At 36.1% G+C, this 57,671-nt stretch carries 50 protein-coding genes and 3 tRNA genes (2 of these 53 cut by a window edge); 14 read left to right on the forward strand and 39 right to left on the reverse strand.

What is annotated here, in order from left to right; all coding sequences use genetic code 11:
• Positions 1-266, reverse strand: the 5' end (the start) of a protein-coding gene (gene typA, locus ICG50_RS09310) for a translational GTPase TypA (protein ID WP_187660643.1). 1,531 nt of this gene lie to the left of the window's left edge; the window shows 266 of its 1,797 coding nt (coding positions 1-266); its start codon is at positions 264-266; its stop codon lies off the left edge, out of view.
• Positions 267-428: 162 nt separating this feature from the next.
• Here typA and ICG50_RS09315 point away from each other — a divergent pair, with 162 nt between their 5' ends.
• Both ICG50_RS09315 and ICG50_RS09320 read left to right on the forward strand, forming a co-directional pair.
• Positions 429-2,144, forward strand: coding sequence for a PAS domain-containing sensor histidine kinase (locus ICG50_RS09315; protein ID WP_187660644.1), 1,716 nt, complete (start codon positions 429-431; stop codon positions 2,142-2,144).
• Between the two features lie 9 nt (positions 2,145-2,153).
• Positions 2,154-2,564: a response regulator gene (locus ICG50_RS09320; protein WP_187660645.1), complete on the forward strand. Its 411-nt coding sequence runs from the start codon at positions 2,154-2,156 to the stop codon at positions 2,562-2,564.
• A gap of 72 nt (positions 2,565-2,636) precedes the next feature.
• On the opposite strand, the gene rpsT is transcribed toward ICG50_RS09320, so the two are convergent.
• The 4 genes from rpsT to proS all read right to left on the reverse strand — a co-directional run bounded on the left by rpsT (position 2,637) and on the right by proS (position 4,764).
• On the reverse strand, positions 2,637-2,888 hold the full coding sequence (gene rpsT, locus ICG50_RS09325) for a 30S ribosomal protein S20 (protein WP_121313036.1): 252 nt from the start codon (positions 2,886-2,888) through the stop codon (positions 2,637-2,639).
• Positions 2,889-3,041: 153 nt separating this feature from the next.
• A tRNA-Glu gene (locus ICG50_RS09330) sits at positions 3,042-3,113 on the reverse strand.
• Between the two features lie 18 nt (positions 3,114-3,131).
• Positions 3,132-3,203, reverse strand: a tRNA-Glu gene (locus tag ICG50_RS09335).
• Positions 3,204-3,285: 82 nt separating this feature from the next.
• Positions 3,286-4,764: a proline--tRNA ligase gene (proS, locus tag ICG50_RS09340; RefSeq protein ID WP_187660646.1), complete on the reverse strand. Its 1,479-nt coding sequence runs from the start codon at positions 4,762-4,764 to the stop codon at positions 3,286-3,288.
• A 100-nt stretch (positions 4,765-4,864) separates the two neighbouring features.
• Here proS and ICG50_RS13170 point away from each other — a divergent pair, with 100 nt between their 5' ends.
• The 3 genes from ICG50_RS13170 to rimO all read left to right on the forward strand — a co-directional run bounded on the left by ICG50_RS13170 (position 4,865) and on the right by rimO (position 8,819).
• The gene (locus ICG50_RS13170; RefSeq protein WP_187660647.1) at positions 4,865-5,806 is read left to right on the forward strand and encodes a hypothetical protein; all 942 of its coding nucleotides are present in this window, start codon (positions 4,865-4,867) and stop codon (positions 5,804-5,806) included.
• 75 nt (positions 5,807-5,881) lie between these two features.
• The gene (locus ICG50_RS09350; RefSeq protein ID WP_187660648.1) at positions 5,882-7,393 is read left to right on the forward strand and encodes an OmpP1/FadL family transporter; all 1,512 of its coding nucleotides are present in this window, start codon (positions 5,882-5,884) and stop codon (positions 7,391-7,393) included.
• Positions 7,394-7,517: 124 nt separating this feature from the next.
• Positions 7,518-8,819 (forward strand): 30S ribosomal protein S12 methylthiotransferase RimO, encoded by a 1,302-nt coding sequence (gene rimO, locus ICG50_RS09355; RefSeq protein ID WP_187660649.1) that lies wholly within the window; start codon positions 7,518-7,520, stop codon positions 8,817-8,819.
• Here the strand turns inward: rimO and ICG50_RS09360 are convergent.
• From ICG50_RS09360 to idi, 16 genes are all read right to left on the reverse strand, one after another.
• Complete coding sequence (locus tag ICG50_RS09360; RefSeq protein WP_187660650.1) at positions 8,816-9,670, reverse strand: TorF family putative porin; 855 nt, start codon at positions 9,668-9,670, stop codon at positions 8,816-8,818. The two genes, rimO and ICG50_RS09360, sit on opposite strands and share 4 nt — an antisense overlap.
• Positions 9,670-11,766: an ATP-binding protein gene (locus tag ICG50_RS09365; RefSeq protein ID WP_187660651.1), complete on the reverse strand. Its 2,097-nt coding sequence runs from the start codon at positions 11,764-11,766 to the stop codon at positions 9,670-9,672. The genes ICG50_RS09360 and ICG50_RS09365 overlap by 1 nt, the downstream gene beginning before the upstream one ends.
• Before the next feature lie 111 nt (positions 11,767-11,877).
• Positions 11,878-14,055 carry a B12-binding domain-containing radical SAM protein gene (locus ICG50_RS09370; protein ID WP_187660652.1) on the reverse strand — a complete coding sequence of 726 codons (2,178 nt, stop codon included), beginning with the start codon at positions 14,053-14,055 and terminating at the stop codon, positions 11,878-11,880.
• A 29-nt stretch (positions 14,056-14,084) separates the two neighbouring features.
• Positions 14,085-14,798, reverse strand: coding sequence for a DUF4369 domain-containing protein (locus ICG50_RS09375; RefSeq protein ID WP_187660653.1), 714 nt, complete (start codon positions 14,796-14,798; stop codon positions 14,085-14,087).
• A gap of 155 nt (positions 14,799-14,953) precedes the next feature.
• Positions 14,954-16,819, reverse strand: a complete 1,866-nt coding sequence (locus ICG50_RS09380) for a M61 family metallopeptidase (protein ID WP_187660654.1) — start codon at positions 16,817-16,819, stop codon at positions 14,954-14,956.
• A 172-nt stretch (positions 16,820-16,991) separates the two neighbouring features.
• Positions 16,992-17,267, reverse strand: coding sequence for a TIGR03643 family protein (locus ICG50_RS09385; RefSeq protein ID WP_187660655.1), 276 nt, complete (start codon positions 17,265-17,267; stop codon positions 16,992-16,994).
• Between the two features lie 99 nt (positions 17,268-17,366).
• Positions 17,367-18,197 (reverse strand): sterol desaturase family protein, encoded by an 831-nt coding sequence (locus tag ICG50_RS09390; protein ID WP_187660656.1) that lies wholly within the window; start codon positions 18,195-18,197, stop codon positions 17,367-17,369.
• Positions 18,198-18,232: 35 nt separating this feature from the next.
• Entirely contained in the window at positions 18,233-18,835 is a 603-nt protein-coding gene (locus ICG50_RS09395) for an alpha-ketoglutarate-dependent dioxygenase AlkB family protein (RefSeq protein ID WP_187660657.1), read from the reverse strand.
• Positions 18,836-18,909: 74 nt separating this feature from the next.
• Positions 18,910-19,617 carry an aquaporin Z gene (aqpZ, locus tag ICG50_RS09400; RefSeq protein ID WP_187660658.1) on the reverse strand — a complete coding sequence of 236 codons (708 nt, stop codon included), beginning with the start codon at positions 19,615-19,617 and terminating at the stop codon, positions 18,910-18,912.
• Positions 19,618-19,722: 105 nt separating this feature from the next.
• Positions 19,723-20,643, reverse strand: coding sequence for a DMT family transporter (locus ICG50_RS09405; RefSeq protein WP_187660659.1), 921 nt, complete (start codon positions 20,641-20,643; stop codon positions 19,723-19,725).
• A 106-nt stretch (positions 20,644-20,749) separates the two neighbouring features.
• Positions 20,750-20,823: transfer RNA gene (locus ICG50_RS09410), tRNA-Thr, on the reverse strand.
• A gap of 78 nt (positions 20,824-20,901) precedes the next feature.
• On the reverse strand, positions 20,902-21,168 hold the full coding sequence (locus ICG50_RS09415; protein ID WP_187660660.1) for a hypothetical protein: 267 nt from the start codon (positions 21,166-21,168) through the stop codon (positions 20,902-20,904).
• A gap of 56 nt (positions 21,169-21,224) precedes the next feature.
• A complete protein-coding gene (locus tag ICG50_RS09420; RefSeq protein WP_187660661.1) occupies positions 21,225-22,187 on the reverse strand; it encodes a type I phosphomannose isomerase catalytic subunit in 963 nt (320 codons plus the stop codon).
• A 20-nt stretch (positions 22,188-22,207) separates the two neighbouring features.
• On the reverse strand, positions 22,208-22,660 hold the full coding sequence (locus ICG50_RS09425; RefSeq protein WP_187660662.1) for a peroxiredoxin: 453 nt from the start codon (positions 22,658-22,660) through the stop codon (positions 22,208-22,210).
• Positions 22,660-23,070, reverse strand: coding sequence for a 6-pyruvoyl trahydropterin synthase family protein (locus tag ICG50_RS09430; RefSeq protein WP_187660663.1), 411 nt, complete (start codon positions 23,068-23,070; stop codon positions 22,660-22,662). The genes ICG50_RS09425 and ICG50_RS09430 overlap by 1 nt, the downstream gene beginning before the upstream one ends.
• Positions 23,071-23,101: 31 nt before the next feature.
• The gene (gene idi, locus ICG50_RS09435; RefSeq protein WP_187660664.1) at positions 23,102-23,629 is read right to left on the reverse strand and encodes an isopentenyl-diphosphate Delta-isomerase; all 528 of its coding nucleotides are present in this window, start codon (positions 23,627-23,629) and stop codon (positions 23,102-23,104) included.
• Positions 23,630-23,790: 161 nt separating this feature from the next.
• On the opposite strand from idi, the gene ICG50_RS09440 reads away from it, so the two are divergent.
• Positions 23,791-24,888: a bifunctional methionine sulfoxide reductase B/A protein gene (locus ICG50_RS09440; RefSeq protein WP_187660665.1), complete on the forward strand. Its 1,098-nt coding sequence runs from the start codon at positions 23,791-23,793 to the stop codon at positions 24,886-24,888.
• A gap of 29 nt (positions 24,889-24,917) precedes the next feature.
• Here ICG50_RS09440 and ICG50_RS09445 read toward each other — a convergent pair whose 3' ends face one another.
• From ICG50_RS09445 to ICG50_RS09475, 7 genes are all read right to left on the reverse strand, one after another.
• Complete coding sequence (locus ICG50_RS09445; protein ID WP_187660666.1) at positions 24,918-26,498, reverse strand: NADP-dependent glyceraldehyde-3-phosphate dehydrogenase; 1,581 nt, start codon at positions 26,496-26,498, stop codon at positions 24,918-24,920.
• Between the two features lie 94 nt (positions 26,499-26,592).
• Positions 26,593-28,887 carry a TonB-dependent receptor plug domain-containing protein gene (locus tag ICG50_RS09450; protein ID WP_187660667.1) on the reverse strand — a complete coding sequence of 765 codons (2,295 nt, stop codon included), beginning with the start codon at positions 28,885-28,887 and terminating at the stop codon, positions 26,593-26,595.
• A complete protein-coding gene (locus ICG50_RS09455; protein ID WP_187660668.1) occupies positions 28,884-29,786 on the reverse strand; it encodes a FecR family protein in 903 nt (300 codons plus the stop codon). The genes ICG50_RS09450 and ICG50_RS09455 overlap by 4 nt, the downstream gene beginning before the upstream one ends.
• Positions 29,787-29,798: 12 nt before the next feature.
• Positions 29,799-30,323 carry a sigma-70 family RNA polymerase sigma factor gene (locus ICG50_RS09460; RefSeq protein WP_187660669.1) on the reverse strand — a complete coding sequence of 175 codons (525 nt, stop codon included), beginning with the start codon at positions 30,321-30,323 and terminating at the stop codon, positions 29,799-29,801.
• Between the two features lie 81 nt (positions 30,324-30,404).
• On the reverse strand, positions 30,405-31,448 hold the full coding sequence (locus ICG50_RS09465; protein WP_187660670.1) for a hypothetical protein: 1,044 nt from the start codon (positions 31,446-31,448) through the stop codon (positions 30,405-30,407).
• A gap of 81 nt (positions 31,449-31,529) precedes the next feature.
• Positions 31,530-33,092 carry an NAD(P)/FAD-dependent oxidoreductase gene (locus ICG50_RS09470; RefSeq protein ID WP_187660671.1) on the reverse strand — a complete coding sequence of 521 codons (1,563 nt, stop codon included), beginning with the start codon at positions 33,090-33,092 and terminating at the stop codon, positions 31,530-31,532.
• 33 nt (positions 33,093-33,125) lie between these two features.
• Positions 33,126-34,178: a DUF2891 domain-containing protein gene (locus ICG50_RS09475; RefSeq protein ID WP_187660672.1), complete on the reverse strand. Its 1,053-nt coding sequence runs from the start codon at positions 34,176-34,178 to the stop codon at positions 33,126-33,128.
• Between the two features lie 56 nt (positions 34,179-34,234).
• On the opposite strand from ICG50_RS09475, the gene ICG50_RS09480 reads away from it, so the two are divergent.
• Positions 34,235-34,471 (forward strand): hypothetical protein, encoded by a 237-nt coding sequence (locus ICG50_RS09480; RefSeq protein ID WP_187660673.1) that lies wholly within the window; start codon positions 34,235-34,237, stop codon positions 34,469-34,471.
• Positions 34,472-34,648: 177 nt separating this feature from the next.
• A complete protein-coding gene (locus tag ICG50_RS09485; RefSeq protein ID WP_187660674.1) occupies positions 34,649-39,058 on the forward strand; it encodes an Ig-like domain-containing protein in 4,410 nt (1,469 codons plus the stop codon).
• A gap of 95 nt (positions 39,059-39,153) precedes the next feature.
• On the opposite strand, the gene recQ is transcribed toward ICG50_RS09485, so the two are convergent.
• A complete protein-coding gene (recQ, locus tag ICG50_RS09490) occupies positions 39,154-41,349 on the reverse strand; it encodes a DNA helicase RecQ (protein WP_187660675.1) in 2,196 nt (731 codons plus the stop codon).
• Between the two features lie 86 nt (positions 41,350-41,435).
• Here recQ and ICG50_RS09495 point away from each other — a divergent pair, with 86 nt between their 5' ends.
• The 4 genes from ICG50_RS09495 (at position 41,436) to lptB (ending at position 44,401) form a co-directional block, all read left to right on the forward strand.
• Positions 41,436-42,401: a KpsF/GutQ family sugar-phosphate isomerase gene (locus tag ICG50_RS09495; protein ID WP_187660676.1), complete on the forward strand. Its 966-nt coding sequence runs from the start codon at positions 41,436-41,438 to the stop codon at positions 42,399-42,401.
• Positions 42,401-43,216, forward strand: a complete 816-nt coding sequence (gene tatC, locus ICG50_RS09500; RefSeq protein ID WP_187660677.1) for a twin-arginine translocase subunit TatC — start codon at positions 42,401-42,403, stop codon at positions 43,214-43,216. Before ICG50_RS09495 ends, tatC begins: the two co-directional genes overlap by 1 nt.
• Positions 43,209-43,556: a carboxymuconolactone decarboxylase family protein gene (locus tag ICG50_RS09505; RefSeq protein ID WP_187660678.1), complete on the forward strand. Its 348-nt coding sequence runs from the start codon at positions 43,209-43,211 to the stop codon at positions 43,554-43,556. Before tatC ends, ICG50_RS09505 begins: the two co-directional genes overlap by 8 nt.
• Before the next feature lie 104 nt (positions 43,557-43,660).
• Positions 43,661-44,401 carry an LPS export ABC transporter ATP-binding protein gene (gene lptB, locus ICG50_RS09510; protein ID WP_187660679.1) on the forward strand — a complete coding sequence of 247 codons (741 nt, stop codon included), beginning with the start codon at positions 43,661-43,663 and terminating at the stop codon, positions 44,399-44,401.
• A 15-nt stretch (positions 44,402-44,416) separates the two neighbouring features.
• Here the strand turns inward: lptB and ICG50_RS09515 are convergent, their stop codons facing one another.
• Positions 44,417-45,133, reverse strand: coding sequence for a CDP-alcohol phosphatidyltransferase family protein (locus ICG50_RS09515; protein ID WP_187660680.1), 717 nt, complete (start codon positions 45,131-45,133; stop codon positions 44,417-44,419).
• A gap of 110 nt (positions 45,134-45,243) precedes the next feature.
• On the opposite strand from ICG50_RS09515, the gene ICG50_RS09520 reads away from it, so the two are divergent.
• The gene (locus ICG50_RS09520) at positions 45,244-46,311 is read left to right on the forward strand and encodes a putative type IX sorting system protein PorV2 (protein ID WP_465254283.1); all 1,068 of its coding nucleotides are present in this window, start codon (positions 45,244-45,246) and stop codon (positions 46,309-46,311) included.
• 6 nt (positions 46,312-46,317) lie between these two features.
• Entirely contained in the window at positions 46,318-47,436 is a 1,119-nt protein-coding gene (locus ICG50_RS09525; protein ID WP_187660681.1) for a lipoprotein N-acyltransferase Lnb domain-containing protein, read from the forward strand.
• Here ICG50_RS09525 and ICG50_RS09530 read toward each other — a convergent pair.
• The 9 genes in view from ICG50_RS09530 to ICG50_RS09570 are tightly spaced (at most 49 nt apart) and all read right to left on the reverse strand, a layout consistent with a single transcriptional unit that may run on beyond the window.
• Positions 47,416-48,810: an exopolysaccharide biosynthesis polyprenyl glycosylphosphotransferase gene (locus tag ICG50_RS09530; RefSeq protein ID WP_187660682.1), complete on the reverse strand. Its 1,395-nt coding sequence runs from the start codon at positions 48,808-48,810 to the stop codon at positions 47,416-47,418. The two genes, ICG50_RS09525 and ICG50_RS09530, sit on opposite strands and share 21 nt — an antisense overlap.
• A 49-nt stretch (positions 48,811-48,859) precedes the next feature.
• Positions 48,860-49,870: a glycosyltransferase family 4 protein gene (locus ICG50_RS09535; RefSeq protein ID WP_187660683.1), complete on the reverse strand. Its 1,011-nt coding sequence runs from the start codon at positions 49,868-49,870 to the stop codon at positions 48,860-48,862.
• Positions 49,863-51,182, reverse strand: coding sequence for an O-antigen ligase family protein (locus ICG50_RS09540; RefSeq protein ID WP_187660684.1), 1,320 nt, complete (start codon positions 51,180-51,182; stop codon positions 49,863-49,865). Before ICG50_RS09540 ends, ICG50_RS09535 begins: the two co-directional genes overlap by 8 nt.
• Before the next feature lie 4 nt (positions 51,183-51,186).
• The gene (locus ICG50_RS09545; RefSeq protein ID WP_187660685.1) at positions 51,187-52,260 is read right to left on the reverse strand and encodes a glycosyltransferase; all 1,074 of its coding nucleotides are present in this window, start codon (positions 52,258-52,260) and stop codon (positions 51,187-51,189) included.
• Entirely contained in the window at positions 52,257-53,375 is a 1,119-nt protein-coding gene (locus ICG50_RS09550) for a glycosyltransferase family 4 protein (RefSeq protein WP_187660686.1), read from the reverse strand. The genes ICG50_RS09545 and ICG50_RS09550 overlap by 4 nt, the downstream gene beginning before the upstream one ends.
• A gap of 6 nt (positions 53,376-53,381) precedes the next feature.
• Positions 53,382-54,383 (reverse strand): glycosyltransferase family 2 protein, encoded by a 1,002-nt coding sequence (locus ICG50_RS09555; protein ID WP_187660687.1) that lies wholly within the window; start codon positions 54,381-54,383, stop codon positions 53,382-53,384.
• A gap of 1 nt (position 54,384) precedes the next feature.
• On the reverse strand, positions 54,385-55,926 hold the full coding sequence (locus tag ICG50_RS09560; protein ID WP_187660688.1) for a glycosyltransferase family 2 protein: 1,542 nt from the start codon (positions 55,924-55,926) through the stop codon (positions 54,385-54,387).
• A gap of 10 nt (positions 55,927-55,936) precedes the next feature.
• Positions 55,937-56,740: an FkbM family methyltransferase gene (locus ICG50_RS09565; protein WP_246448733.1), complete on the reverse strand. Its 804-nt coding sequence runs from the start codon at positions 56,738-56,740 to the stop codon at positions 55,937-55,939.
• Positions 56,737-57,671, reverse strand: the 3' portion of a protein-coding gene (locus tag ICG50_RS09570) for a glycosyltransferase family 4 protein (RefSeq protein ID WP_187660689.1). It continues 208 nt past the right edge of the window; 935 of the gene's 1,143 nt are visible here — the last part of the coding sequence; its start codon lies off the right edge, out of view; its stop codon occupies positions 56,737-56,739. The genes ICG50_RS09565 and ICG50_RS09570 overlap by 4 nt, the downstream gene beginning before the upstream one ends.

Raw genomic sequence — 57,671 nt, forward strand, 5'->3', positions numbered from 1 at the left:
TTTAATACTCTTTCTACTTCACCACCAAAATCGGCGTGACCCGGAGTATCAATAATGTTGATTTTAGTCCCTTTATAAACAACCGAAACGTTTTTAGAAGTAATGGTAATTCCTCTTTCACGTTCTAGGTCATTGTTGTCAAGAATTAAATCACCGGTATTTTCGTTTTCACGAAATAACTGACAGTGATACATAATTTTGTCAACCAAAGTCGTTTTTCCGTGGTCAACGTGAGCAATAATTGCAATGTTTCTAATAGATTCCATGTGTGCTTTTTTGTGGGTGCAAAGGTACACTTTATTTTTAGATAAAAAACCAATAACAAATTAGTTTACACTTTATTAAAATTGGACAGAAAGTTTAAAAAAAACTTAATAAGTTTTTGGCTAAATTTTAAAACTAATTTGAAAATCTATATATTTGGAGTAATGAAAAATAATTCTAATAAAATAACATTAACGTACGTCCTTATTTTAATGTTTGTGGCTGTACTCGGTCATCAATTTTTTTTAGATTTTAGTAAAACTTCGGACGATTCCTCATTATACTTTTACATTCGAGACTTTATTTTCATTTTGATTTCAGGAATTATTTTAAAAATCATTCTAAACCAAAATGCCCAAAGCAACAAGTCGGTTTTTGAAAAACTACAAATCACTAACAATGAAATCATTGAATCCAATGAACGATATGACATTGTAGCCAAAGCAACTAGTGATACTATTTGGGATTGGAAAATTGAAGACGATAGTTTTATTTGGAACAAAGGAATACAAGGCATTTTTGGATACAAAAAAGAAGAAGTCGGAAAAACATCTAAATGGTGGTTTGAAAGAATTCATCCGGAGGACAGTTTAAAGATGTCGGTAAAACTTTACTCCTTTTTGGAACAAAAAACAGAGAAATGGCAAGACGAATACCGTTTTCAATGTGCAGACGGAAGTTACAAATATGTTTTTGACAGGGGATTTTTAGTTAAAGACAAAGAAGGCAAGCCTATCAGGATGATTGGAGCCATTCAGGATATTACTAAACAGAAAGAAGAAGAGCAACGATTAAGATTACTGGAAACGGTAATTACACAAACCAAAGACGCAGTGATGATTACAGATATTGATACTTCGACTGAAGTAATACCGAATATCATCTTTGTCAACTCTGCTTTTACGGACATGACAGGTTACAAGGCCAATGAAGTGATTGGAAAATCTCCGGTGATGTTCTTTGGGCCAAAATCAGATATTTTAGAATTTGACAAATTAAAAACCGCGATTCAAGACTATAAAGAATGTTTTATAGAAACGATAAGCTACAAAAAAAACGGGGAAGAGTTTTGGATTAACTTTTCTATGATTCCGGTAACCAACAAAGACGGTGAGCATTCTCACTGGATTTCCATTCAAAGAGATGTTACTGAAGAGAAAAATAAAGTAAAAGAAAGAGAGCAATTGATCCGTGAATTGACACAAAACAATAAAGACTTAAAACAATTTTCTTATATTACTTCACACAATTTAAGGGCACCATTATCCAATTTAACCGGTTTGTTAAACTTGGTTGAAGACATTCCGGTTGAAGACCCAGAATTAAAAGAAATCATTGATGGTTTTTCCAAATCAACTCATTTGCTAAATGAAACTATTAATGATTTGGTTAAAGTAGTTATCATTAAAGATAATCCTTCAATCCAAAAAGAAAAAGTCTTGATTAAGGAAATCTTTGAAAACGTATTCAATCAATTAAGTTTTTTAATAGGATTACATAAGCCTATATTAAAGATAGATTTAGAAGAAGTGACTATATTGAATATTAATAAGTCATATTTAGAAAGCATTTTTTTAAATTTACTGACCAATGCTATAAAATACAGAAGCGAAGGCAAACAATTAAGAATAAATATCTCTTCAAAAGTGGTGAATGATGATTTAATCCTAACGTTTAAAGACAATGGAATCGGAATTGATTTGGTGAGAAATAAAGACAAAATTTTTGGTTTGTACCAAAGATTCCACAATCATCCTGACAGCAAAGGATTGGGATTGTATTTAGTAAAATCCCAAGTAGAAGCGATGGGCGGAACCATAACTGTAGCTAGTGCTGTAGGCAAAGGAACTACCTTTACTATAACATTTAAAAATAATTAATCTTTACAAATGCTTAATAAAATACTTTGTGTAGATGACGATGCCATTACTTTAATGCTTTGTAAAAAAGTCATTGAAAGGGTTGCTTTTGCTAATGAAGTACTGACAGCCAAAAACGGCGAAGAAGCCATCAATTATTTTAATGAATTGGCACCAAAATACCAAATTGATCAAAGCTTAAGTTATCCTAAATTAATCTTTTTGGATTTGAACATGCCTATAATGAATGGTTGGGAATTTTTAGACAACTATCTCCAAAACACTTATCAGGACTTATTTACTGAGGCTAAATTTATTGTTCTATCATCTACAATAGATCCACAAGATGTCTTAAAAGCCAAAAGCTATCCTATGGTGATTGATTTTTTATCTAAACCCATAACCAAAGAAATGCTTGAGAATTTAAAATCCGGATTGTAAATTACCTAGTTATATCACATAAAAAAGTCCCGATAAATCGGGACTTTTTTTATAAGCTATTACTAAGTAAAACTATAACTTAGAAACGTGTTTAGTTAATTTAGATTTTAAATTAGCCGCTTTGTTATCATGTATGATATTTTTCTTAGCTAATTTATCAATCATAGAAATAACAGCAGACAATTTAGCAGAAGCATCTGATTTATCTGTTGCCAATCTTAACGCTTTGATAGCGTTACGAGTCGTTTTGTGTTGGTATCTGTTCAACACTCTTTTCTTTTCGTTGCTTCTGATTCTTTTTAAAGCTGACTTGTGATTTGCCATTTTCTTGTAATTTAATTGTAATTAATAATAAAATATTTAGTTAAAAAAGAAAAACCTCCCACAATTAAACATAATCACTTTGGTTTTAACTAATAAAACAAAAATCCGAGACACTGAACTCTTGTTCTATAAAACTAATTTACAACTAATCTGTAGCCCGTAGGGGAATCGAACCCCTCTTACCAGGATGAAAACCTGGCGTCCTAACCGATAGACGAACGGGCCATTAAGCCTAAAATATTGTAGCCCGTAGGGGAATCGAACCCCTCTTACCAGGATGAAAACCTGGCGTCCTAACCGATAGACGAACGGGCCATCTTTGCTTAAAATTGCGGTTGCAAAAATACAATTATTTTTCAATCACACAAGAGCGCAACTATTTTTTTTCTGATTTTTATTAATACGCTTTTGCAAACAGCACTCTACCAGCGGATTTGTTTCCGGAAAAAACACAAATTCCTTCTTCATCTTTTTGATCTAAAGGAATACAACGAATAGTTGCCTTTGTCAAATCCTTTATTTTTTCTTCTGTTTCAGGTGTTCCATCCCAATGGGCTGAGATAAAACCGGCTTTGTTTTCTAAAACATCTTTAAACTCTTCAAAAGAATTCACTTCGGTAACATGGGTGTTTCTGAAATCCAAAGCACGATTAAATAGATCTCTCTGAATTTGTTCTAATAAATCGGAGATATAATTTACAGCGCCGTCTTTGGCAATTACTTCTTTCGTCAAAGTATCACGACGGGCAATTTCAAACGTTCCGTTTTCTAAATCTTTTGGTCCAATAGCAATTCTCACAGGAACACCTTTTAACTCCCATTCGGCAAACTTAAAACCGGGCTTTTGAGTAGTTCTGTTATCAAACTTAACAGAAATACCTAACCTTTTAAATTGAGCTACCAAATCACTAGCTACTATCGAAATGCTATCAAACTCTTCGTCCGTTTTGAAAATCGGCACAATTACTACTTGAGTAGGTGCCAAATTAGGAGGCAAAACCAAACCGTTATCATCAGAATGCGTCATCACTAATGCACCCATTAAACGCGTTGAAACACCCCATGAAGTACCCCAAACGTGCTCTTGCTTCCCTTCTTGGTTAGCAAATTTTACATCAAAAGCTTTGGCAAAATTTTGCCCTAAGAAATGAGATGTTCCTGCTTGCAATGCTTTTCCGTCTTGCATTAAGGCTTCAATACAATACGTTTCTTCTGCCCCGGCAAAGCGTTCCGTTTCGGTTTTTAATCCTTTTATAACAGGAATCGCCATAAAGTTTTCTGCGAAATCGGCATAGACATGCATCATTTTTTCAGATTCTTCAATCGCTTCAGCTTTAGTTGCATGCGCAGTATGTCCTTCCTGCCATAAAAACTCAGCAGTTCTTAGAAATAATCTTGTTCTCATTTCCCAACGAACAACATTGGCCCATTGGTTGATCAACAAGGGTAAATCTCTATAAGATTGTACCCAATTTTTATAGGTGGACCAAATAATAGCTTCACTAGTAGGGCGAACAATAAGCTCTTCTTCCAATTTAGCATTGGGATCAACCATTAATTTCCCCGGTTTATCAGGATCATTTTTTAATCGATAATGGGTAACTATGGCACACTCTTTGGCAAAACCTTCAGCGTTCTTTTCTTCAGCTTCAAACATACTTTTAGGCACAAAAAGAGGAAAATAGGCATTACTATGACCGGTTTCTTTGAACATTCTGTCTAATTCAGCTTGCATTTTTTCCCAAATGGCATAGCCATATGGTTTGATAACCATACAACCTCTAACACCTGAATTCTCGGCTAAATCTGCCTTAACTACCAGTTCGTTGTACCATTTGGAATAATCTTCTTCTCTTTTCGTTAGGTTCTTACTCATATTGAATAATTTGGCATAAAAATTGTTTAACTTTTTTTAACTAAATAGTTCGACAAAACTAACTATTTTTGTATAGTCCAACAATAAAAATGCTATAGATATGAAAACTTATTATTTATTCAGTAGAAGATTGTCCCTATTTTCCCTCTTCGGAATTATGGCAATCACAATTACCTCATGTGGTTCCTATCAAAATAGTTCTTACTACGATTCTGATGGAGTTTATGGAGATTCAGAAAATAAGAGAAAGGAAACAGCATCCAATGACAACTCTCAAAGCAATAAATACCAAGAATATTTCAGCGATCTCAACAAAGAAGCAGAAATATTTACTGATGTAGACAATTACACTTCTGTTAGTAACGATTCTACAGCTACTAAAACCCAAAACTACAATGACAACAACGCCGGTTGGGGCAATAACCCTCAAGCTATAACCGTAAATGTTTATGATAACAATTGGGGTTGGGGTTATTGGAACAATTACTGGTATGGCAATTACTGGGGTTGGAGCAGTTGGGGACCATCATGGGGATGGGGTTGGAACAGTTGGTACGGTCCCGGATGGGGATGGGGTTGGAACAATTGGTATGGACCAGGATGGAATGTTGGCTGGGGCGGTTGGTATAGCCCATGGTACGGCGGTTATTATAATAATTATTACAATGGCGGTAGAAGAGGGTCTTATTTTGGCATAGCCGGAAACAGAGTAAACAATTCTAGATACGGTGTTAGAAATGCATCCAATTATGGTGTAAGAGGAAACAACTCAATCAATACGAGAAATTCGAACTTTAATTCTACTAGAAGTAATTCTAATTTCAATCCTACAAGAAGTAATTCATCCAGTCCAAGAAATAATAACAATGTTTCTCCAAGACCAAACACTAATACTTCTCAACCTAGAGGAAATGTTAGAACAGAATCTACTCCTACCCGTACCTACAGTCCTAGTAGCAACTATGGCGGTGGACGTTCTTCGTCAGGTGGTGGTGGAAGTTTCGGAGGCGGAAGATCTAGCGGCGGAGGCGGAAGAAGATAATCCAATACACTATTTTATACCTATGCTTTGTTAAACTATTGCATAGGTTTTTTTTGAACAAAAATTAAAAATACTATGAAAAAGTACTTACTATTATTATGCATTGGAATGTCATTTTCCAATATTCAAGCCCAAGAAACCACTCCTGATGATGTCATACGCTTAGCCGTAGATAACCTCAACGGAACAGCTAGATTCAGAGGAATGAGTGGTGCATTTGGCGCTGTTGGCGGCGATTTATCAGCCATTAATGTAAATCCGGCAGGATCTATATTTTTCAACAATAACTATGCTACCATTACCGGTGCCATTTATAATGCAAAAAATAAATCTCGTTATTTTGGCACCACTACTAATGATAACGACAGCACTTTAGATATCAATCAAATTGGTGCCATATTCGTATTTAAAAATGGCGCTGAAAATAAAAATGATTGGAGAAAAATTGCCGTAGGTTTAAACTACGAGAACACCAATAACTTTAACAACAGTGTGTTTTCCGCCGGAATTAATCCCTATAATTCAATTGGAAATTATTTTGTAAACATTGCGCAAGGTATCCCAACTTATGTTTTAACCGATTTCAGTTATTATGATTTAAGTTTTAATGAGCAACAAGCTTATTTGGGCTATGACACTTATATTTTTGAGCCAACTAATAACACCCCCAATAACAATTCCTATTATACTAATATTCCAGTAGGCGGAAACTATTACCAAGAGAATCAAGTTTTAACAACAGGTTACAATGGTAAATTGACGGGGAACTTTTCCGCTTCTTACAAAGATATTATCTTTCTGGGAGGAAATTTGAATTTCCACTTTGTGAATATTGAAAAGTTATTTACCGTATATGAAAGTAACGATAATCCACCTTATGATAGCGGTTCCACTATTTCGGAAATCCTTTTTGACAATAGACTTTGGACAACAGGTTCCGGATTTTCATTTAATTTAGGTGCGATTGTAAAACCCATTGAGAGTGTTCGTATTGGATTAGCCTACGAATCCCCAACATGGTTCAGACTAACAGATGAATTACAACAAGGGGTTAGCACAAGAAGTCTTAACAATCAAGACGGAAACGAATTCCCATTTTCATACCAAGACCCAATTACTTATTTGCCTTACACCATTCAAACTCCAGGAAAATGGACAGGAAGTTTGGCTTATATCTTTGGAAAAAGAGGTTTGCTTAGTGTTGATGTGTCCAGCAAAGACTACAGTTCCACAAGAATAAAGCCTAAAAATGACCCAAGTTATATAGGTATTAATAATTTCATGAACAATGCTTTAGATAACGCTATTGAAGTTCGCGTTGGCGGTGAATTCAAAATCAAACAAGTGAGTTTAAGAGCCGGTTATCGTTTTGAGGAAAGTCCGTATAAAGTAGACCAAGTATTTGGTGACTTAACCGGCTATACCGGTGGAATTGGCTATAATTTTGGCGAAAGCCGATTAGATCTGGCTTATTCTTATGATCACAGAAACAGCAATCAAGCTTTTGTTTCTTCGGGTATGACAGATCCGGCGAGAATTAGCAGATACAACAATAATGTAACTATCAGTTATTCTATCAATTTCTAATCCATTACAATACAAGTAACAAACCATCTCTAAACGAGGTGGTTTTTTTATTTACAAAAGGCAAAAAAAAATTAGAAATAAAAACGTAATTTTGCACCCTTTCCCAATAATCGGAAATAAATCTATGAGAACTAAGTCTTTAAAGAAAAACAAAATCAATGTCATTACGCTCGGATGCTCAAAAAACACTTACGACAGTGAGGTTTTAATGGGGCAATTAAAAGCCAGTGGCAAAGATGTGGTGCATGAACAAGAAGGAAATATCGTGGTGATTAACACTTGCGGTTTTATTGATAATGCCAAAGCAGAATCAGTAAATACTATATTGGAATATGCCGATAAAAAAGAAAAAGGTTTGGTCGACAAAGTTTTTGTTACCGGCTGTCTTTCTGAAAGATACCGTCCTGATTTGGAGAAAGAAATTCCCAACGTTGATCAATATTTCGGAACCACAGAATTACCCTTATTATTAAAAGCATTAGGCGCAGATTATAAACACGAATTATTAGGCGAACGCTTAACTACAACACCCAAAAACTATGCTTATTTAAAAATTGCAGAAGGCTGTGACAGACCGTGCAGTTTTTGCGCGATTCCAATTATGCGTGGTAAACACGTTTCGCAATCCATTGAAAAATTAGTTAAAGAAGCCGAAGGCTTAGCCAAAAACGGTGTAAAAGAACTAATTCTTATTGCTCAAGATTTGACTTACTACGGCTTAGATTTATACAAAAAAAGAAACTTAGCAGAGTTGCTTGAGAATTTAGTAAAAGTAGAAGGCATCGAATGGATTCGTTTGCATTATGCCTTCCCAACCGGCTTTCCAATGGATGTTTTGGATTTGATGAAACGCGAACCAAAAATTTGTAATTACATCGATATTCCGTTGCAACACATTTCAGATAACATTTTGAAATCTATGCGACGTGGTACTACAAAAGAAAAAACCACCAAATTACTAAAAGATTTCCGCGAAGCCGTTCCGGGCATGACCATTAGAACTACTTTGATTGTGGGTTATCCGGGTGAAACGCAGGAAGATTTTGAAACCATGAGAGATTGGGTTCAAGAAATGAAATTTGAAAGATTAGGCTGTTTCACTTATTCTCATGAAGAAAACACCCATGCCTATTTATTGGAAGATGATGTTCCCGAGGAAGTAAAACAAGCGCGTGCTGCCGAAATAATGGATTTGCAATCGCAAATTTCCTGGGATTTAAACCAAGAGAAAATCGGGCAAACTTTCAAATGTATTATCGACCGAAAAGAAGGTCAGTATTTTATCGGAAGAACTGAATTTGACAGTCCGGATGTAGACAACGAAGTGTTAATCGACGCAGCAAATTTCTATGTAAAAACAGGAGAATTTGTCAATGTAAAAATCGTCGATGCTACTGAGTTTGATCTTTACGGCGAACCGGTTTAATAACTAAAACTTAGCGTCACTATCCAGAAATTTTTTCCGAAAAGCTCCGTGTTTTTTGAAGCACCATTGTGAGTATAATTCAATGCAATGGGCATAGAAATTCCGTTCCCTAAGTCAAATTCTTTTGTTGCGGTTATTCCGAAATTGGTAAAAGATACTTTGCCATAATCGGCATAAGTGTAATAGGCTGCTTTATTGTTTAACACGGCGCCAACGACCGGAGAAATTTCAATGTTTTGGAAGAAATCAAATGCATAACCCAATTCAAGATAAGTCGTAAAATTCTGCTTCGGATTTTCCCCATTGCTATCGTATCGGAAGTCATTTCCGGCGACTAAAGTACTTATCGTGGCATTAAAAGGAAATTGATATCCTTCTGAAAAATCAAAATAAAGCATCGCATCAACCGTTTTGGAACCATCGCTGCCGTAATTAAAAAATGTGTTATCAACACCTTCTACGCTACTAACTGATGGCCAATAGTAATCCCAAAGTTGGAATTGCAAAAAATCAGTAATCTGATAAGTTACATAAAAATCAATCTCTTGATACCCTTTATAAGCCGAAACGCCATCGGGATAAAAATAATCGCTTTTGAAATTGGTCGTTGCCCAAAAACCTAAAGATAATTTTGACGAAACGGCATATTCAATCGTGGGTTGAATCGCAACATAATCGCCGCCCCAACATTGGCCACGCCAAAGATACCGACTGACAACATCTAAATTCAAAGAAAGTTTTTTTTCGTCTTTCTCAATAATACTGTCAATAACGACTTTATTTTCTTGCGAAAAAGAAGGAATGGAATGCAACCCAAATAACAATGCCATTGTAAAAAAGCTGTACTTCATTAGGATTTTTTTTCTAAATATTTTTCCAACAATTCAAACAAGCGTTCTCTATTTAATGGTTTTGTTATATAATCTGTAAATCCTGCTTCTTCAATTTTGGCCTTATCTTCAGAAGATGAATAAGCGGTTTGTGCAATTATCGGCAAGTTTTCTCGCATCGGTTGAATTTGCTCAATTGCCTCAAAACCGGTCATAACAGGCATTTTTATATCCATTAAGACCAGATCAATATTGGGATTACTCAAGCAGATTTCAACTGCTTCCCGACCATTAACAGCTCTGATAATTTCATAATTCTTATGCTGCATCATTTTTTGGAACAACAAGAAATTAATATTATCATCTTCAGCAATCAAAATCAATTTGTTTTCAGATTTAGTATTTTCATGATTGTTAATCGACCTAACCATGATATTTTCAACTTTGGCATACTGCAATGGAATGGAAAAGTAAAAAGTAGAACCTTCCCCTACTTTAGACTCGAGTGTGATGGTTCCGCCAAGCAGTTCCACATAGGCTTTTGAAATGGCTAAGCCTAATCCTAAACCACCAACTTTAATAGAAACATCACTGTCTACTCGCTTAAATCGATCAAAAATATTTTGGTGTTCTTGCTCATCAATTCCAAGTCCGGTATCTCTGACCGTAAAATGAATCAAATTGTTATTTTCATCAATTTCATAGCCAAAAGTCACTATTCCAACATCGGTAAACTTAATTGCATTGGTCAATAAATTGATAATAACCTGCTTCAATTTTATATCATCGGTAACGATATTAAATTGAGCCGGTAATGAGCTTTTGATTAAAATAAACTCGACATCCTTATTCTGAATAGTTACCTTAACGGTTTCGTATAGTTCATTTACACATGACTCTAAATTGACAATAGTAAAATTGGGTGTAATTTGATTGGAATCGATTTTGGACATTTCAATTAAATCATCGATTATAGAAACTAAGTTTTTACCGCTTTTTTCAATCACATTCAAGTATTCTAATTTTTCAGTTTCATTGATGTCAGTATTCAGAATTAAATCTGTGAAACCATTGATGGCGTTCATAGGCGTTCTGATTTCGTGTGATAAATTGGCTAAAAAAGAAGATTTCAAACGATCACTTTCTTCGGCTTTGATTTTGGCGGTTATCAACTCCAATTTTTGGTTGTTATTCTCCTCAAATAAATTCCCTATGTAGCTAAATTCACCATTGGATTCTTTAAGCAGTTTGATGGCTCTTTTATTACCGGTTTCTAATACTCTTCGCACCAAATCCAAAGGATAATAAACTAGTTTACGGGTATAAATTAAGTTAACTAACAAGCTGACAAAAAAGGCAACTATGATGACATACAACAAGTTGATAGTATTTTCAAAATACACTTCGAAATTCCTCTGAAACAACAATTGTCCGATAATTTTCCCTTCGGAATCTTTTAAATCAAACGCGGTTTTGATTTTATTCTTCTCACTTTCTAATGTGCTATCGGGTCTAAAAAACTGAATCTCTGCATTGGTAATATGCTCAAGATTATCAATATATTCTTGATCCATTAATCTAACAACAAAAAAGTAACCGGAAGTTTGTGTCTTGTTTTTTAAAGGATCATCAGACGGATGAATTGCGGCACCGGTAACTTCAACCATTCCTTCGGGTATTTTCAGATAAAACTTTTTAATTCCTTCTTTATTCACTAAATCCATGGCTTGCTTCGGTATAAAATCCAACGATTTAATACCAGGCGTAGGCGTTCTGATGATAAAGTTTTTTTGAGCATCATAAGCTGCTAAATACTCTGCATCGTATATTTCTAGTTCGTTACCAATGGTTTCATCAAACCAAACTTTATCTTTTGAAGCGATAAAATCTACAAATTCATCCCAATTGGAATCATTATTGATGGCAACCAAAATAGGCTTTGACTCCAAATCAAGAAGCTTATGAATTTCATTATCAAACTGTTCTACAGAATCTTTATAAACTTGCCTTTCCGCTTTCTTAGTGTAATAGAAAAGAGCAAAATATAGAATAATGAAAAAGATACTAGAAGAAACTATTAACCAAAGAATTTTGGGGAAGGTTTTTTTAACGGTCATTATTGTCTATACTCATTAGAGGTTTAGATAATAAAATTAGACTAAATAAACAGTCAATTATACCTATTAAATAAAAATAATGAACAAGTTATCAAGAATCTATGATTGAATTTAGAGCAAAACCAATCCAAACTCATTAAGGGCTTTCATTGGCTTTGAAAACCAAAACAACTCAAAATCATCAAACTGCATTTCATAATCGGCTTTGAGTTGGGCAAAAGTTAGCGTCTTTAGATTATTAATTTGAAGTAAATCAATTGTTTTCACCAGCCATTCTCCTTTGTCTTTCTCTAAATTGATTTCTAAAGTGTCTTTTTTATCCAAAAAAGTCAACTGCATCATTTCCCATACAGTCCCTTTTTTGGATTTGGTAAAAATTTCAGTTTTAGGTTTTCCACCTAACCAAATCACTTTAGCAGAAGGTTTAACGCTTAAAACATCTTCTTTTTCTAAACAATTCAAAATAAAATCAGGTGCTATTGTCGTTCTTGGAATCTTAAAATCAAACCAATCCTGCAACTCATAATCGAAACAAATGCCATGCATATAATTGTACAATGATTTCTTTAATCCAAAACTAAACTTGTCGTGATTGATTCCGGTTTTGTCTTTAAACTGAATGTCATTATTAGCAAACGTAATGTCGTTTTGCTCAGGAATCACGCCAAAATCCTCAGGAAACATGCCAACAGGACTATGAGCTGTCATGGCAAATTGATGCCAAAATCCTGATTGTAAAACACCTACTTCAAACAATTGACGCACCATTTCCAAACTATCAACGGTTTCCTGAACGGTTTGGGTTGGATAACCATACATTAAATAGGCATGAACCATAATCCCATTTTCGGTAAAGTTTCGAGTAACCTGAGCCACTTGTTCAACGGTTACCCCTTTCTTTATCAATTCCAATAATCTGTCTGAAGCCACTTCCAAGCCGCCGGAAACCGCAATACAACCGGAAGCTTTGAGCAACAAGCACAAATCTGTAGAGAAACTTTTTTCGAAACGAATGTTGGTCCACCAAGTCACCGTAAGTTTTCTGCGAATAATTTCTAAAGCCACTTCTCGCATCAAAGCCGGTGGTGCAGCTTCATCTACGAAATGGAATCCGCTTTCGCCGGTTTGGGCTATCATTTGTTCCATTCTATCGACTAAAGTTTTGGCCGCAATAGGTTCGTACAATTTAATATAATCCAAAGAAATATCACAGAACGTGCATTTACCCCAATAACAACCATGCGCCATCGTGAGCTTGTTCCAACGGCCATCGCTCCACAAACTGTGCATGGGATTGGCGATTTCTATCACTGATATGTATTGATCCAAAAGTAAATCCGAATAATCCGGAGTTCCGACTTCACTTTGCTTATAATCGGGTTGAATCGCATTATTTATATAAACGACTTGGTTGTTTTCCAAAAGAAAAGTTCGTTTAAACTCCTTTGCATTAGGATTTTGAACATTGGAATTTAAAAGTTCTACTGGCAATTCTCCGTCGTCAAGCGTTATATAGTCAAAAAATTCGAAAACTCTTTTATCTTTTAAGTCACGAAGTTCCGTATTGGGAAAACCGCCACCCATTGATATTTTGATAGTTGGAAACTGATTTTTTATAAATTGCGCACAACGAAAAGCACTGTATAAATTTCCGGGAAACGGAACTGAAATGCAAACCAATTTTGGTTGGACTTCAGTAAGTCTTTGTGCCAATATTTTGAGTGTAATTTTGTCGATGTAAGTCAATTCATTTTGCAAATGCGAATGCAATTCATCAAACGAATTCGCACTCCTACCCAATCGTTCCGCATACCGACTAAAACCAAAATTCTCATCGACACATTCAACCATAAAATCGGATAAATCTTCCAGATATAAAGTAGCTAAATGCTTGGCTTTGTCTTGCATTCCCATCGATCCAAAAGCCCATTCCATATCATCCAGTTGTGAAAATCTTAACGCTTCGGGCAGGAAGTTACCACTGCAAATTTGACGCGCTAAGGTTTGGTTTTTGCCTTGAAGAAAAGTGATGACTGCGTCAATGGTATTCACATAATCATCTTGTAAACTTAGAATTCGTTGGGAGTTTAAAGATTCGGGTTTCGCATCGACTTGAAATAAATTTATCAGACCTTCTTTGGAGAACACCGCCAAAATCACTTCTATCCCCAAATCCATTTGAAAAGCCGAAATGCTTTTGGTCTTCAAAAACCCTTTCAAATAAGCCGTTGCCGGATAAGGAGTGTTGAGTTGTGTAAATGGTGGCGTTATGAGAAGGATGTCTTTCATTTGCTTTTATGTGACAAACAAAAGTACTTTTATTTATCCGTCTTTTTTCTCTCTGCGATAAATTCGTTAAGCTTCTTACCGTAAAGCGATTTCGCTACTTTAGGAGACATCGATTTTTGGATGGTATCCAAATATTTTAAATTAATATCATAAATATCTGCCAATGCTACATAAGGTGCTACTTCAAAGTCAGCATTGTTTACCGCAAAATTGGTGGTGTATAAATATTTTCTTTTTAAAATATTCTTTTGTTCTTCTTCCATTTTGCTGACTTCTTCAAGTTTTCCGTCTTTAAAAGCCTTGAATTTTTTTTCAATCAAATCCATGTCTTGATTCACGTACCTGGCCATTACTTTACGGTAGTCATCATAGAGTTGTTGATTTTTTGACCCGCTAATTTTAACATCTGCAGTAAAAAAATCAAGCGTTGATTCTAATGTCATAGTGCCTTTTTCAGCAAAAAAAGGAATATTATTATCTAGAGAATTGGTTACACCACGATCCAAAAACAAATACAACATTTCGGGAGATTCTAAATTAAACTCACTAACAAAATGGGAATCGCCATCAATTTTAATGGTGTCAATAGGCACAAAAACCGTGTCTTTTATTCTTTGTATGTATAAAGTTCCGCTTTTTAAACCTTTGATATTTCCGTTAAGTACAAAATTTTTGTCCGATTTTTTATCCGAACAGGATACTAAAATAAGTATTGATAATATAGCGAGAAATGATTTTTGCATATTTGATAGTAAGAGGAGAATGTCTACTGGACATTCGGATTATACATTAGTAACATTCAGATATTTTAAATCTGTCCTATTTTTTGGCAATAATACTAAAAAAAAACCTCAATTTGATGACCAAATTGAGGTTTTACTATTTGCAATGAATTATTTTATTTTCCTTTTAACCAAGCATTGTTCAATAACTCTTTTGAAGCATCTTGAAGTCCATATCCTTCAACTTCTTCCATTGACAGTTTCACTTTACCTTTAATGGCTTGTTCAACACCTGCTCTTTTAATTTTAACACTGATGGCATCATCTACTTTCCAGTTTTGACTTTCCATGATCATGTCATAAATGTTGTCTAAATTATAGGCTTTATCATTGATAGAAACTATGATATCTCCGCCTTGCAAACCTAAACCTTTCATGAACTCGTTAAGATCTTCACTTGGCAATATAATAATCTCTTTTGTTTTTCCGTCAACGGTAATAAAAGGTGTCGATTGGTCTTTTAAAAACGGATTCATTGGAACACTCATTTTGGCTTTACCTACTCCAACTTTAGCAAAATAAACATCATATGGAATTGGTGTCGGACCAGCTACATAGGTATTTAAAAATTCGCCTACTTCAGGATAAGTCATGGCAGTGATTTCAGCAAATAAATCGTCATCATTGAACGGTTTTTCAGCACCATATTTTTTGGAGAGTTTTTGCATCAAATCTAAAATTCCTCTTTGCCCATTACTTTTTTCACGTATAATAATATCAATACACATTCCGATTAAAGTTCCTTTTTCATAAACGTTCAAGTATTGATCTTTGTAAGGCGGTACCAATACATTAGCGCTCATTTCAGTAAACGGCATAGTGTCATTTAAAGTCGATGCATTATTGATTTTTCCAACCATTCTTTGATAAAACTCATCAGAGTCAATTAGCCCTTGATTTACTTGAAACAAATTCGCAAAATATTCGGTTACGCCTTCGTACATCCATAAATGCTTTGACATTTTAGGGTTGTTGTAATCAAAATACTGAATCTCTTTAGAGTGAATACTTAAAGGTGTTACGATGTGAAAAAATTCGTGTGAAACCACATCTTTAATTTGCTCACCCAAAGCGGCAGCCGGCATCATTTCCGGAAAAACCACTGTAGTAGATGTATGATGTTCTAAGGCTCCAAAACCTTTGGCATCCGCTTTTTGCATATCGGACAAATACAAGAGAACCGTGTATTTTTTATTATTGTTAATGGGTCCTAAGAAAGCTTTTTGTGCCCGCATGGTTTTTTCTAAATCGGCTAAAAGTGATTGGGCTGTATGCTCTCCATTTGGTGAATATACACTAAACAAAATCTCCATTCCGTCCACTGTAAAAGTCACATAATCCGGTTTAGAATACATGATTGGGTTGTCTACCAACTCAAAATATCTTTTAGTCACAAAGTGGTCAACCGTATCACTTTTGTTTAAATCAACCAACGAGGTGGAACCAAAAAGTGTCGCCGGATGTGTTATGGTAACATTATAAGGGATTTCTAATTTATCATTAAAATACCCTATAAATCCATGATTATTCAACATAAAATTTTTGCCTTCATCGATATTGGTTCCGGCTGGTGAAAAAATCTCATCTTTTCCAAAACCTCTTCCGGTTTCGGTATCATAAGTATCATTTACCCAATAGGTAACTTTAGCTAAAGTCTTTGCATTACTGATTTTCCATGAATTGTCATCCGTTTTAGTAACGGTCAATTCGTTCCCACTTTTATCCAGTGCTTTTAAATCAACAATTAATTTACCATAATTATCCGATGAATAAGTTCCGGGTACCGTTTTGGGTATATGGAAAACGACTTCTGCTGATGTAAAACTTGGCGGTGTAATGGTTACCATTACTTTGTCCTCTTTTACTTGATTTAAATCGATTGCGACTTTTACCTCTTGAGCAACAGTAGCCTTTTTTTGAGCAACAGCATTAAAATTGAAAACTGATATAGTCAAAACAGCACTTAGAATTAGTTTTTTCATAGTCAATAATTTATTTTTTTTGGGATAAGACTTCAAATGTAATTAATAGTTACACTTTGATTTTAACATTTTAGAATTGATTAACTAAAATCGTGCCGATTAAAACTTGCCGATAGTGTTGCAGAATAAAGTAATAAATAAAAAAAACTCCTGCTGAGCAAGAGTTAAAGTGCTAATCAAATTTATTTTTGATATAGTATTTACCTTCTAAATCGTCGTCGAAATCGTCTATAATTGGTTTAGGTTTTGGCTTACTTCCGACAGCTTTCTTTTTCCAGAGTTCAAATTTATCTTTCGATAAACGTTTACGCATTAATTCGGTTACTTCGTTTTCGGTTAGGCCAAATTCTTCTTTTATTACTTCAAAAGGTTTTCTTTCCTCTTGAGCCATGCTGACAACTCTCTCTATTTGCTCGTTGTCAAATTCTGCAAGCTTACTTTTTTTCATTTCTGTAAAAGCATTATTTTAAAATAGATTCCAACTGATTAATTTCATATTCAATATTAATAAAAAAAATAATTAGTTTTCAATCTGCGGTGTTTTTTTTTAATTTTCTATATCGGGGGAACGGTGTTTTTGAAAAGGAATCGATAATAAATTCTTTAGATCATTATGTTCTTTCAATTTCATATGTGTATCAACACCGTAAACTATTTTTTCTCTATCTAATGTTTTGAAAGTTCCGAATAACCTATCCCAAACCGAAAATATATTGCCATAATTGCTATCAGTATACGGCAAAACATAATGATGATGTACTTTATGCATATCGGGTGAAACTAAAAAATAACTCATGAGTTTATCCAATTGTTTTGGCAAAGCGATATTCGCATGGGTGAATTGCGTTGCGACTACCGATAAAGTTTGGTACAAAAAAACCATCCACATTGGGCTACCCACAATCAAAACCCCTAAAGTGGTAAAAACAAAACGTATGACACTTTCACCGGGATGATGACGGTTTCCTGAAGTCGTATCAATCCATGTATCGGTATGGTGAATTAGGTGAAATCGCCACAAAAACTTGACTTTATGCTCCACTAAATGCGCCAAATAAGCACCTATAAAATCCAATAGCAACAAACCAACTATTGTAAAAAGCCAGATATTCATTTCGGGCAACCAATTCAATAAGCCAAAACCATTGTCCACTGCCCATTGCGCTGCATTGACTAAAATAACAGCCAAACAGAAGTTAACAATAATCGTAGTAAGGGTAAAGAAAATGTTTATTCCTGCGTGCTGGACTTTGTTATACCCAAATTTCACAAATGGAACTGCGCTTTCAATTAACCAAAAGATAGCGATACCGCCAGCCAAAATTAACGCTCTATGGGAAGACGGAATACTTTCGAAATAATGAATGATATCGTTCATCAAATTGCTTTTGTCAAATATAATAAATTAGGGAATTACTTGATGATGCGAAAAGTGAGATTAATTCGGGAACTAATTTCTTTAGCCGTTTTTGGGATTTGGTGTTTCCAAAAATGTTGGGTTGCACCTTTCATAATCAATAAACTGCCGTGTTCCAAATTGATTTTCAACTTTTGTTCCTTAATTGTATTGTGTTGCAAGTGAAAACTTCTTTCGGCACCAAAACTCACCGAAGCGATGATAGGATTTCGACCTAATTCTTTTTCATTATCCGCATGCCAACCGTTGCTGTCTTTTCCGTCACGGTAATAATTGAGTAAAACTGTAGTGAAATTTTCTTGACAAATGGTTTCAATTTCTTCCTTGATAAACATTAATAAAGGATTCCAATGATGGGGTTGCATTACGATATTGGAATAACTATAAGGTTTACCCTCATTTCCAAAAAGGGCTGTTAATCTTGGCTGTGGATGGGTTTTTCCGAAAACAGTAATGGCATCTTGTTGCCATGGAATACCCTCTTTTAACCGCTCAAAAAGTTCATTGGCACGAACAGCATCAAAGAAGTTAGAGTAATATTCGATGTCGGCATCCGGAAGATTAAAAGTGATTTTTTCTTTTGGAAAAAGTGTGTTCATTTCACAAAAATAAAGAGAAAAGAACAAATAATTTCATTCTTTTCTCTTTAACAAATACTAAAAATATAATAAAATTATAGGGTTTCTTTTTTGTCTAAAAACAATTTATAAATAAATCCGCCTACCAAGGCGCCTGCAATTGGAGCAACCCAAAACAGCCAAAGTTGTGATAAAGACTCCCCTTGAGCAAAAATCGCTTGTGAAGTCGAACGCGCCGGATTTACTGAAGTATTGGTGATGGGAATACTAATTAAGTGAATTAAAGTTAGTGCTAAACCAATAGCAACTCCGGCAAACTTTCCATTGGCTAGTTTGTCTGTAGCACCAACAATGATAAGGACGAAAAACATCGTCAAAATAAATTCTGCTACAAATGCGGAACCCATTGAATAGCCATCCGGAGAAAAGGCACCATAACCATTGGTAGCAAAAGCACCGGCTTTGGTGTTATCAATAGCAAATCCCTCTTTTCCGGAAAGGATGAATACTAAAGTTCCGGCTGCTACAATTCCGCCTAAACATTGAGAAACAATATAAGGCAATAACTCCTTACCCGAAAATCGACCACTTGCCCATAGTCCAAATGAAACTGCGGGATTAAAATGTCCACCTGAAATATGACCAACAGCATAAGCCATAGTCAAAACTGTTAATCCGAAAGCTAATGAAACACCGGCAAAGCCAATGCCTAAATCAGGAATACCTGCAGCAAACAAAGCGCTACCGCAACCGCCAAAAACAAGCCAGTAGGTTCCAAAAAATTCTGCGAATAGTTTTCTCATAAGTTAAATTTTTACATCACAACGTTTAGTGATTGGTTATTTAACTAAAATTAAAGAAAATAGTTAGGCAGAAATTTACCCGAGAAAAAACTTATTAACAGTCAATCAATTGGGTTGCCTTTTCTTAAAACTAATGTTCATCATTACAATGGCCAATAGTATTAACACTATACCAATCCATTGACTAAAAACAACACTTTCATTAAGCAAGACATAAGCCATCATCACTGAAACAGGTAATTCAAAAGCTGAAACTATACTTCCTAAACCGATACCCGTCAAAGGAAACCCTGCGTTTAATAACATAGGCGGAATAACCGTACCAAACAGCGCAATTAAAATGCCCCATTTATAAAAGATGTCAAAATTAAAAGGCGTATGTTGTGTTACTATGGCAAAAATAAAAACGACAAAGGCACCTCCCAAAAGCATGTACAAACTTCGCTGTGCCGCCGAAATCGTAGTCGCTACTTTATTAGCTGCAAACATAGTAGTAGTAAAAGAAGCCGCAGCTAACAAACCCAATACAATTCCTCTCCAATCCAATTCGAATGTAGCTGAAAAAAGATTGGTGGCTAAAGCGGTTCCGATTAAAACAATAAAAACAGCTATAATTTTTACATTAGATGGCTTTTTCTTTTCCAAAAGCATTTCTAAAACAACGCCCATCCAAACCGTTTGCATCAACAGAACTATACCGATGGATACCGGAATGTATTTTACTGCTAAATAGTAAAATATACTGGTTAATCCTGTTGAAGTTCCAACTAACATTAGCTTCTTAATTTCAAGCGATGTGGCATTTACAACGGTATTACCTTTTCTCCTCCTTTGAAAAGCATTAATTCCTAAAATAACTAAAATACCAATGGCGAATTGCGCTGTAATGACTTCCGCAGGGGTGTAATGAAGTCCTTGTGAACTTACATCAGCGTAAGCCAATTTCACAAAAGTGGCTAGCATTCCATAACTAGTGGCGCCCAGTCCGACCAAAAAAACACCTTTTAGCACTTTGTTTCCAAACATAATTTCATTTTTAAAAAGCCGACAAAGATATAGAATTGGAATTGTTTTCAAAGGAGATAGTCTAAAAACAAAAAACCACCACTTTTCAGTGATGGTTTACTTATTGAGCCGGCAGAGGGACTCGAACCCACGACCTGCTGATTACAAATCAGCTGCTCTAGCCAACTGAGCTATGCTGGCGTCTCAATGTGAGTGCAAATATAGAAGTGAAATTTAATTCTCCAAAATATTTTGGCACTTTTTTATTGTTTTTTTAGACTACAAAGCGTTGATTTTTTCAACCAATTGATTTGCAACTTGTTCTAATTCGGTGTTGATTTGTTTGAAATGTGCTTTTTTATTTTCCACTTTCTTTGCATTCACTTTTGTAATTAAACCGTCAAAAGAAGCAATCGCCTCATCGATGATAGCGTTTGATTGCTCAGATGGTTTTCCCGAAGTTGTCATTTCGTAGATGTATACTGCTTCAATGATATCTCCTAAAACAAAATTGATGTCTTTTTTTAAATTTTTAACACTTCCCATTTTTCTTGTAAATTTTAAATTTGGCGCAAAATTACACTAATTCTTTAGAACACCAACTACGAAATATAAATTTCTAGTATGGAAGCTTTACCATTTAATTGAAAATCAGTCAAAAAAGCCGGAATTAAAACAGTATCGCCTTTTTGGTAAACGTAAGTTTCTCCGTCACAAATCAATTCAAAATGGTTGTCAACACACATGAACACAGTAAAGGAATCCTTGGTTTTCTGTATACTCATCTGTCCGTTTAAAGGAATAAAATTAGTGGTAAAGTATTGACAATTTACTATTTCATTCGCGCTATTTTCTATTTTTGAATAGGTTCGTTGCGCTTCAACGGTATCGTAATTAATGGCTTCTAAAGCCAAATCGTTGTGCAATTCTCGTTTATTTCCATTCGCATCCACCCTATCAAAATCGTATACGCGATAAGTAATGTCTGAAGTTTGTTGGATTTCGGCGATAACATTTCCGGCTCCAATGGCGTGTATCGTTCCGGTTGCTAAAAAGAAAACATCACCATTTTGTACTTTTTTAGTGTCAAGTATATTCAGTAATGTTTTGTCTTTTAGATGTTGGGTATATTCTTCAGGTGAAGATTTCTTTTTGAAACCAACAATTAATTCGGCATCATTATCGGCTTGCATGACATACCACATCTCGGTTTTGCCAAATGAGTTGTGTCGTTTTTTAGCCAATTCATCATTCGGATGCAACTGAATCGATAAATCTTCGCGAGCGTCTAAATATTTGAAAAGCAAGGGAAACTGTTTGCCAAAAGCAACATATACTTTGGATCCCAATATTTCTTTCGGAAATTCATTAATTAATTCGTTTAAAGATTTTCCTTTAAAATCACCATTAGAAACAATGCTAATATCATTTTCAATCGTAGAAATTTCCCAGCTTTCCCCGGTGATTTCAGAAATTATCGGTTTGTTTAAATAGGATTTTAACTTGGTTCCTCCCCAAATTCTTTCTTTTAAAATCGGCTCAAACAGTAAGGGATAAAATCGCATCAAAGTAATTTTAGGCAAACTTACATCCTTTTGAGAATTTCAAGTGCATTTTTGATGTGAATTTTACCGGACATGCTGTTAAAAACCAACTGAATTAGACCGTTTTTATCGACAACATATGTCACTCTTCCCGGAATCAAACCTAATAAATCATTGGGAACACCAAATAATCTTCGCAGTTTTTTATCCGAATCCGATAACAAGATAAATGGTAAACGATATTGTTTAACAAACTTTTGATGGGATTTGACCGAGTCACTACTAACCCCAATTACCTCAGCACCTAGCGCTTTAAAATCTTCGTATTGGTCGCGAAAAGAACAGGCTTGCTCAGTACAAACTCGGGTATCATCTTTAGGATAAAAATAAATAACATGGGATTTTTTGCCAACAATGCTGTCGTTGTCAAACACATTACCATTGGTATCAATGGCTGAAAAATGGGGGATTTTATCTCCGACTTGCAATGCCATTATTCGCCTTTGTAGGTTACAAAGTTTCTTGGTGTTTCGTATAAAACGACTTCTAAATCCTTGTTGGCGTCAATATATTTTCTAAGCTTGTTCCAAATGACTACCGCTATATTTTCGGCAGTTGGATTTAAATCCGCGAACTCAGTTACATCAAGGTTTAAATTTTTATGGTCAAAAGCATTTTCGATATGTGCTTTGATTAAATCCGACAAAATCTTGACATCAATTACAAAACCGGTTTCTTGGTCAATTTCACCCGTAACCGAAACGATTAACTCGTAATTGTGTCCGTGAAAATTTGGATTGTTGCATTTCCCAAAAACCGAATCGTTTTTTTCCATCGACCAATCCTTGCGATACAATCGGTGTGCGGCATTGAAATGGGCTTTTCTGGATACGGTAACTTTCATTGGGTTATGAGTTGTATGTTATTGTTGTGAATTAAAGTTTGTGATCTTCTAGATAATGGTAAAATTCATCAAAGATAATTTTAAACCAAACGGTGTAAATATCAGGATTTTGAATCATGTCTTGGCGAACGGCTTCGATACACATCCATTTCCAACTTTCGACTTCTTCCGGATTAATTTGAGGTTCGTCATTATAATAACCAATCATCACATGATCGAGTTCATGCTCAGTCAAACCATTGTCGAATGGCGCTTTATAGATAAAATGAAACAGCTCTTTCAACTCGGTTTTAAAGCCCATTTCTTCATACAGACGGCGACTTCCGGCTTGGATATTGGTTTCGCCTTCGCGTTGGTGACTACAACAAGTATTCGTCCACAACAAAGGCGAATGGTATTTGTGGTGCGCACGTTGTTGCAACATGATTTCGTTATTGCTGTTCAACACAAAAACCGAAAAAGCACGGTGCAAAACCGCTTTCTCGTGTGCTTCCAATTTATTCATTAACCCGATTGGTTCATCTTGTTCGTTGACCAAGATTACTTTTTCTTCGACCATAGCTTTTATTAATCGTTCAAAAATACGAAAAAATATCAGCGTCCCTAATTATGCTGATAGAACAACCGTTAAACTTTCCTTAAATCGCTGTAATTTGTAATCTATCAGACATTTCAACTCGTATTTAGCTGTAAATTTGTGTCTGATTTAAAACGATTGCTATGCTAAAATCCATTTTTAACTTCTTAATTTTATCCCCGTTGTTTATGTTCACCGCTTGTGGGCAAAACAATAAAACAACAACAAAAACCACTGCTATGGAAAACGTCATTTCAAAACCTGAAAACCCTTATTATTCTAATACCGATACTTCTAAATTGGTTTTAACCGATGAGCAATGGAAAAAAGTATTACCACCTGATTTGTATGCAGTAGCACGTCAAGCGGATACTGAAAGAGCCTTCACTGGAACGCTATGGAAAAGCGAAACCAAAGGCACTTATTATTGCGCGGCTTGTGGGTTGAAACTATTCAAATCCGACCAAAAATTTGTAAGCAGTTGCGGTTGGCCGAGCTTTTTTGAACAAGACAACAAAAACAGTATCACTTTTAAAGACGACAATTCTTATGGCATGCGCCGTGTTGAAGCTCTTTGCGGAAGATGTGACAGTCACTTAGGCCATTTGTTTGATGATGGTCCGGAACCGACAGGTAAAAGATATTGCATGAATGCCGTTTCTTTGGATTTTGTACCTGATGGAACGGTGGCTCAAAACAAAGGCAATATGGAAACCATTACCATCGGTGGCGGCTGTTATTGGTGTGTGGAAGCGGTTTATGAAAACTTAACCGGCGTAGAAAAAGTTGTATCAGGTTTCGCAGGCGGAAAAGTCGAAAATCCAAGTTATGAGGAAGTTTGTAGCGGAACAACCGGCGCGGCTGAAGTCGTAGAGATTACTTATGATAAGACCAAAACCAATTTGGATGAAATCTTTCAAGTATTCTTTACAGTTCATGATCCTACCACTTTAAATCGCCAAGGTGCTGATGTGGGAACGCAATACCGTTCGGTGATTTTTTATAAAAACGAAGAGCAAAAGAAAGCTGCGGAAAGCATTATAGCCGAATTGAACAAAGAAGTTTTCAATAATAAAATAGTAACGACTTTGGAGCCTTTTAAAGCGTTTTACAAAGCCAAAGACTATCACCAAAACTATTATGAAAACAACAAAAACCAACCGTATTGCCAAATGGTAATCCAACCCAAATTGGAGAAATTTGAAAAGGTTTTTAAAGACAGATTGAAAAAGAAAAACTAATAAAAGCCCTGATTTCTCAGGGCTTTTTTTTATAAAATATAATCGGTATTGATAAAATTCGATTCCTTACTGTTGAGCAATTCCTGCAAAATCGCGTTGTTATAAGCATTGTCTTTTGAGGCTACGAAAGTTCTAATAGAGAACGAACGCAAAGCATCATGTATACTTAAAGTTCCAACCGCTGAATCTTTTCTTCCGGTAAACGGATACACATCCGGTCCGCGTTGGCACGAACTATTCAAATTTACGCGACAAACCAAATTCACCAACGTATCAATCAGCGGCGCTATGGTTTTGATGTCTTGGCCAAACAAACTCACTTGTTGTCCGTAATTCGATTCCGCCATATCGTTTAAAGGTTCTTGAATGTCCTTGAAAGTTAAGATTGGAATTACAGGCCCAAATTGCTCTTCGTGATACACCCGCATTTCTTTATTAATCGGAAACAAAACAGCCGGAAATATGTAGTTCTCGGTTCTTTCGCCACCTTTTTGGTTGATAACTCTGGCACCTTTGTCTTGGGCATCATCGATTAATTCCTGAATATAATTCGGTTTCTCTTTTTCCGGAAGCGGCGTTAAAGAAACGCCTTTCTCCCATGGATTTCCGAAAGGCAATGCATCTACTTTCTCCGCAAATCTTCGGTTGAATTCGGCTGCGATGGATTCGTGCACGTACAAAATCTTCAATGCGGTACAACGTTGGCCGTTAAAAGACAGCGTTCCCATAATACATTCTTGGATTGCCAAATCTAAATCGGCATCCGGTAAAATAATCGCCGGGTTTTTGGCTTCCAAACCTAAAATCAAACGCAAACGGTTTTTATTCGGATGCAAATCTTGTAACGCAATCGCCGATTTACTATTGCCAATAAGTGCCAAAATATCGACTTTTCCTGATTTCATAATTGGTGAAGCGACATCTCTGCCTCGACCGTAAATGATATTAATTACACCTTTAGGAAAACTAGTTTGGAACGCAGTTAACAAAGGAGAAATTAGTAAAACACCATGCTTAGCCGGTTTAAAAATCACAGTATTACCCATAATAATCGCGGGAATCAACAACGAAAAAGTTTCATTGAGCGGATAATTATACGGTCCCAAACAAAGTACCACGCCAAGCGGTCCGCGACGAACCATCGCATTTACACCTTGGCTTTTGGTAAAACGCGCATTATTTCGGTCTAGTTCTTTATAATCTTCAATCGTGTCGTAAATATATTCTACAGTTCTATCAAACTCTTTTTCAGAATCGGGTAATGATTTTCCGATTTCCCACATTAAATATTTTACGACTTCGCTGCGCGTGGCTTTCATTTGGGTTACAAAATTCTCCATGCATTTGATGCGATCGATAACTTTCATCGTGGGCCACAACCCTTGTCCGTTATTATAAGCCGCAACCGCTGCATTAACAACTTCGTTGCCTTCGGCTTCTCCCATCGCAGGAATAGAACCTAAAACCGTTGGCGCATAATGATCGGTGGAAGATATCGTAGAGAAAACCGGCGTGGTTTCGCCTGTCCATTTTTTCAGTTCACCGTTGACTAAATAAGTATCCTGATTTAATAAAGACGTGATTTGAAATTCACTTGGAATAGTATTCATAAAAAATGATTTTTTATAAAATTACTATTTTGAATAAAACATCCGACATCGATTAGCGGAAAGAAATTAACTAAATCGTTGTAACTGAAAACTTTTAGAAATTCACTCTGAAAAACACATTGGGCATAATGCCTAAAGAGTAAAATTCCTGTATTGAATAGCGTGGTGTAGCAAAATCGTTTACATTGGTATAATTGCGTTCCAATTCTTTACTAATTAAAGCATTTCGGTTGTAGAGGTTGTAAAGGGATGCACCAATTTTGAAAGTATGCCCTTTTGTGCTTTGGAACTGATAACTGCCCGATATGTCTAAACGATGGTAATTAGGTAATCTTTTGGAGTTATAAGAAGTGATTTCTCCAGAATCATTAATGGTGCTGAATGGTTTTCCGCTGTGCCAAAACCAACCGGCGGTAAACAAAAATCGGTTCCATTTTTTATTGAAAGCCAAATTAAAACTGTGCTTAATATCGGCATTGGATGCAAAATAATGGCCTTCATTCAAAGTCGAAAACCGGCTTTGAGAATCCTGATAAGTATAAGTCAGCCAGGCACGCCAAGTGGGCGCACTTTTTTGCAACAACACATCAACACCTTTAGTAAAGCCATTTCCTTGTTGGATCTCATTGTCATTTTGACCTAAAAAACCTAAAGTAAATGAAGTGATTCCGGTAATGTTTTTATAATAGGCATCAACATCCAATAACCAATTATGCTTTTTAAATGTAAATCCGGAAGTAAATTGATTGGCTTTTTGAATCGGATATTCGTTGTTGTCAGAAAGTACCCAAACATAGTTTTCTAAACTCAAATCATTGGTGGCATTTTCACGAACCTGACTTAAAATTTGGCTACGGCGTTCGTATGAAGCTTGCCAAATGAAAAATTCGGAAATTGTTTTTTGAAGCAACAATCGAGGTTCAAAACTAGAAGCCTTCATTTGGCTGAAAAAACTATAACGCAAACCGGGTTGTAAATTCCAGCTACCGAAATTTTGTTTAAAATGCATATAGCCAACATGAGTGACATTATACAATTGCTTCAAACTCAATACGACGCCAATGTCCTGATTAAAACTATTGAACAAATGCGAGATATCGTTTCCAAAGATTTGATAGCCAAAATCTAAATGGGATTGTTGATTAATTTGGTAGCCAAAATTCAATTCAGCACCAGAATCCACCACTCGATTTAATTTTTTAAACGCTTCGAATTTATCCGAGTCATAATCTTGTTTTTTGAGGTAATCGAAACTGTAAAGCGAGTAAAAAATTAAAGTTTTCTGAGTGAATCTTGGGCTGTATTTTTGCATCCAATTCAAACTAAAACCATAATTTTCGATGTTCATTTTTTGGTTACTAATGCTATCGGTTTCAATTACATTTTGGTAATCTAAATCGTTTTTGATTACTAAGCCTGAAAGTGAAATATCGGTTTTTTGATTGGGTTTAAAATTTAATTTGGCCGAATAATCATGGAACTTGAATTGATTGTTGTTGTCAAAATCTTCAAAGTTGGTGTTTTGAAAAACTTTAGTTTCTAATTGATTGAACGTTGGCGTTTGCAACCATTCCGTATAAGATTTTCTGCCCGAAAGTTGTAAACCTAGTTTATTTTTGACTAACGGTGTTTGGAGATAAACGTCGGCATTCAAAGCATTAATTCCGGCGTTGATTTTGGTTTTATCCGAAATTTTATCCGTCGATTTGATGTCGATTATGCCGGAAACTCTTTCGCCAAACTTTGGATTGATGGCTTTGTTGTAATAATTCACCGTTTGCTCCACATTCGGATTAATACTCGAAATCATGCCGAATAAATGTCCGGGATGATACAACCGAATCCCATCCATAAGAATCAAATTTTGATCAGCCGTTCCGCCGCGAATGTACAAACCGGTGGCAGTTTCATTCGGACTTTTAACTCCCGGTAATTGTTGTAGAGATTGCAAAATATCGGCATCGGTAATTCCGGGAAGCGTTTGTACTTTTTGGGGTGAAATGATATAAAGTTGGTTGGTTTTCTGAATGCCTTTTGCCAAAAACTCTTCGACTATGACTTCTTCCAAATGAGTAATTTTCTCTGAATTACCATTGGCTTCTGCTTGGTTTATCGAATAAAATCGGTCGTTGATTTGGATGACTTTTAACGTCGATTGCTTTTCGATTTCGGTATTAATTTCGGCCAAAGTATAAAGTTTTTTCGGTACTGAAATTCGCTTTGAAGCCACTAATGAATCGACATAGGAATATTTAACGTCAAAAGCTTTCTCAATATCGGAAAGCACTTTGGTGAGTTGGGCATTGGTATAAATAAAGGACTCCTTTTTTTGTGACCAAGAAAGTGAAATCCAGCACAAAAAGAAACCCAACAAAACTATTTTTTTCATTCCGAAATGATCATTTTTCCTGTTTGGTCTTTGCCGAATTTTAAATGCAACGGTAAGCAAATCGTTTGCAACGCCACGGTTGGCTCATTATGGGTAAAGGTTCCTGTAAACTTTACGTTTTCTATGGTTTTCGGATAGTCAACAGGCATGTTGTATTGTTTCTTAAATTGTTCAATCACATAACGCATCGGCACATTTTTAAAAGATGATTCTCCGGAAATCCAGGTGGGTTTATCCGAAGATTCATCAGCCCAATTTTCTGAAGTACCTTTGTAAAAACGCACACTTTCACCATGGGTTAAAATGGTTGATTTGTCTTTTTGGGTGACTTGAACTTTGCCTTCATAGCATTTTACTTCAAAGAAATCCTGAAAAGCAATGACATTGAATTTAGTTCCCAAAACACGAATATCACCTAGTGAAGTTTCTACTGTAAACGGACTTCCTTTTTCGACTTCAAAAAAGGCTTCTCCATCGAGTTGCAAGGTTCTTTTGTATTGGAAAGTATTAGCATAACTCAACTTGGATTTGGCATTCAAAGACACTTTGGAATTATCGGTTAAGGTAATCATTTGAGTATTTCCGAAACCGGTTACTATTTCATTTTTAGCCATAAAAAAATGGTACACGCCAAACAAAATCAGCAAACTTGCAGCAATAGAAACAAAACGCCAAAACGGAATCACTTTTGATTTTGTTTGTTTTTTATCGGCTAACTTTTGCTTTATGGCACTAAAGTTTTGTTCCAAATCGGGATTGCTGATTTCAAAACTGTCAAGAGTAACTTTAATGTTTTGGTAGGCCAAAAAATCCTCCTCAGAAACCAATTGTTTTAATTGTTCATCGGTAATTTTATGAGCTAACCAATCGGATAAATATGTTTCGTTTGTCTTTTCCATATCATTATTCTTTCAAACGTTTTTTACTACTTTTCTTAGGGACAACAAAGCTTGATGCATTCGTTTTTCTACTGCTTTTACCGATAAATCCAATGAGGCTGCAATTTCAGCATACGATTGATTATCAAACCGGTTCATTAAAAATACGGTTCTTTGCTTTTCGGGCAAATCGTTTATGGCTTTTTCCAGTTGGGCTTTTAATTCGGTTTCCTCCATCAAAAATTCGGGGGATTCTTTGTGAGATGATTTGGGTTGGAATTGCAACTCAAAATTGCTGACCACTTGTTTGTGCTTGATTTTATTCAGCGAAAGCCTAATCGCTGTGGTGTATAAAAAGCTTTTGGCTTGTTCGGGTTGGATAATCCCACAATTCTCCCAGAGTTTGACAAAAGCATTTTGGGCTACATCTTCGGCACTTTCTATATCGCCTCTGAATTGATACACCAAAAAGTTTCGCAACACCTTAAAATTCGTGTCAAATACCGAGCGGAATACCACATCAGAACAGAGCTTTGTATTTTGGTTTTCTTCTTTCATAGCTTAAATTGCTAACACAACCTTATCGCTAAGGTTGTGTCGCAACTAACTTTAATCTTTCCCAATTTTATTGATATACAATTAATTACAATTATTGATAATAAACGATTCAAAAGTTACTTGGTCCGCCATGGTAACTTGAATAAGACCGCCAGGTGAATTAAAATTTGCCGTTACCGGATACACAAAAGCCGGAATACTTGACTGATTAGGGAAATAATACTGTAACAGTTCTCCGTCATTATTAACCGTAACCAAAGCCCCTTGATATTGAATCTGTACCGGATAATTCATAGTAAAACAAGAACCTAATCCATTCCCGAAATTTGTGGTTAGTACAGGATCACAACTTACAAAATCAGCTGCTGTATAACCGTCACATTCCGCCAAACAAGCATTTGAGTACATTACGGTTCCATTGGCGGTTTGCACACAAACTGGATTAACATCAGTGGTGCAAATACAAGAAGTAGTATTCCCATCACACTCATCGTATAAATCGAATAATTCATATAAATCATTGACCACAATTGTCTCATTGGCTTGAATCACGCTAATTGGGAATACTATTTCAACAACCTCACCGTTAATTAACAACGATTCAAATTCACCTTGTGTTTGTACTTCAATAGTGCTGCCGTTGGCATTGATTACTGAAATCGGATAAACCAATTGGAAACAACTAAATTGCAATACATCATCATTTATGGTACTAAATCCACACTCTTGAATCAAGGCATAAAACTCCTCTTCATTATCTATAGTCGTAATTGCGCCTTCTTGTTGTACTTGGAATGGAAATGCAATACCAACCAAGAATAAAGTTTCGGTTTCCGCTGTTAAGATTTCTAACAATCCTTCGTATGAAGCAACTGTAATAACGGTTCCGTCATTATAAGATAAGGTTAACGGAAAAACAAAATTGAAACAAAACGCTTGGTCTTGCATTGACAAATCATTTTTGCCATTGATGTTGTTGGCCTTCTTGATCTCGTTTAAAGTGGTTCTTAGCGAAATACTTTTAGTGGTTACAATTTCATTATCCACCGGATCATTATCGGTACACGAATAAAAACCTGCGACCGAAACGGTCAATAGCAAAAGTAAAATTTTGATCTTTTTCATTTTTATAATTTTTAGTGTTTATAGATTAGACAACACAAAATGCCATCACCCTACTTTTTTTAAATAAAAATGAAAATTAATTTATTTTAAAAGACTTTGTGCAATTTTCAGGGCACATTTTTCGCCATCAATAGCGGCAGAGATGATTCCACCGGCAAAACCGGCACCTTCACCACATGGATATAAACCCTTGATTTGTAAGTGTTCTAAGGTTTCATTGTGCCGTGGAATTCTTACCGGAGAAGAGGTTCGGCTTTCGGGCGCGTGAAGTATGGCCTCGTTGGTCATGTAACCCCGCATCGATTTTCCGAATTGAACAAATCCTTCTCTCATGATTTGGGTTAAAAAACCTGGAAAAACTTGTCCCATTTCTATCGTAGTTGTTCCGGGTACATAGGAGGTTTTTGGGATGGATGAGGATATTTTATTTTGGGTAAAATCGACCATTCTTTGCGCAGGAACTTTTTGGGTTTCTCCGGCCAAATGCCATGCTTTTTGTTCGATACTTTTTTGAAATTCCATTCCGGCTAGTGCTCCGAACTTGGCGAAAGGCTTAAAATCTTCAAGTTTTAATTCGACTACTATACCTGAGTTTGCAGTAGCTTGATCACGTTTGGACGGTGACCAACCATTTGTCACGACTTCACCCGGACTTGTAGCGCAAGGCGCAATCACGCCGCCAGGACACATACAAAAAGAATACATTCCGCGACCATTGACTTGCTTAACTATCGAGTAAGGCGCCGGTGGTAAATGTTCCCCACGGAAATCACAACTGTATTGAATTTTATCAATTAATTCTTGAGGATGTTCTGCTCGAACACCTAAAGCAAAAGGTTTAGCTTCGATGAAAATTTTCTTTCTATCCAGTAATTCAAAAATATCACGCGCGGAATGTCCGGTAGCCAAAATGACTTTATTGGCCGAAATGGTATCGCCATTTTGAGTCACAACACCTTGCATTTCATTATTCTTGACTACAAAATCGGTTACACGGGTTTCGAATAACACTTGTCCGCCACATTCGATTATTTTTTCCCGAATGTCTTGAATAATTTGGGGTAACTTATTGGTCCCAATGTGAGGATGCGCTTCCACTAAAATATCAGGGGTCGCTCCGAAACCGACCAACAATTGTAAAATTCTGTCGACATCGCCTCGTTTTTTAGAACGCGTGTATAATTTTCCGTCGGAATAAGTGCCAGCACCACCTTCGCCAAAACAATAATTGGAATCTTCGTTAACAATGTGATCTACATTAATCGCTTTTAAATCACGACGGCGTCCTCGAACGTCTTTTCCGCGTTCTATTACTATTGGCTTTAATCCTAATTCAATCAACTGAAGTGCTGCGAAAAGTCCGGCCGGACCGGCACCAACAATAATTACTTCTTGGGCATTGGCTACATTTTGGTATTCGGGCAATTCAATTTTTGGTTCGGTATACTCTTCATCAACGAGATAGACCAAAACTTTAAGATTGACTTTAATTGCCTTTTGACGGGCGTCTATTGAACGCTTCAGGATTACAACTTTGTGAACCAATTTAGTAGAAACCCTTACTGATTTGGCTACATACTCATAGAGCAAACTTTCGCTTGCCGCTATTTCGGGAGAAACCTGTAGGAGTAATTCTTGTGGCATGATTTAATTTTCTGCAAAAGTAAACAAAAGGAATTACTTTTTTTCTTCAAAAGCGCGTAAGGCAAACGAAGCCAACCAATGCTCGCCTTCATAATTGCCGTCGACTACAGAAGGCAGCGAAAAATTTAAGTGGTAATCCGCTAATGGTTTTAAATGGGAAAATTCTTTTGGATACTGATGAATTAAGGCATATAAATTCCAAGCTCGGCTGAAATTCAATCCGTCTAAGTGCACCAAATGACCATCAGTCCTATCGGAAACTTTAGCAACTTCCCATGAGAATTTCTTTTTGAAGAGTTGTGGTGCAAACTTTTTCAGCCAAATTAAAAACGTTGCTTTAGGCAAAATGCGTTGCATTAAAGCCATTTCTTCTAAACAAGGCGACAGGAAATCGGTGCCGCTGGGTTCCCAAGTAAACGGACAGTTTTCATCATTTTGGAACAAACGAATGGCGTTGCTTTTAATGCTTTTTTGGAACAAATCATTTTTAGAATAAACCGCATAATCCCATGCAAAAGTTAAACCAAAAGCAGTATTTGTATGCGTTCCTACTCTAACAGGATAAAGTAATTTAGGCAAAAACTCGATGTATCTTTCAATGACAATATCGGAAAGCGGTTTTAAATTTTGGGCCAACTCTTGGGCGAAAGGCTCGTTATGAGTTTCGAGCTCGAGTTGTAATTTCAGTAACCAATTCCAGCCATACATTCGTTCAAAAGACTTCTCGTGTTTCTTATTCAAATAATTAATTTCTACTTGAATGTTTGCTTTGGATAAATTGGTTTTGAGTTTTTGGACAATCAATTCTTTGTTGGCCAGATTCGGGAATTTTTTTAGCAAATACACTAAACTCCAATGTCCGTGAACCGAAGAATGCCAATCAAAGCAGCCGTAGAATGTGGGATGCAATTTTTGAGGTGGTTGAATTTCAGTACTATCCATCAGCATTTGTCCCAATTTATTCGGGTATTCTTGTTGGAGACATTTTAACGGCAAACCGGCTAAATGATTGGCTTGTTCCAAAGTCAGTTCCTGAGAAAAACCTAGGAAAGATAGTAGCAACAGTAAAAAATAACTATTTTTCATAAAGAAGCGTTTTCCAAATGTAGCAAAAAGTTACCTTTACATTATTATTTCTGTATATGTCAAGACAAATAAAACTCATTTGGGATTTCCGAGGACCGGCTTCTGCTAAAACTGCAGAGCACCATGAAATCCATTTAAAGGAATATATTACTATTGAAAAGTTACCCATTAACATTACCGGCTATGAAATCCTCAACGAAATGTATGCTATTGCTTTTATGGTGGTGACAGATGAAAATATGATAGCTGTTCGAGATACATTGAAGCCACATCGAGGGGAATTATATGTTTAATATTCAATAAACCAAAAACTTTAAACTTAAACTACTCTTTTTCAGCAAAATAAAGTGTGCTATTTTGGTTCAAATCTTTCAAATAAGTTTTAAAAATTCAGTCATTTTGAAAGCGAATAAACGCCTTTTCTATAATTAAAGAGTTACATTTGGTTATAAACCAAATTTTTCTTGATTATGCAAAAAAATTACACGCTAGAAAACTATTCGAATTCTGTTATTGATGGAGCAAATGACTTAAATGAAAAGAAACGATTTCTCAAAGGCTTTTTATCTTTGGTTCTTCTATTGTTTGCGGTGATTAGCTTGCAAGGGCAAACTACCTTTACTTCAATCCAATCAGGAAATTTTACCGATCCTGCCACTTGGGGAACGGCTACTTCCCCAACTTCTATTGACAATGTTATCATTGCAACCGGCACAACGGTTCTACTTGACGATTTGATTACAGTTAATGATGCAACCATTGGAGGTGTTTTAGAAAGTGGTAGTAACTCAGCTGATTTTATCATAACTGGAAACTTAACTGTTAATAATGGTGGTTTGTTTGATGGAATCTTTTATTTTGATGCAGGCGGATGGGGATATGACAAAGGAACGCAACTTACGGTGGCAGGAAATATTACAAACAATGGTAGAATTGATTTGTCCATTGGCGCTAGTTATTTGCCCGAAGGTGCATTGAATTTAAATGGTTCTTCTGTTCAAACCGTTAGTGGTTTGGGTACTTTTGGAGGTACTTTATATTTAACTGACAATTCCAATACCGGTGCTGTTATTAATCAATTGATTATTAATAATACAAGTATGGCTACTCCAAATATAATTTGGGGATTTAACAATATCAAAATCAGAAGTAATCTAACGCTAACTAACGCCCGAATTAACTTAGGTGTCAACAAAATGACCATAGGAAATTATGGTTCTGCTACTACAACCATTACTTCCGGTAGTGGATTTTTAAGCGGCACCATTGGCAGATGGTATAGTGCTTACGATAATCCAGTAGCAATAACATCCGGAGTAGATTATTATAACAGTAATACGTTATTTCCTTTTATTAGTGCTAATGGAAAAAGCAGATCCGCATTTATTTCAAGACCTAACGACCCGAATGCTACGGGAACATCAGGAGAACTTTCGGTAACTTATTTTGACGAACCTGCTGTATCTTCCGGGTTTTCTGTAGTTGATGGAAGTTATACTGTCACAGACATTTATGAAGGTGCATGGACCATTGCTAAAGATGCGACTTATGCTTTTCCAATTGGTAATCATACAATAGCTTTTTCAATTCAAGATGCTTTTTTAATTAAAAATGGCAATTCAAGGATTATTAAAGCAGACGGAACAACAATTGGTAATCACCAATCAGGTACCATTACACCTTTTGCATCGAGAAAAAATCTTTCTGATACCGATTTAAACAACACTTTTCAAGTTGGATACAATGCGGCTTTAGACACACCTATAACTTCCTCACAAACAGGAAATTGGAATAATGCCGCTACATGGAGCAGCAACAGTGTTCCGGGTTGTGGAGATACTGTAACTTTACTTTCAGGACATATTATAACGGTTAATACTATTAGTTCAGCGGCAGGAGTAAATATTGCTCCAGGAGCAACATTGATAAGCGATTCTTCAACTTTAACTGTGGGCTGTACCAATAATAACGCAACATTTTTCAACGGCGGTACCTATACCATTAATGGCGGTTCTCTTATAGTAAACGGGAATGTTTTACATGCTAATGGAAGTACTTTTAATCAAACAGCCGGAGATATAATTGTTGATGGGAACAACAATGGTGTAGCAGCAACCAGTATTGACCAAACTCTTTTCAAAATTGGCAATGCAACTTTAAATTTAACGGGTGGAAAAATCACTATTGTAGACCCTCCAGTTTCAAGCGCTACTGTAGCAACAACCCATACAATTACTTCGATTGTTGCTTGTACAGGTTTCTTTTGTTGGTATCCAACGAATATTTTTTTAGATGCTACAGATGATTTAGCGGTTGGCCAAGTGATTAGCGGAGCAGGAATTCCGGCAGGAACAGTTGTGGCCAGCATCAATTTTGACGGTTCAATTAATACAAGTCCAAGTTTACCGGCTACAGGGCTGACTTTACCTTTAAATTTAACGTTCTACAACGTAACTAATTCTCCATCAACTTTTATTTATGAATCAAGTAATAATTATGCCATAGGGGCTAATCATACTTTACAAATTGGTGACGGAATATCAATAGAAAAAAGTACCGTAACCACTAATGGATTTAATTGTAATTTCAGAGCTGCTGAAGGAACACTTTCTTTAAACAACCTAATTGTCAATGCTCTTGACTCAACCGATCGTTTTGTTAATTTAGATTTTAGTAACTTGAGTGGTACTAGTATAATGAATGTTCAAAATGATTTCACCATTACACAAGGAAAAATAAAAGGTCAAGGTGTTGATACGTATTTTGGAGGAAATATTATCAATAACGGAGCTTTAAATTTATACAATAATACTTATTTTGGTAATTATATCGATGGATCAGCGGTAGCAACTGCAAAACCACAAACCATTTCCGGCACAGGTACATTCAATGCACAAACAGAAACCATTTTAAACACACCTGTGAATACTGGTTCTGTTTTTCAACTTAGAGTTAACAATACCAGTACAGAAGGAGTAACTTTTTTAGTGCCATTTAACGTAGTATCATCCTTAACAATGACTGCGGGTATCATTCACACCTCAGCAACCAGTGTTTTAACCGTTGGAACACCAGCTATGTCGTATACCGCATCTGTTACCGGTAATTTTGGAGATACTTGTTATATCGATGGCCCTTTTGCGAAAGATATTGGTGGCGGACAAAATGCTACAGATTTAAATAGTGAATTTGATTTTGCTGTGGAAAAATTCTTTTTCCCTGTTGGAAAATCATCTTATTCACCAATTTGGGTAGCGGTTACAACTCCAGCGGGAGGTTTTGGAAGCCCGGGCGCCAAATTAAAAGCAGAAGCTTTTGAAACAAATCCGGGAACACCTTCAGCAAATATTGCCTATTTAAGTCAGAACCGATGGGAAGTTTCAAAAACTGCCGGTACTGTTATCGATTTCAATATCAAAGTAGCGGATGCTAATGCTATTGAAACCAGTATTATTGTGCAAGCACCTTCAGCTGCCGGTGTTTATGATAATGACTTTGGGATTACAGCAAGTTTTGAAGCAGGAACACCAAATTTATTAATGTCAACCACAAATCCATTGCCTTTTGAAGATTTTTATGGTTTCTTTTCTACTGCCAGACAATCAGAGTGCTCTACAGTAGCGCCTGGTAATACCTTATCTACCGAAACCAACATTTGTGGTGGTAAAGCAGTAACATTGCGTTTAGAAAATGTCATTATTGGAGAAGGCATAACCTACCAATGGCAAAGTTCTACTACAGGTTCAAACTATGTTAACATTGATGGTGCAACTGCTACAACTACTTCAGTTGCTCCGGTAGAAAATACTTATTATCGTTGTAATGTTACTTGTTCATTCAGCACAACTACGGTAGCTTCTACACCAATTCAAATTACCTTAAATAATACTATTACCGAAACAACTCCGGCAACAATTTGCCAACCAACAGATACTGCAACTTTATCGGCAACTTCTTCTGTAGGAGATGTCAAATGGTATGCGACACAAACCGGTGGAACTGCTTTAGCAACAGGAAACTCTTTTACAACTCCTGTAATTACTGCTACAACAACCTATTATGCCGGTACCGAATCATCAACTAACGGTACAGCAGGCTTAGCATACAGCAATGATGGTTATGGCTCTGGATCACTAGATAGAGGTTTGGCCTTCAATTTATCGAATTCTATTATTTTAAATTCGGTTAAAGTATATCCGCAACAAAACCCTGGTGGAACCGGAGTAGCTCCAATAACCATTAAAGTATTCCAAAATGGAGTTCAAGTTCCGGGAACTGATGATGTTGTGTTTACACCAAATACTGCTTCAGATTGGTCTCCTACAACAATAGCTCAAACGGTATCTCTTAATTATATACTGTCTGCAGGTAATAACTATACCCTTTTAATTACTGATGGCGCTTCATATGATAATGCTTTGGCTTATGTAAGTCCGTTTCCTAGTCCGTTCCCGGTTGATAATGGAGCGGTTTCTATCGTTGGTGGTTTTTCATTTGGAGAGATTGATACGTACAATTACAACTTCTTTTTTGATTGGAATGTTACAGAAGTTTGTTCTTCTGCCAGAGTTGCGGTAACAGCCACAGTACTAACTCCGGAAGAATGTGACTTGGGAACTGAAACTTCACAATTATTATCAAGAGTAGTGGCTTATCCAAATCCATATAGCTCAACCTTTAAATTAGACATTCAAACCAACAATGCGGCAGATGTTACCATAAAGGTTTACGATATGGTGGGAAGATTAATTGAGTACAGAACTATTGGCTTTAATGATTTAAACAATGTAGAAATCGGAAATGGTTATCCATCCGGAATTTATAATGTATCCGTAACTCAAGAAGGAAAAGCAAAAACCCTTCAAGTGGTTAAAAGATAAAACTATACTTCATTCAATAAAAAAACGGCTACTTTTATAAAGTAGCCGTTTTTGTTTTATTTACATTTTAAAACTGAAAACTGAGACTGTAAACTTTAATTCGCCACTTCACTTATAAACTTAATTCTCATCAAACGCAATTCTTCGATATCATAATCACCATCAAATTCCTTTAATGCGTCTTCTATTTTATCCGATTCAGAATCCATAAAGTAATCGTGGATTTCTTCTTGCTGTTCTTCGTCCAGGATTTCGTTAATCCAATAGCTGATATTCAATTTGGTGCCTGAATAGACAATCTGCTCCATTTCTTTGAGCAAATTATCCATCGTAAACCCTTTGGCTTTAGCAATATCATCTAAGGACAATTTTCGGTCGATGTTCTGAATAATATATAATTTATTAGCCGAATTGGCTCCGGTAGATTTCACCACCAAATCATCCGGACGTATGATATCGTTGTCTTCAACGTATCGTTCTATTAATTCAATAAATTCTTTGCCATACTTTTTCGCCTTGCCTTCTCCTACTCCATGAACGTTGCTCAATTCTTCAATAGTAATCGGATATTTTAAAGCCATGTCTTCCAAAGATGGATCTTGGAACACCACAAATGGTGGAACACCCAATTTTTTAGCCACTTTTTTACGCAATTCACGCAACATGCTCATTAAAGCTTCATCGGCTGTACCACTTGATTTGGCAGCAGTTACTATAGCTTCATCTTCGCTTTCGCTGTATTCATGATCTTCCGACATCATAAACGAAACCGGATTTTTAATAAACGCATGGCCTTTGTCGGAAACTTTTAAAATACCATAAGTTTCAATGTCCTTGGTTAATAAACCATCCACTAAAACTTGACGAATCAACGCCATCCAATAACGTTCATCATAGTCAGAACCGCAACCAAAGAAGGTTTGTGCATCGGTTCTGTGTGCTTTTATAGTGGCATTTACTCTTCCGATAAGGGTAAAAACGATTTCTTTGGATTTGTATAAATATTTGGTATCTCGAACGACTTCCAACAACATTTTAACTTGGTCTTTGGCTTCGACTTTGGTTTTTGGATTGCGAACATTGTCATCCATATCGGCACCATCACCGGTTTCACTGTCAAATTCTTCTCCGAAATAATGCAAAAGAAATTTACGTCTGGACATCGAAGTTTCGGCATAAGCCACAACTTCTTGAAGTAATGCAAAACCAATTTCTTGCTCAGCCACCGGTTTGCCCGACATGAATTTCTCTAATTTTTCAACATCTTTATAAGAATAGTACGCCAAGCAATGTCCTTCTCCTCCATCTCGACCGGCACGACCGGTTTCTTGGTAATAACTTTCTAAGGATTTTGGAATATCATGGTGAATTACAAAACGAACATCCGGTTTGTCGATTCCCATTCCGAATGCAATAGTTGCCACCACCACATCTACATCTTCCATCAAGAACATGTCTTGGTGTTTAGCTCGCGTCTTTGCATCTAAACCGGCATGATAGGGAACGGCTGAAATTCCGTTAACTTGTAGCACTTCCGCAATTTCTTCTACCTTTTTTCGGCTTAAACAGTAAATGATACCTGATTTGCCTTTATGTTGCTTTATAAAACGAATGATATCCGCTTCGATATTTTTGGTTTTGGTGCGTACTTCATAAAATAAATTCGGACGGTTAAAAGACGCTTTAAACGTTGTTGCGTCAGACATATCCAAATTCTTTAGTATGTCTTCCTGAACTTTTGGCGTAGCTGTAGCGGTTAAACCAATTACAGGCACGTCACCTAATTGTTTGATGATGTGTCTCAGATTTCGGTATTCGGGTCTGAAATCGTGTCCCCATTCTGAAATACAGTGTGCTTCATCAATGGCAACAAATGATATGGGAACACTTTGCAGAAATTCTACATATTCTTCTTTGGTCAAAGATTCCGGTGCCACATAAAGCAATTTGGTAATCCCTGAAGTAATATCTTTTTTAACTTGATTGATTTCGGTTTTGGTTAGCGACGAATTTAACACATGCGCAATTCCGTTTTCAGAGGACAAACTCCTGATGGCATCAACTTGATTCTTCATTAAAGCAATCAATGGTGAAACCACAATCGCGGTCCCGTTTTGTATTAACGCAGGTAATTGATAGCAAAGTGACTTTCCACCACCGGTTGGCATTATAACGAAGGTATTATGTTTGGTAATAATACTTTTTATGACTTGTTCCTGTAAACCTTTAAATTGGCTAAAACCAAAATACTTTTTTAATTCTTTGTGGATGTCAATTTCGTCTAAATTCATTCTGTGTTAATGGTATTTTTACATAAATTTGCAAACATAAAGATACGACTTTCTTTTATACATACAAATTTTATCTTATTTGAATTTTGATACCAAAAGAAACCATTTTAGCCTCTGCCAAAAAGACCATATTATCAGAAAGTGAAGCCATTGCAAAGCTAGTGGATTTTGTAAATGACGATTTTATCCAAACCGTTGAAATCATTTACAACACTACCGGAAGATTAGTAGTGACGGGAATAGGCAAAAGTGCTATCATCGCACAGAAAATTGTGGCCACTTTAAATTCAACCGGAACGCCATCCTTATTCCTTCATGCTTCCGAAGCCATCCATGGCGATTTAGGCATGGTCCAACCCGGTGATGTAGTGATTTGTATTTCCAAAAGCGGCAACAGTCCTGAAATCAAAGTTTTGGTTCCGTTATTGAAACGATTTGGCAACAAATTAATAGCCATTACCGGAAATACTACTTCTTTTTTAGGCAAAGAAGCCGATTATGTTTTAAATACGTATGTAGAAAGTGAAGCTTGTCCCAATAATTTGGCGCCAACCAACAGCACTACGGCTCAATTAGTCATGGGCGATGCGATTGCCGTTTGCTTAATGGAAATGAGAAGTTTTACCGCCGAAGATTTTGCCAAATACCATCCCGGTGGTGCTTTAGGTAAAAAATTATTATTACGCGTGGGCGACATGCTGGATACAACCCATAAACCGATTGTGGCACCGGATTCAAACATTAAAAGTGTAATCATGGAAATTTCCGAAAAACGTTTAGGCGTTACCGCTGTTGTTAAAAATGACGAGGTAATCGGAATCATTACTGATGGTGACATCCGAAGAATGCTGAATAAAACCGAAAATATTTCCGGTTTAGTCGCTCAAGATATCATGACCGTAAATCCAAAAATGATTAAATCAACTGATATGGTAAGCGATGCTCTGAATATTTTAGAAGATTTTTCGATTACCCAATTAGTTGTGGTAGACCATGGGGAATACAGAGGCGTTATTCATTTGCATGACATTTTAAAAGAAGGCATCGTATAATGGCAAAAAAAGAGCTTAAAGAAATGTCTTTTTTAGACCATCTGGAAGAGTTAAGATGGTTGTTAGTAAGAAGTACCCTTGCTATTATTATTATTGCATGTGCCGCTTACTTTATAGATGATTTCATTTTCAATCAAATTATTTTCGGGCCTAAAGACCCCAACTTCATCACCTATAAATTCTTTTGTGAGGTAACGCGTTTTTTTGGGGTGGATGACACTTATGCTTGTGCAACTGATTTTTCATTCATTATTCAAAACACGGAAGTGGGCGGGCAGTTTTCAATTTATCTTTGGATATTAATAACTACCGGTTTTGTGCTTGGCTTCCCTTATATTCTTTGGGAATTGTGGAAATTTATCAGACCGGCATTATATGAAAACGAACGTAAAAAAGCGGGGTTGTTTATTGTTGTTTCCTCGTTGTTGTTTTTTATTGGTGTTCTTTTTGGGTACTTTATTATTGTGCCTTTAACCATCAATTTTTTCGCCACTTTTAATGTAAGTGACACGATTATAAATCAATTCACAGTCGATTCTTATATCAGTATGATTAAAACTTCGGTAATTGTTAGTGGTTTGGTTTTCGAACTCCCGATTATCATTTACTTTTTAACCAAATTAGGATTGGTAACACCCAATTTTTTGAGAAAATACAGAAGAGCTGCCATTGTAATAATCTTGATTATAGCCGCAATAGTTACACCACCAGATATTCCTAGTCAAGTGATTGTTTCTATTCCTATAATGGTTTTGTATGAAGTAAGTATTTTAATTTCCGCAACTGTGGTCAAAAAAGAAAAAGAAAATGTCTGATTTAGTAAAAGAATTTAACGACTACCGTTCTCGAATGAACGTGAAGTTATTGGCCGATAATAACAAAATTGTAAAGCGAATTTTCAATTTGGACACCAATGCTTATGCCGAAGGTGCATTAGATGTAAAGACTAAAGAACTATTAGGTTTAGTAGCCTCAGCGGTATTGCGTTGCGATGATTGCGTAAAATACCATTTGGAAACCAGCTACAAAGAAGGCGTCACCAAAGAAGAAATGATGGAAGCTATGGGCATAGCCACTTTAGTCGGCGGAACCATAGTAGTCCCACATTTAAGAAGAGCTTACGAGTTTTGGGAAGCGTTGGAGGAACAGAAATAGTTTCCAAAATTGAAGTTAAAACAATCAATCAAGCAAATGAATTTTGTTTATTTGCAGAGAATAAAACTTAGTACCTTAGTTACTTAGAACCTTAGAACCTCAAAATGAAGTTAAGAGCTGAAAATTTAGTCAAAACCTACAAAGGCAGAAGCGTTGTAAAAGGCATTTCCGTAGAAGTAAACCAGGGAGAAATTGTTGGGCTTTTAGGGCCAAATGGTGCCGGAAAAACCACTTCTTTCTACATGATTGTAGGCTTGGTCAAACCCAATTCCGGAAATATCTATTTGGACGACATGAACATCACCGATTTCCCGATGTACAAACGTGCCCAACACGGTATTGGTTATTTAGCTCAAGAAGCCTCGGTTTTCAGAAAGTTGAGTATCGAAGACAATATTTTGAGTGTTTTACAACTAACCAAACTCAGCAAAGAAGAACAAGTGGCCAAAATGGAAAGTTTGATTGCCGAATTCAGTTTGGAACACATTCGAACCAATCGTGGTGACTTGCTTTCCGGTGGTGAAAGAAGAAGAACCGAAATCGCTCGTGCTTTAGCTACAGATCCAAAATTCATACTATTGGACGAACCCTTTGCCGGAGTTGACCCGGTTGCTGTCGAAGACATACAGAGAATTGTTGCCCAATTAAAAAACAAAAACATCGGCATCTTAATCACTGACCACAACGTTCAAGAAACCTTAGCGATTACCGATAAAACGTATCTAATGTTTGAAGGTGGCATCCTAAAAGCCGGAAATCCGGAAGAATTAGCTGCGGACGAAATGGTGAGAAAGGTTTATCTCGGGCAAAACTTTGAATTGCGTAAAAAGAAATTGCATTTTTAGAAATAAAAAAATCCGCTACTCAGCGGATTTTTTGTTTGCTATATTATTGAAAACGGACAGTAAAACATAGAGTAAAATAATCAACGGAACCGCTAGTATCTGAAGGAAAATCAGCATCAAGACTGAGATAATCAAAAAGAAAATCTGCAATTTATATTTGGCAAAACTGAAATTCTTAATCTTCAGTGAGAATAATGGAATTTCGGCGTTCATGACGTAAGCGCTAATAAAGCTGACAATAACTAAACCGATTTTAACGTTATTAGTCAAAATATAACCAAATGGATCATTATCAAGCAGAAATGGAATACTCATAATAAACAAACAATTTGCCGGTGTTGGCAATCCGATAAAACTATCTGATTGTCTTTCATCTATATTAAATTTGGCCAAACGATAACAGGCACCAAGTGTTATAACAAATCCCAAATAAGGATAAAATCCCCAAAAAGATAAATCAATAATAAATCCCTGTAACAAAGTAAACATAAGATAACCCGGAACAACACCACTCGTTACCATATCAGCTAAAGAATCCAACTGCACGCCTAATGGTCCGGAAACACCAAACTTTCGGGCAAAAAAGCCGTCAAAAAAATCGAAGAAAATACCCAGGCAAACAAAGAAAAAAGCGCTTTCAAAGTCAGAATAAGAAACCATAACCAACGCAACGCAACCACTAAACAAATTAAGCATCGTAAATAAGTTGGGAATCTGGGCTTTGATGTTCATCGTAAACGTTTGTTATTTTTAAAGAAATACAAATTTAATACAATAAGTTGCAGACTTCTGCGTTTTATATTCAAGATTTTTATGTGATATTTGTAAAAAGAAAAATTGCCTTGAAAAAAACGATTGCTATCCTGCTACTTTTCACTAGCCTAATTACTCATGCTCAAGCCGTTAGAAAGTACTCCAATGAGTTTATGAATATAGGTGTTGATGCTGCAGCTTTAGGTATGTCGAATGCCGTAACAGCTTTTACAGGCGATGTCAATTCGGGTTATTGGAATCCGGCCGGATTATTGAAAATTGAAGACAGCGAAGCTTCCTTAATGCATGCCAGTTATTTTGCTAATATTGCCCAATACGATTATGCGGCTTACGCCAAAAACATAGACGACCGAAGCGCTTGGGGTGTTTCCCTGATTCGTTTTGGAGTTGATGACATTCTAAACACTACCCAATTAATCGACAGCGAAGGCAATATCGATTACAACCGAATCAGTTTATTTTCCACTGCAGATTATGGTTTGACTTTTTCCTACGCCCGAAAAATGAAACTCGAAGGATTCCAATACGGCATAAACGCCAAAGTTATCCGAAGAATAATCGGGGATTTTGCCAATTCATGGGGATTTGGTTTTGATGCCGGTTTGCAATTCGACAGAAACGATTGGCACTTTGGTTTGATGCTTCGCGATATCACAACCACTTACAACGTTTGGGCCATCGATGAAGATAAATTTGAAGCCATTCAAGGCGCCGTTGAAGGTCAGAATCAGGAATTGCCCGAAAGTACCGAAATCACGCTGCCCAAAGCCCAACTGGGTATCGCTAAAAAATTTGAATTCCACTACGATTATACTTTATTGGCTGCCGTTAATTTAAACATGCAATTTGCCCGAACCAATGACATCATTTCAACTGATGCGGTGAGTATTGATCCGGCAATCGGTTTTGAATTTGGGTATACCGACTTAGTTTTCCTTCGCGCCGGTGTTGGCAATTTCCAAAATGTGGCCCAAATTGATGGTTCAACCAAGGTAAATTTTCAACCCAATATTGGTTTAGGCTTTAAATACAAAGGCATACAGGTTGATTATGCTTTGACCGATTTGGGCGACCAAAGTGCCGCTTTGTATTCCAATATCTTTTCGGTTAAAGTAGATTTGAGTATTTTTAGATAAAAATTTATGTTGAAAAAAGCACTTTTCTTACTCCTACTCTTTTTTTGTTTACCCACTTTTTCACAAAACCCAAAGCTTTCTGAAAATACACAAATCAGCATTTACACCTGTGGTCGTGGCGAACAACTCTACTCTACTTTTGGCCATACCGCTTTGAGAATTAAAGATGAAGCCAACCAATTGGATATTGTTTTCAACTACGGTGCTTTTGATTTCAGGACGGAGAATTTTTACTTAAAATTTGTCAAAGGCGATTTGCAGTATTTCATGAATGTGACTTCAGTAGAAGATTTTATTTTAGAATACCAAATCGATGAAAGAGAAGTTATTGAACAAACCCTCAACTTATCATTGCCTCAAAAACAAAAGCTTTTCGAAGAATTAAATGCTTCTCTTTACACTTCCGAAAGATACTACACTTATAAATTTATTGACCGAAATTGCACCACTATGGTCACGGAAAAAATCAATGGTTTATTAGGTCAAGTCCAAATTCAGAAAGTAGATGACAAAACAATTAGTTACAGAACGCTTCTTTATCCTTATTTTGAGAATTACTTTTGGTACAAACTCGGCATCAACATTGTTTTTGGCGGAAAAACCGATGCAAAAGCGGAAAAATTATTCCTTCCGGTGGAATTAATGAACAGTTTAGACAAAGCAAATGTGAACGGAAAACCTTTGGTTAGGGCAAAGAAAACCCTCGTTCCCGGAAGCACCATCGAACCAAAATTTGCTTTTTTCAATAGCATTTATGTCATTATTGCTTTTTTAGTTTTGATCACAATAATCAACAAACGTTGGTTGTTCTTAAGCTATCTTTTCGTTTGCGGCATACTTGGCGTTGTTCTTTGTTTGATTGGATTGTATTCCCAACATCAAGAATTGCTGTGGAATTATAACGCACTTTTGTTTAGCCCACTATTTTTGGCTTTACCTTTCTTGAAAGCAATAAAATTGAAAAGAATTTGTAATCTTTCAATAGCACTTTTGTTTGTTTATGCCCTTTTCATGGTTAACAAACCGCATTTGCCTTTGATGTTGCCGTTTGTATTGGCTGCTTTTTATATGCTATTAAAAATCGACGGAAGAAATCCCTTCAGGTTATTGACCTCTGTAAAATAGAACCGTACTAAAGGTTTTAAACATGATATTGAAGTCAAGGAAGAGACTTCGGTGTTTGATGTAATACAAATCGTATTGCAATTTCATTAAACTATCTTCTATAGTTTCACCATAGGAATAATTGACTTGTGCCCAACCCGTTAAACCCGGTTTAATTACATGACGCGTTTCATAAAAAGGCATTACTTCAGCAATTTCACTAACAAAAATTGGGCGCTCAGGTCTTGGACCAATTACTGCCATATCGCCTTTGAGAATATTTATAAACTGCGGAAATTCATCTATTCTTGATTTTCTCATGATTTTTCCAAAAGGCGTAATCCTTGAATCATTAAAAGTAGCAAAAACAGCTCCATCGCTTTCGGCATTTTTAATCATGGTCCGGAATTTGACAATATTAAAAACCGCTCCGTTTTTGCCAACTCTTTCCTGAGTATAAAATAATTTGCCCTTATTACCGAAAAGGTTCCCTATAAACACCAGAGGAATTAACAACAAACCAATCCCTAAACCTATCAGTGAAATTACGATTTCCAAAAATCGAACAACAATTAAATACAAGTGATTTTGATTGCTTCGGCTGAAGGGGAAATAACGATAAAAATCGCGGGAGACATATTGCACAGGTATTCTTTGGGTAATGGCTTCGTATACTTGTGTATATTCCCTGATGATATAGCCATTTTCAAGTAAATCAATGAGTTGATTGTATAGTTTTACGGTAATTCCGTCTGTTTTTTGTGAAGCTATGACAACTTCAGAAATAGAATTTTTCTTTACAAAAGTCTCTAAATCGTTAATTTCAATATTTTTTATGTTGGGAAAGACTTCTGTTTTGATATTGGTACTGTCTGAATTTACAAAACCTAATACACGGTAATGCGGATCGGCATTTTCCAAACCATCTACCAATTCTTTTAATTGATCTTGATCACAAATGAGAATTACTTTCTTTTGAAACCTAGTAGAGGCAAAAAAGCGAACATAAATCATACGCCAAGTAAATAAAGCTAAGAAGATGGCGATGAAAAAGAAAAAGATTTGAATCCGATTGCTGGGTAATACCGGTGTGTAAATTGGAGTTAGTAAGTACAATAAAACCGTAGTAGAAGAAGTGAGAATAATACTTTTTATCACCTGGTATTGGTTACTGGCTACTTGCAAATTATACATTTCAAAAACAGAGCCGATAAAATTTAAGTAAATCCCTAAAACAATGGTCCAGTAAAAATTGGTAGCCGAAATATTGAAATAATTGAATTGAAAAACTATTCCTACCAAGTACAAAGAAAGCAGTACAGAGATTACATCAAAAAGTCGCAAAAGAATTTTTCTTTCTGAAACTTCAAAGTGTATGTCCTTGTATTTGTTCATGTTTAGAGTTTCCTGATTTTTGAAGTCGCAAGTTAGTAAAATATCCCTTTTATTGTAGTAAATCTATCCATTGCTTTTTTACCACTTCCCAATCAAAGCCGGCAACCGTTTCTTTGGCATTTTTAGCAATAGTAGCAGCCAAATCAGCCTCTTCTATCAATCGATTTACTTGTAAAGTCATTCCTTCAATGTCGTTATCAGAGACAAGCAAGGCATTGACATTGTGTTCTAACAAAAATGGAATGCCACCAACATTTGTAGAAACTACCGGTAAACCTAAGGCCATGGCTTCGATAACACTGATAGGCGTATTGTCAAAATGTGTAGTATTGATAAAAATATTATAATCTTTAGAGACTGCTATCCAATCTTCTTTGGATAATTTTCCGGTAAAAGTGACTTCTACGTTGTTTTTTTGGGCAAAACGAATCGCTTTTTCGTAGCTGTCATCTTTTTTGGGACCAATCATACACAATTGGGCTTCAGGAAATTTCTTCTTTATATTGATAAAAACCATTATGGCCATTAACGGATTGTAAATTTTGGCAAATGACCTAACCCAGAGTATTTTGGGCACCTTGAACTCTTTTGTACTTTGAGGGTAAATTTGAAGCTCAATTGTATTGGGAATGTACTTCAAATTGGTATAACCATTCTTCTTAAAAGCTTCATACAAATAAAAAGAAGGGGCAATATTGATGTAGGCATTTTTAAAAATCAGATTGGAAAAGAATTTAGTTCGGACAATTCTACTGGGCAAATCGCCACCATGGAGTTTTGGAATATACTTTACCCCTAAAATTCTGCAGAGTTGGGAAATAAAAAAAGCATACCAAAAATTAATTGTGCTGTAGGTATCAATTAAAACATAGTCCACTTTTTTAGCATACTTAAAGGTCATAAGCAACATTTCCAACATCCTAAAAAACTTATTCTTTTTAGAAGAAGCATAATAAACGGTATATCCTTCGGCTTCAAGAAACAAACCAAGTGTTTCAATTGAGGTAGAAGTATAGCCATGATCGGATAACTTATTTCCTATGTAAAGTAGGCTACTCATCCATATATACTTTTAATAGTGAAAACGAATATACGAAAGCCGGCGCAGCTATCCTCATGGCAGCATGATTAATTGTCAAGATCCAAAACACTAGAAAACAAAAAATATAGATATTTTGCTTGTTATCAAGGTACAAAAACATAGGAGTTGTAAAAACAATCATCAAGGCAATAATGCCTAAAGTTCCATGTTCAGAAATGGTTCTGGTGAGCTCATTGTGAGAAGCTATAATCAATCCGCCTGTTTCTTGCTCTCTGACTTCAAGTCCTTTCCCAACACCAATTCCAAAAACCGGATGGTCTTTAAAGGAAGCAATTTCATTATCCCAAATTTCTTCCCTTCCTGTGAACTGACTTTCCTTTACTCTTCCGGTTGCGTCTTGATTAGCATAGCGTTTATCAATTAATCCACCGGTTTGATTGGAAGTATAAATCCAAGTAAAAGCAAATCCTAAAACGAAAAACAGCAAGAACAAATTTAACCTATACTTACCTTCATTTCTGGTATTGACATACAAAAAGAAAATTAAAATAAGAATCATGAATAACCCGGTAATCATTCCACCTCTTGAAAAAGTAACCAAACCTCTGTAACTTATGTTGAAGAGAATAATTAAATTTATTACAAATATTAGTTTGGACTTGGACTCTAAAATCAACCTCGAAAAAAAGACAAACATCCCCAATCCTAATACCGTAGCCACCTGATTTGGACCAAATCCTCCAGAAGTTTCAATATTAGATCCGGTGCTGACCAAGATGGTTTTCAATTCAGGCGTATAAAAAATCAGATAAACGGTAGTGGCTAAAATGGGTAATCCCATCGACAATAAAATAGTGTTGAGTTGTGAAAACTTAATTTTTCTATTGTAGGCATAAATAGCCGAAATACCCAAACAAGCCGGACCGGATATGTTAAATGACAATGCGTTACGAAGATCTGATTTTAAATTTAATGTCTCTGTGGCTACGATGATTCCGGGTAATAGCAAAATTAGGTAAATCCAAAACGGTATAGCATTCTTAGAAAAACCACTGTAATACATTCCTAACACCATGAAAATCATGATACTGTACTTTGAAAACTCATAAAGAATATTACCGCCTGTCATTCTCAGAAACACCTCGCTTCCCACAATATATGCCGAAACAAAAAGAACCTCATTATTGATATTTCTGTTTTTTATTACAAAATAGAATCCAACAAATACTATCAGAATAGCATATATTTTAGAAAAGGCCGGGAAAGTATAGATTAGCAACCCAATTAAGGCATGTGCAACAACTAAAAGTATATAATTTTTGTCTTTCATGGGTTTATAAACCTTTTATCCAATTTAAATATTGGGTAATCACACCTTCTTCTGAATGATTTTCTTGTATGGTCTGATGCAAAGCCTTTCCAAATTGTTCTCGTAAAACTTCACTATTAATAAGGGCTAATAAGCTATCCTTAAAAGCATCCACTTCATTCACACCTACAATAAATCCGTTACTACTATTTTTTAGTATCAAAGGGATTTCACCTACATTGGTAGCAACAACCGGTTTCTTTGCCAAACCATATTCTATCAATGCTACAGGCAAGCCTTCTGATTTTGAGGTCAAGATAGCAATTTCACACTGATTGATAATAGAAACTACATCATTTTTAGAACCATAAACAAAAACGGTGTCCGTTAATCCTTTACGGGCAATGGCTTCATAAACAGCTTTTGAATAGTCATCTTCAAAATCTTTCCCTACCAAATGAAAGGTCCAGTCGGGATGTGATGCCTTTATTTTCGCTGCAACATCCAACAACATAAAATGGTTTTTTTGGTCTCTTAAATTGGCCAAGCACAATATGCGCTTGCCGTAGGAACCCTTTAGTATTGTCTCCGCTTTTACCATAGAAACTTCATTGGTAAAGTTAGGCAAATAAACCACTTTTGGGCAATTGAGTTCTTTCTCAGCCCAATCTTTGAGTTTATAATTCACCACTATTATGCCGCTAAAAAAGAACGAAGCTATTTTGAGCACCAATGATTTTTGGGTACTGATGAATTCACTCAAACCGTTATGGTCATGCCAAATGATTTGAATTTTCGGATGGATTAGTTTTACCAATAAAGCTATAAAATAAGAGCTGCTGTGCGGCTGCAGAAACTCAACTTGGTTAGTTTTACAGTATTTTTTCAAACGAAAAGCGGCAGAAAAATCTAAAGTTTTTGTCTTTCTTAAAAAAAGATAAGATACAGAATCACTCAATTGACTTTTCAAATGACCTTCAGCTCTAGTCGACACTAAGCCTGTAAATGCTATTCTCTTTGAAAGTGCATTGGCATAATTGATCGCCATTTTCTCAGCACCGCCTACTTCTAAAGAATCAATAATTTGCACTATTCTCATGACTGTAAAAGCTGTTTAATTTCATTTTCAAATACATCTAAAGTGTACTGTCTTGACCATTGAATGGCATTATTTACTTTTTCTTGGTACAAAGTATTGTCTTGCAAAAGGTTGATAATTTTGTTTGCATCTTGCTCCAAACTCATATCTAAAAGCAATCCTCGATTGCCATTGGCTAACATGTTAGGAACACAAGAAACTTTAGAAGCTATTGGCAAACAACCCCAAAACATACCTTCGGCAACAACCTTGGGCCAACCTTCACTTAAAGAAGGTAAAATTACAAAATGATTTTCGAGGTAAGCTTGCTTAATGGTTTCCTGACTTTGATTGCCTTTTAAAAACACTAAGCTTTCCAATGCCTTTTCAGTGATATAATTTTCGATTGGGTTTCGCTCTGCGCCTTCACCATAAATTGCCAACTGAACATCATATCCTTGCTGTTGCAATTTTTCAAGCAGTTGAATGGCGTACAATGGTTGCTTTCCATTAGATAAAGTCCCGACAAAAACAAAAGCTATTTTTCCTTTTAAAGTTCTTGGGCTGACTTCAATCTTGTCTTTTTCAAAATAACTTGCCGTAAAAAAAGGTTTGATGTTTTTGGTACTGTTCTCCCATTCGCCATAAACCAAAACCTGCATATTCTTAGTTAAAAAAGTATTGCTTAAAAGCCATTTTTGGAAGCGATAACTTAAGGGCTGCTTAGCTTTTAAATCCCAATTGCCGGCGTATTTTGCTGTTTTGGGTTTGCTTGGAAATAAAATCTGTACCAAACAACCCAACAACCCCATGTTTCCCGGACATCTCAAGTGAATATGATCGGATTGTTGCATGGCTTTGTAGATTTTGAAAACGATTATGGGTAATTTAAACAGCGATTGTAAAGCAGCTTTTAAGGATAAAAAATGATACGAACTCACTTGGCTGAATGCAATATTTTGATGGCTATAATCAAGGTCAATAGCGGTTTTATCCTTCAAGTTTAAGGGTGCCACCACAATAATTTTACCAACATATTTTGACCAAATATTCATCTCTCTCACATAGGGCGAATACGCGAAGTATTGTCCATCTTGAAAGCCGTGAGCAACATGTGTAATGATACAAAAGGTCATGCCGGTTTATGATTCAGTTTTGGGTTGGTCAAAAAGCAAACTCACCAAACCTAGGATTCTTCCCAAAGATTCGGTAAACGCTTCCTGACGTTTGTTAGTGGTAAAGATATTGCTAAATCTGATGATTATCAATACTAATGAAATGGCGGTCCATTTCAACTTCGCTTTTAATGAAGGTTTTGGATATTTTACTCGCCAAACAAACCAGCCGTTTCTGGTTACCATTTTACCGTATTGGTATTTATTTGGCCTTCCCGATTGGTCGTGGTAATGGGATAACTGAGCTTTAGTGGCAATTACATTTTTACCCAATCGCTGTGCTCTGATACTAAAATCGGCATCTTCATACAAACCGTAACCTTCAAAATAATGCGAGAATTTGATTGTATCAAAAACTATTTTTTTAAACGAAAATGACATCCCAATCAACAAATCAACTTCATAATTTTTACCGGTCAAAGGAAACCCACAAGTTCTCCCGTGAGAGAACTCGGGCATTCGTCCAGGACCTAAATCCGATTGCAAACCGAGATAATTTCGCAAAATATTTCTGGAACCTTCGGGATAAACATAGCCTTCAAATTCGTAATATTTATAGTTATTGTAAACTTTATTAGGCTCTTTTTTTACCCATCGGTTTTCATTAATGGCAATTCCGGCCACGCCTACAATGGCATCGTCACTTTGATAAGCTTTACTAATTTCTTCAAAATAATGCGGTTCTAAAACCGTATCATCATCCAAAAAACAAACTACTTCGGCTTCCGGCGATACTTTGAAAACGCCAAAATTACGTTGCTTGGTAAGACCTCTGTGTTCTTTAGTAACTTGAAAATAAGTCAAATTTTCAAAATAAGTTTGTTCAATTACTGCTTTAGTTTCGTCATTAACAGAACCATCAACAATTAAAATCTCATTCGGATAAAGTGTTTGCTCCTTAACCGAAGTCAACAACTTCAACAAAGGATGCGGTCGCATATACGTACAGATTATCAGCGTAAAATTCATCTTATTCGTTCTTTAATTTAGTGGCCCAAAAAACACTAACCTCCCATTTTTTTCGAAACAATTTAATATACCCGAAAGGATTCAGGAAAAAACTTTTATTCAAATTTTTAAAGAAAAGCGTGGTTTTATAACTTAACCATTGTTCTCTAGTATCATACAGCAATCGAAACAACATAACCGTTGGCGAGGGTTTTGGCGGAATGACTTCATCTTGCCAACGCAATACGGGTTTAGTTCTAAATCCACCCATTGGCGCTTTTAAATGTAAAATAGTCGACGTGGAAATATACAAAATATCAAATCCTTTTTGGCGCAATTGCATTCCGAAATCATTGTCTTCGCCAAAGCCAAACTCGTAGCCCATAGTAAATCGAAGCCCTTTGAGACAAGAAGATTTTACAAAAGCATGTCCGGCACCAAAAACGGTAAACTGCTTTGGCATTTGTGGTTCAATCGTTTGTGTTTTTAAATGACAAGCCATCAAAAAAACTTCGTTGCCGGTTAATCGAAAGGAATCCATTGCCTTTTCGAGCAAATCATTTCCGAAAACTATATCATCATCGGCTAAAAAACAAAACTCACTTTCTATCAATGCTAAACCAATATTTCTGGCATTACAAGCGCCGGCTTGATGGGTAAAATGATGTTTTATAGTAAAAGGCCAAGTGCTGTTTTGGATAAAATCCAATTCGGAAACACTGCCTTCTAAAGGATTTTGTTCAATAATGATGACGTTAGTCGGCAAATGAGTTTGTGAAGCCAAATGGTTGAGGACATCAAACAAATATTGTTTTCTTCCAATCGTTGGAATTAATACATCTATCGTTCCTTTTTCGATGATGGATTGGGTTGAAGCTAATGGAATTTGGTTTAAGCGCACCGGGTTGAAACTTCGTTTTTTATAAAACAAAGAAAACATAAGTGGCAACAACGGAAATCGTTTTTCAAACAGCAATAAATTGAAGCACAATAGAAAAATCCAACGAGTTCGGTAATGCTGTTTGGTGAATTTAAAAAGTTCTAAAAGATTGGCCTTCGGAATTGACTCATCAAGATTTTTACCGGTTAGTAATTTCGGCTCTGAATAGCACAACAATCCATGAACAATAGCCCTTTTTGCCATGGAATGAAGGAAATAATCCAAGTTGTTTTCAATTTTTAAATCAGGTTTACAAGCTTTTAACGCTGAAGCATGAATGGCTCCAACCTGACCACTCGTTTGCCAAGTAGCGTATCGCACTTTTTTATTGATTTTGATAAAAGGCGAATCTTCAATATAACCCAATTCCCTTCCGAAATAATTATCAGCCGAAGGATGGAACGAAAAAAGCAATTTTTGGTGGTGAAATAAACTATCCACAACCGAAACATTCAAATGATTTCGCTGATTTTCGTGACACCAAACCAATATTTCATTCTCAAATTGACTCGCAAAATCAAGCAAAACCGCCACTACTTTTCGATGGATTTCCTTCGAAAAATCGGTCGCCGTTGTTGAAACGACTTCGGTTACTTTTGATTTGTTGTGGTAAATTATAATCATGGATTCTTTTCTATTTCAAATTTGGTCCGGCAAACGTTATAATTTCATTGCCTCTGAACCTGACCGTTTTATAGGGATAATCCATTGCTTTGAAAAAAGCTTCTACTTTGATATGTGTTTTCTCGCCATTGACAATGTGATAAGAAGCAATGGCAAAATTGGGTTTTAGGGTTTTAATTGTTTCCACACAACCATCGAGTGCTTCAATTTCTGCACCTTCGATATCCATTTTGATGAAATCTAACTTGGTTATGGCTTTGTCTTTTACCCAACTGTCAATAGTCACCGCTTGTTTTTTGACACAATGTTCGGCATCAGGCATCCATACTGCGGAAGAACCAACTGTTCCGGCTTCGTAAAAGTCAATCCATTCATTTTTATCCCAAAGGAGTAAATCCTCAATGGCAATATTATCGGTTAAATCTTCATTCAGACTTCTATTTTTTTGAATTCTTTCGATGTTGAATTTATCCGGTTCGAAGGCAAAGACTTTTCCGTTTTGGCCTACTAATTTGGAGAAGAAAACAGACAAATGCCCGCAATTGGCACCGGCATCAATCACCACATCATCCGACTTTACTTTGTAGCAATGCTGGTAATAATTAAAATCATCCACAATCGGATATAAGGCTTCGTGGGTAACTAGGGAAAGAGTGTAAAAAGTAGTTTTATAAGTTACATTACCGTTGTGGTCAACCAAATCGAAAGCCACATTTTTAGACTTTAACAAGCTGTAATAAAACAACTTCATGCGTTCTTTGGCATTTCCTTTCGGAACCAAATGACTGAGTATTTTTTTAAAAGCTTTTTTCATTGGATAAGGGCTTTATAAAAATCGGCACTTTGTTGGGCAACTACTGTTATGCTGAATTTTTCTTCTACTTTTTTTCTTGCGGCTGTGCCAAATTGATCGCTTAAAGCTTCGTTTTCAAGCAATGTGATTATTTTTTGAGCGAATTGTTGGTGTGATTTTGGGTGAACCAAATACCCGGTAACGCCATCGGTTATGACTTCATTGGCCCAACCAATATTTGAAGCTACTATGGCTTTTTGCATGGCCATGGCTTCTATCCAAGAAACCGGTAAAGCTTCCGCAAAGGTAGGGAAAACGCAAACGGCTGCCTTATTAATATGTTCTTTTATAGTTTCATAGGGAATACTGCCCAAATAAGTGACATTTTCAAAAGCGGCTTTGTCAAATAAGGGTTGCATCATCTGCCAAACGGAGGAATTTCCGGTAACTACATCCGAAGCATCTCGACCGATAATAATTAGTTTGACTTGTGGATTCGCTTGGTAAACTTCATTAAAAATCAATGGCAATTCAAGTGAGCCTTTTTTTCTGATGAGTGTGCCAAAATATAGAATGGTATTCGCTTGTTTAGCAAGTGCTTCGTTTCGCGAAAAACTCTCTAAATCAATACTGTTGGGAATGATGGTAAAATCTTTTTGTAACGAAAACAATTCCTTGGTCACATCGGCGGTGTATTGGCTAACCGAAAGCAAAGTATCGGCGTTTTGCAGCGCTTTTCTCTCTCGAAATTTATTGAGCGTTTTAACCGGTCTTTGGTCTAAATGACAAAAATAAGTATCCGACCCATTAAGCCGAATCACCACAGGACAATTGGGTTTGATTTCGGAGGTGATTCCGGTCCAATCCGGTGCTTCTACAATATCAAGTGCCTTATTTTTTACCAGAGAATTAATGAGTTTTTGGATTTTCTTTTGGGTTAAAAGTCGGGAAA

This window comes from Flavobacterium buctense (genome assembly GCF_014486695.1).
Taxonomy (GTDB): Bacteria; Bacteroidota; Bacteroidia; order Flavobacteriales; family Flavobacteriaceae; genus Flavobacterium; species Flavobacterium buctense.

What these genes read in the sequence shown, in the direction of transcription:
- ICG50_RS09315 (WP_187660644.1), top strand. Translation starts at nt 429, where the DNA reads ATGAAAAATAATTCTAATAAAATAACATTAACGTACGTCCTTATTTTA.
- ICG50_RS09320 (WP_187660645.1), top strand. Translation starts at nt 2,154, where the DNA reads ATGCTTAATAAAATACTTTGTGTAGATGACGATGCCATTACTTTAATG.
- rpsT (WP_121313036.1), bottom strand. Translation starts at nt 2,888, where the DNA reads ATGGCAAATCACAAGTCAGCTTTAAAAAGAATCAGAAGCAACGAAAAG.
- proS (WP_187660646.1), bottom strand. Translation starts at nt 4,764, where the DNA reads ATGAGTAAGAACCTAACGAAAAGAGAAGAAGATTATTCCAAATGGTAC.
- ICG50_RS13170 (WP_187660647.1), top strand. Translation starts at nt 4,865, where the DNA reads ATGAAAACTTATTATTTATTCAGTAGAAGATTGTCCCTATTTTCCCTC.
- ICG50_RS09350 (WP_187660648.1), top strand. Translation starts at nt 5,882, where the DNA reads ATGAAAAAGTACTTACTATTATTATGCATTGGAATGTCATTTTCCAAT.
- rimO (WP_187660649.1), top strand. Translation starts at nt 7,518, where the DNA reads ATGAGAACTAAGTCTTTAAAGAAAAACAAAATCAATGTCATTACGCTC.
- ICG50_RS09360 (WP_187660650.1), bottom strand. Translation starts at nt 9,670, where the DNA reads ATGAAGTACAGCTTTTTTACAATGGCATTGTTATTTGGGTTGCATTCC.
- ICG50_RS09365 (WP_187660651.1), bottom strand. Translation starts at nt 11,766, where the DNA reads ATGACCGTTAAAAAAACCTTCCCCAAAATTCTTTGGTTAATAGTTTCT.
- ICG50_RS09370 (WP_187660652.1), bottom strand. Translation starts at nt 14,055, where the DNA reads ATGAAAGACATCCTTCTCATAACGCCACCATTTACACAACTCAACACT.
- ICG50_RS09375 (WP_187660653.1), bottom strand. Translation starts at nt 14,798, where the DNA reads ATGCAAAAATCATTTCTCGCTATATTATCAATACTTATTTTAGTATCC.
- ICG50_RS09380 (WP_187660654.1), bottom strand. Translation starts at nt 16,819, where the DNA reads ATGAAAAAACTAATTCTAAGTGCTGTTTTGACTATATCAGTTTTCAAT.
- ICG50_RS09385 (WP_187660655.1), bottom strand. Translation starts at nt 17,267, where the DNA reads ATGAAAAAAAGTAAGCTTGCAGAATTTGACAACGAGCAAATAGAGAGA.
- ICG50_RS09390 (WP_187660656.1), bottom strand. Translation starts at nt 18,197, where the DNA reads ATGAACGATATCATTCATTATTTCGAAAGTATTCCGTCTTCCCATAGA.
- ICG50_RS09395 (WP_187660657.1), bottom strand. Translation starts at nt 18,835, where the DNA reads ATGAACACACTTTTTCCAAAAGAAAAAATCACTTTTAATCTTCCGGAT.
- aqpZ (WP_187660658.1), bottom strand. Translation starts at nt 19,617, where the DNA reads ATGAGAAAACTATTCGCAGAATTTTTTGGAACCTACTGGCTTGTTTTT.
- ICG50_RS09405 (WP_187660659.1), bottom strand. Translation starts at nt 20,643, where the DNA reads ATGTTTGGAAACAAAGTGCTAAAAGGTGTTTTTTTGGTCGGACTGGGC.
- ICG50_RS09415 (WP_187660660.1), bottom strand. Translation starts at nt 21,168, where the DNA reads ATGGGAAGTGTTAAAAATTTAAAAAAAGACATCAATTTTGTTTTAGGA.
- ICG50_RS09420 (WP_187660661.1), bottom strand. Translation starts at nt 22,187, where the DNA reads ATGCGATTTTATCCCTTACTGTTTGAGCCGATTTTAAAAGAAAGAATT.
- ICG50_RS09425 (WP_187660662.1), bottom strand. Translation starts at nt 22,660, where the DNA reads ATGGCATTGCAAGTCGGAGATAAAATCCCCCATTTTTCAGCCATTGAT.
- ICG50_RS09430 (WP_187660663.1), bottom strand. Translation starts at nt 23,070, where the DNA reads ATGAAAGTTACCGTATCCAGAAAAGCCCATTTCAATGCCGCACACCGA.
- idi (WP_187660664.1), bottom strand. Translation starts at nt 23,629, where the DNA reads ATGGTCGAAGAAAAAGTAATCTTGGTCAACGAACAAGATGAACCAATC.
- ICG50_RS09440 (WP_187660665.1), top strand. Translation starts at nt 23,791, where the DNA reads ATGCTAAAATCCATTTTTAACTTCTTAATTTTATCCCCGTTGTTTATG.
- ICG50_RS09445 (WP_187660666.1), bottom strand. Translation starts at nt 26,498, where the DNA reads ATGAATACTATTCCAAGTGAATTTCAAATCACGTCTTTATTAAATCAG.
- ICG50_RS09450 (WP_187660667.1), bottom strand. Translation starts at nt 28,887, where the DNA reads ATGAAAAAAATAGTTTTGTTGGGTTTCTTTTTGTGCTGGATTTCACTT.
- ICG50_RS09455 (WP_187660668.1), bottom strand. Translation starts at nt 29,786, where the DNA reads ATGGAAAAGACAAACGAAACATATTTATCCGATTGGTTAGCTCATAAA.
- ICG50_RS09460 (WP_187660669.1), bottom strand. Translation starts at nt 30,323, where the DNA reads ATGAAAGAAGAAAACCAAAATACAAAGCTCTGTTCTGATGTGGTATTC.
- ICG50_RS09465 (WP_187660670.1), bottom strand. Translation starts at nt 31,448, where the DNA reads ATGAAAAAGATCAAAATTTTACTTTTGCTATTGACCGTTTCGGTCGCA.
- ICG50_RS09470 (WP_187660671.1), bottom strand. Translation starts at nt 33,092, where the DNA reads ATGCCACAAGAATTACTCCTACAGGTTTCTCCCGAAATAGCGGCAAGC.
- ICG50_RS09475 (WP_187660672.1), bottom strand. Translation starts at nt 34,178, where the DNA reads ATGAAAAATAGTTATTTTTTACTGTTGCTACTATCTTTCCTAGGTTTT.
- ICG50_RS09480 (WP_187660673.1), top strand. Translation starts at nt 34,235, where the DNA reads ATGTCAAGACAAATAAAACTCATTTGGGATTTCCGAGGACCGGCTTCT.
- ICG50_RS09485 (WP_187660674.1), top strand. Translation starts at nt 34,649, where the DNA reads ATGCAAAAAAATTACACGCTAGAAAACTATTCGAATTCTGTTATTGAT.
- recQ (WP_187660675.1), bottom strand. Translation starts at nt 41,349, where the DNA reads ATGAATTTAGACGAAATTGACATCCACAAAGAATTAAAAAAGTATTTT.
- tatC (WP_187660677.1), top strand. Translation starts at nt 42,401, where the DNA reads ATGGCAAAAAAAGAGCTTAAAGAAATGTCTTTTTTAGACCATCTGGAA.
- ICG50_RS09505 (WP_187660678.1), top strand. Translation starts at nt 43,209, where the DNA reads ATGTCTGATTTAGTAAAAGAATTTAACGACTACCGTTCTCGAATGAAC.
- lptB (WP_187660679.1), top strand. Translation starts at nt 43,661, where the DNA reads ATGAAGTTAAGAGCTGAAAATTTAGTCAAAACCTACAAAGGCAGAAGC.
- ICG50_RS09515 (WP_187660680.1), bottom strand. Translation starts at nt 45,133, where the DNA reads ATGAACATCAAAGCCCAGATTCCCAACTTATTTACGATGCTTAATTTG.
- ICG50_RS09525 (WP_187660681.1), top strand. Translation starts at nt 46,318, where the DNA reads ATGTTGAAAAAAGCACTTTTCTTACTCCTACTCTTTTTTTGTTTACCC.
- ICG50_RS09530 (WP_187660682.1), bottom strand. Translation starts at nt 48,810, where the DNA reads ATGAACAAATACAAGGACATACACTTTGAAGTTTCAGAAAGAAAAATT.
- ICG50_RS09535 (WP_187660683.1), bottom strand. Translation starts at nt 49,870, where the DNA reads ATGAGTAGCCTACTTTACATAGGAAATAAGTTATCCGATCATGGCTAT.
- ICG50_RS09540 (WP_187660684.1), bottom strand. Translation starts at nt 51,182, where the DNA reads ATGAAAGACAAAAATTATATACTTTTAGTTGTTGCACATGCCTTAATT.
- ICG50_RS09545 (WP_187660685.1), bottom strand. Translation starts at nt 52,260, where the DNA reads ATGAGAATAGTGCAAATTATTGATTCTTTAGAAGTAGGCGGTGCTGAG.
- ICG50_RS09550 (WP_187660686.1), bottom strand. Translation starts at nt 53,375, where the DNA reads ATGACCTTTTGTATCATTACACATGTTGCTCACGGCTTTCAAGATGGA.
- ICG50_RS09555 (WP_187660687.1), bottom strand. Translation starts at nt 54,383, where the DNA reads ATGAATTTTACGCTGATAATCTGTACGTATATGCGACCGCATCCTTTG.
- ICG50_RS09560 (WP_187660688.1), bottom strand. Translation starts at nt 55,926, where the DNA reads ATGATTATAATTTACCACAACAAATCAAAAGTAACCGAAGTCGTTTCA.
- ICG50_RS09565 (WP_246448733.1), bottom strand. Translation starts at nt 56,740, where the DNA reads ATGAAAAAAGCTTTTAAAAAAATACTCAGTCATTTGGTTCCGAAAGGA.